A 55,225-nucleotide genomic window follows, 5' to 3' on the forward strand; every position below is an offset into this window, starting at 1 on the left:
TCCGGCTGGCCTCAGAGCAGGCCTGAAGGGGCGGCTGGGCGGCTCGGGCTGGTGGCTCCGCAGTGTCAGGCCCCGGCGTTCGGGGCCGGAGGCGTACGGGGCAGGGTGACGGTAAACGACGTGCCGCTGGCGGCATCCGATGTCACGGCGATGCTTCCGCCATGCGCACGAACGATTTCCTGGCAGATGAACAAGCCCAGGCCCAACCCGGTGGTTTCCCGGCGCTCGCCCTGGCCGGAGGCCATGCCGCGGACCAGCGGCTTGAAGATCAGCTGCTGTTCCTTCAGCGGAATCGGCGTGCCCCGGTTGTGCACCGAAAAGGCCACGCCTTCTGCGTTTTCCCACAGGCGCACCGTCACCGGTTCGTCTGGCGCGCCATGGGTCAGGGCATTGGCCAGCAGGTTGGACAGCAACTGCCCCATGCGGCCTTCGTCCCAGGAGCCGGTGAAGTCGCCGACGCTTTCCAGGCTGAGCAGGCTGCGCGGATAACGCACGCGAGTCTCCGCCAGCACCTTGACGAACTGGGTGACCAGGTCGCCGGGCACCGGCCTGATCGGCATCATGCCCTCGGACTGCACACGCGTGAAATCAACCACATGTTCGATCACGCTGTTGATGCGGACCACGCTGTTGATGATGGTTTCCGCCGCGCTGGCCGGCAGCTTGCCGGAGCGCACCAGGTATTGCGCGGACATGGAGATGGTGCCCAGCGGATTGCGGATGTCATGCCCGAGGATGCCGATAAACAGGTCGGTCGATCTTTTGGTCTGGTCGGTGTAGCGGGCCACGGATTCGGCAATCGCCTGGTCCATCGCTTCATTGAACCGGATGAGGTCGTGCATGTCGTTCTGGTGATCCCGTCCTCCGCCTGCGAGGGTCCAGAGCCGGACGACGCTGGCCCGCAGGGCGCGGTACTCGGTGATCATGGCGTCGATGGCGAAGCCGGAGACCATGCGCGTATCGGCGTGGGTCTCGGCCGCTGTATCGAGCTCTCCCTGGGGCTGCCTGCTTTCGCCCCGGGATTTTTCTTCCTGTGCGGCAGGAGTTTGCGGTTGCTCCAGATCATTGGCAATCGCTGCGAGAATTTCGCCCGCGTGATCGCGCAAAGCTTTCTGGTCCAGCCTGGTTCCGTCATGCACCACCGTGGCGGCGAATTCGTCCCACGCAGTGAGGATTTCTTCCGCGTTCGATCGGAGAAATGTGGAAAGTCGCATGATGGAGCCTATCTGGTGTTGGAACGATTTCCAGCCAATGGCGGGTGTTTCTGGCAGCTTGTCTGCGTACTGACGCACCTTGGAATAAAAAAAACCTCCGGGTCACGGAGGGTTTTTTTGCAGCGAGGGTACCTGCTTAGCGGGCGGTTGCCTGCACAGGCTCGGCCACATAAATCTCGACGCGGCGGTTTTTGGCGCGGCCTTCGTTGGTGTTGTTGTCGGCGATCGGTTCGCGCGAACCGCGGCCGTCGGTGGCGATGCGGTTGCCTGCAACGCCACGGGCCACCAGGTAGTTGCGCGTGCTGTTGGCGCGGTCAATGGACAGCGGGTTGTTGATGGCATCGCTGCCAGTGCTGTCGGTGTGGCCGATGATGGTCACCGTGGTCACCGGGTTCTGGTTCAGGCTGGTGGCAAACTGGTTCAGGATGGGGGCGAAGCTGGAACTGACATCAGAGCGGCCCGTTGCAAACGAGATGTCCGAAGGGATGTCGAGCTTAAGGCGGTTGTCGGCGGTCTGGCTCACAGCCACGCCGGTGCCGGCCGTGGCTTTTTCCATGGCGGCTTTCTGGTCCTGCATGCGCTTGGACCAGAGGTAACCACCACCTGCACCAACGGCGCCACCGAGCACTGCGCCCGTGGCTGCACCCTTGGAGCCACCGGTGGCTGCGCCGAGCACAGCACCGGCTACGGCGCCGATGCCGGCACCTTTGGCCGTGCCCTGCTGGGTTTCGCTCATGTTGGCGCAACCGCTCAGAAAGAGGGCGGCGACGGTCAGGGAAGTGAGTACGAGTTTCATGGAAGGCTCCTGGGAAGTTGTTGCGAAGCGCAAGGGTTAAAGCTTTTGTGCATGAATGGTAGCTCGGCAAAAATCAGGAATTTGTAAGCCAATCACCCGAGTTCGTGCCCTCCTGCAACAGCAGCGGTGAACCTTTAAACTACGACTCGTCCCGGGCGCGCCACCCGCTGCGCCCCTTTATCGCGAAATCCTTACCCCTGATCCATGAACAAAATCCAACTCGGCAGCAGCGACCTGCAGGTCACCCCCGTTTGCCTGGGCACCATGACTTTCGGCGAGCAGGTCGATGAAGCCACGGCCCATTCGATCCTTGACCGCTCCCTGGAGCGCGGCGTCAATTTTCTCGACGCGGCAGAGATGTATTCGGTGCCAGCCCGCGCCGAAACCTTCGGCGCCACCGAAACCATCATCGGCAACTGGTTGGCCCAGCGCCCGGGCGCGCGGGACAAACTGGTGGTGGCCACCAAGGTCGCCGGCCCGGCTCGCGGCATGCCCTGGATACGCAACGGCAGCCCCGACCTGACGCCGCAGGACATCGTGCAGGCCTGCCACGACAGCCTCAAGCGGCTGCAGCTTGAAACCATCGACCTGTACCAGATCCACTGGCCAGCGCGCAATGTGCCGGCGTTCGGCATGGTGTATTTCGACCCGGCCAAGGACAAGGCGGTCAGCTCGATCCACCAGCAGCTCGAAGCGCTGGGCGGCCTGGTGAAAGCCGGCAAGGTGCGCGCCATCGGCCTGTCCAACGAAACCCCCTATGGCGTGCATGAGTTTGTGCGGCTGGCGGAGCAGCACGGCCTGCCCAAGGTGGCGACCGTGCAGAATCCGTTCTGCCTGATCAACCGCACGGTGGAAAACGGGCTCGACGAAACCATGCACCGGCTCGGTGTCTCTTTGCTGGCTTATTCGCCGCTGGGTTTTGGCCTGCTGACCGGCAAGTACGATGCCGGTGGCACCACCGGCGCCGGGGCGCCCGGGGACGCCCGCATCGCCAGGTATGAGTCGGTGCGCAAGCAGCGCTGGGGCCGGCCCGAAGCGCTGGCCGCCGCGCGCCGCTACAACGCGCTGGCCCGCGAGCACGGCCTCACGCCGACACAGCTGGCACTGGCGTTTTGCTACACCAAATGGCAGGTGGCCAGCACCATCATCGGCGTGACGTCGGTGGCCCAGCTCGACGAAGACCTCGACGCCTGGGGCACGCAACTTTCGCCCGAGGTGCTGGCCGCCATCGACGCGATCCGCTGGGAGCTGCGCGACCCGGCGCTTTAAAGGCTTCGACAAGCTCAACCCGAACGGTGGATCATGGCAAAAAAAGACCACGTGTCGGAGACGCCGGCCACGCAACTGCTGAAGACAAACAAGGTCGTTTTTACCGAACACCCTTACGAGTACCTCCAGCACGGCGGCGCGCAGCACAGCGCAGAGGTGCTGGGCTTCGATCCCTTCACCGTGGTCAAGACCCTGGTCATGCAGGACCAGGACGCGAAGCCGCTGCTGGTGCTGATGCATGGCAACCGCAAGGTGTCGACCAAAAACCTGGCGCGCCAGATTGGCGCCAAGTCGGTCGAACCCTGCAAGCCCGAGGAGGCGAGTCGCCACAGCGGCTACCTGGTGGGCGGCACCTCGCCGTTCGGCACGCGCAAGGCCATGCCGGTGTATATCGAGGAAAGCATCCTGGCCTTGCCTAAAATCGCCATCAATGGCGGCCGGCGCGGTTACCTGGTCGGCATCGCGCCGCAGGTGTGCGTGGACCTGCTCGGTGCAAAATCGGTCAACTGCGCGCTTGCTGATTGACAACAAAATTACAACAACACTGGAGAACTCCATGGACTACGCCTATTCCGCCCTGGCCGTGCTGGCGGCCTACCTGATCGGCTCGCTGTCGTTCGCGGTCATCGTCAGCCGGCTGATGGGTCTGAACGACCCGCGCAGCTACGGCAGCAAGAACCCCGGCGCCACCAATGTGCTGCGCTCGGGCAACAAGGCGGCGGCCGCGCTCACGCTGCTGCTCGACGGCCTCAAGGGCTGGCTGCCGATGGCACTGGTCATGTGGTTCGGCAAGGACTACGGGATGCGCGAAGGCACGCTGGCTGCCGTCGGCCTGGCGGCCTTCATCGGCCACCTCTACCCGGTCTTTTTCGGTTTCCAGGGCGGCAAGGGGGTGGCGACGGCTGCCGGCGTGCTGTTCGGCGTGCACTGGGTGCTGGGCCTGGCGACACTGGCCACCTGGGTCATCGTGGCTTTCTTCTCGCGCTATTCGTCGCTGGCGGCCATTGCCTGCGCCATTTTTGCGCCCTGGTATTACCTGATCGGCGACCGTTCGTTCTGGTATGTGGACAAGATGATCGCGCTGGCCATTGTGGCCATGAGCGCCTTCCTGATTTTCCGGCACCGGGGAAACATCAACAAGCTGCTCAAGGGCACGGAGTCGAAGCTGGGCGCGAAGAAGAAGGGCTGACCCGGACCGCCGATTGCTATCAATCAGATAGCTGCTTGCGATTGTGTGGCGTGGGCTGCAGCCTGTTTTGTTTCTAGAATCGCTTGACCAGCGTCATCTGGTCGTTTTCGCGGATCATCTGGAAGCGCGTCAGGAAGCTGTTGCCCAGCAGCATGTAGGGCATGGGCTGGGGCGACACCACCGCGTCGATGTCGTAGACCTCGACATCGCCGACCCGCACGGAACCGAGTTTGACGCGAAAGCCCTGCGTCACACCGTTGGCGGTGCTCATCTGTACCGGCTGGCCACCCTTGTAGTTGATGCCGGCGCGCTCGGCATCGGCAGCACTCATGGCCACACCGGTTGCGCCGGTGTCCACCATGAACTGGACGGCACGGCCGTTGATCTGGCCCGGGGTGAAGAAATGTCCGCCGGTGCCGGCAGTCAGCACGATGCGGCTGCCCTTGCCGGCGCCCCCGCCCGCACCCACGCTGACCGGCGCATCGCCGACGCGCACGGTGTGGCGCTTGCCCGAGAGTTCCAGCACAGCCTGGTCGCCGGCGGTGGAGACCACCTTCACCCCCTGGTGGGATTCCCCGGGCGCCACCGATTTCGGCGCGCCGCCATTGACGATCAACAGTGCCCTGCTGCCCAGCATGCCGGCCAGCGCGACGCTTTGCGCGTGTGCCGCCGGAGCCAGAAGGCCCGCCAGCACGATGAACAAGAGGGCGAGTTGCACACGAACGGCCGCCGCGCCGGGCCGCCCCAGGCAAACGGAGTAGCGAGCGTGATGTCCCCATCCCCTTCCAGCCGGGGCCGCGGAACCGGCCTTGGCCTGTCCTGAGCCGCCTGTCCTGAGCTCCGTCGAAGGGGTCGAAGGGCCGGGCCGCAGGCGCAGCGCCCCCGAGGGGCTGGAGCCTGCGGCTACAAAGCTGCTTGAGCAGCTTTGGACAGGCGACAGAAGCGAAGCCTCTGGCGAGCTGCGGCCTGCAAGGCCTCGCGAACCACACGCAGTGGGGAGCGTGGGGGCCACGTCTAGTCCCTGAAGTTGTTGAAGCTCAGCGGCATGTCGGGCAGGTCCGCCTTGATCATGGCCATCGCCTCCTGCAGGTCGTCGCGGTTTTTTCCGGTCACCCGCACGGCGTCGCCCTGGATGGAGGCCTGCACCTTGACCTTGCTGCCCTTGATCAGTTGCGAAATTTTCTTGGCCTGCTCGGTCTCGATGCCGTTGCGCACCTTGATGATCTGCTTGACCTTGTCGCCGCCGATTTTCTCGACCTTGCCGGCGTCGAAAAAGCGCACATCCACGCCGCTTTTGGTGGCCTTGTTGCGCAGGATGTCGGTGATCTGGTCGATCTGGAAGTCGCTGTCGCCGATCAGCGTGATTTCCTTGTCCTTGAGCTCGATCGCTGCCGCCGTGCCCTTGAAGTCGAAACGTGTGCCGATTTCCTTGGCAGTGTTTTCAACCGAGTTTTTGACCTTGACCAGATCGGCTTCGAGAACGGTGTCAAAAGAGGGCATGGTTTTCCGGCTTCCGGGGTTGCGTTGCAGGGATGTCAGGGTGCGACAATCCCGTGATGTTAGTCGAGAAAAACGTTCCCCTCCAGTTTTCCAATACCTTTGGCATCATGGCCAAGGCCCTCACGCTGGTGCGTATTGCCAGCGAAGAGGGCGTGGCCGCCGTGCTGGCCGATCCGGTGCTGCAGGCTTGCCCGAAGTTCGTGCTGGGCGGTGGCAGCAACATCGTCATCACCGGCGACGTCAAATCCGTCGTGCTCAAGGTGGAGATCATGGGCAGGAAGCTCGTGGGCGAGACCGTCAAAGCCTGGATCGTCGAGGCCGGCGCCGGCGAGAACTGGCACGAGGTGGTGGCTTGGACCCTGCACAACGGTTATCCGGGCCTGGAAAACCTCGCCATGATCCCCGGCACCGTGGGCGGCTCGCCGGTGCAGAACATCGGTGCCTACGGCGTGGAGTTGCAGGACCGTTTCGATTCGCTGGACGCCATCGATCTGGGCACCGGCCAAAGCTTCACGCTGAATGCGGCGCAATGCGCATTTGGCTACCGCGATTCGGTCTTCAAACACAGCAGCACCGGACCCAATGGGCGACCGGGTCTGGGGCTGGCCGGCAAGGCCCTGATCACGCGCGTGCGTTTTGCGCTGCCCAAGGCATGGAAGCCGGTGCTGGGTTATGCCGACATCGAGAAAAAGATGGCGCAGTCCGCGATCACCCAGCCCGATGCGCTGCAGATTTATGAGTGGATTTGCGAGATCCGGAAAGCCAAGCTGCCTGATCCCAAGGTGATCGGCAACGCCGGCAGCTTCTTCAAGAACCCGACCGTGACACCCGAGCAGTGCGCCGACATCATCCAGCGCGAGCCCAAGATCGTCCACTACCACCTGGACGACGGCTCGGTCAAACTCGCCGCCGGCTGGCTGATCGACGCCTGCGGCTGGAAAGGCAAGAGCATAGGCAACGCCGGCGTGTACGACCGGCAGGCGCTGGTGCTGGTCAACCGCGGCGGCAGCGCCGACCCGGTGACCGGCGGCGAGGTCATGACCCTGGCCAAGGCCATCCAGACCAGCGTCTACGAACGTTTCGGCATCCTGCTGGAGCCGGAGCCCGTGGTGGTGTAGCCAGCCCGGCGATCTGGTTTTGCTATTGTATTAATAGCTGCTTACGCCCGTGAAACAAGGGATGCAGCCACTTTTCTCTTGAAAAGCCGCCGCAGCCACCGGTTTCAGTCGTCCTTGCCGCCCAGGCGCGGCAGCGAGTCGCCTTCACCCAGGGACAGCAGGCCGGCCTGGGTGTAGATGGCCAGCTTGTCGCGGGTGTCGATGATGTCGAGGTTGCGCATGGTCAGCTGGCCGATGCGGTCCAGCGGGGTGAAGGCGCCTTCGACTTTTTCCATGCTCAGGCGTTCTGGCTTGTAGGTCAGGTTGGCGGAGACCGTGTTGAGGATCGAATAGTCGTTGCCGCGGCGCAGTTCGATGGTCACCTCGCCGGTGACGGCGCGCGCCACCCAGCGCTGGGCGGTTTCGCGCAGCATGATGGCCTGCGAGTCGAACCAGCGGCCCTGATACAGCAGGCGGCCCAGCTTGCGGCCGTTGTCGCGGTACTGCTCGATGGTGTCTTCGTTGTGGATGCCGGTGATCAGGCGCTCGTAGGCGATGAACAGCAGTGCCAGGCCCGGGGCTTCGTAGATGCCGCGGCTCTTGGCTTCGATGATGCGGTTTTCGATCTGGTCGCTCATGCCCAAGCCGTGGCGTCCGCCGATGCGGTTGGCTTCCAGGATCAGCTCGACCAGGTCGTCGTAGGTTTTGCCGTTCAGGGCGACGGGCCGGCCTTCCTCGAAACGCACGGTGACTTCCTCGCGCTTCACTTCAACCTCGTCCTTCCAGAACGCCACGCCCATGATGGGGTTCACGATCTTCATGCCGCTGTCCAGGTTCTCGAGGTCTTTCGCCTCATGCGTGGCGCCCAGCATGTTGGAGTCGGTCGAGTAGGCTTTTTCGGCCGACATCTTGTAGCCGAAGCCGGCGGCGGTCATGAAGGCCGACATTTCGGCGCGGCCGCCCAGCTCGTCGATGAAGAGCTGGTCCAGCCAGGGCTTGTAGATCTTCAGGTTGGGGTTGGTCAGCAGGCCGTAGCGGTAAAAACGCTCGATGTCGTTGCCCTTGTAGGTGCTGCCGTCGCCCCAGATGTTGACGTCGTCCTGCTTCATCGCGGCCACCAGCATGGTGCCGGTCACGGCGCGGCCCAGCGGTGTGGTGTTGAAGTAGGTCACGCCGGCGGTGGAGATGTGGAAGGCGCCGCACTGCAGCGCGGCAATGCCTTCGGCGGCCAACTGTTTACGGCAGTCGATCAGCCGGGCTTTTTCGGCGCCGTACTCCATGGCCTTGCGCGGAATCTCTTCGTAGTCGGGCTCGTCGGGCTGGCCGAGGTTGGCGGTGTAGGCGTAGGGCGTCGCGCCCTTGAGTTTCATCCAGTGCAGGGCTGCGCTGGTGTCGAGGCCGCCGGAAAAGGCGATGCCGACTTTCTGGCCGATGGGGAGGTTCTGGAGAATGGTGCTCATGACGGGTTTCCCGGGATCAACCGAAGTGGCAGATGTAGTGATAGGCCTCGCCGACACGGATGTCGAAGGACGAGTTGCCCGGCACGCTGAATTTTTCCCCCGCCACGGACTTGAGCCAGGCGTCGCTGCCGGCGAGTTTGTACTCGCAGGCGCCGGCCACACATTCCATGATCTCGGGCGCGCCGGTCTTGAAGGTCAGTGTTGAAGGCAGCACCACGCCGACGGATTTTTTGGTGCCGTCGGCAAAGGTGATGCCGTGGCTCACGCACTTGCCGTCGAAATACACACTGGCTTTCGTGGTGACGCTGATGTTGTCGATTTTTTCTGTAGTCATGGTGGTGTGAAAGAGGGCGATAAGAACATCCGGCAGCCGGGCCGGGATGCAAAGCGCCTGATTTTAGGTCACCCGGACCGCCGGCACGTGGCGGACGGATCCTGACGGGGCAAGGGCCCTGAATCCGTTCGGCTATTTCAGGCGTATCACGAATGCAGGACAATCACGTCCATGAAAGCAGAAAGCCCGGATACCCAATTGATCGCGCTCATTGACCGCGTGGCTCTTGCCGACGAATCGGCGCTCAGGGAGCTGTATGAACTCACCTCTTCCAAGCTGTATGGCGTGGCGGTGCGTGTGGTCAGCAACCGGAGCTGGGCCGAGGACGTGCTGCAGGAGGCCTTCATCAACATCTGGCGCATTGCGGGCGACTACAAGGCGACGCTGTCGCCGCCCATGGCCTGGCTCTGCCTGATCGTGCGCAGCCGGGGGCTGGACTTTCTGCGGCGCCGCAACTCCGACCGGGCCGATGCGGTGCAGGAGCTCGACGATGTGATGTCCGACACGCTGGAGGGCGACTCCGCCAACCCGATGGACACCGCGCTGGCGGGCGAGCAGGCCTGGGCCCTGCACCAGTGCCTGAGCCAGTTGGGCAACAAGCAGCGCGAGGTGGTGAGCCTGGCCTACCTGCGCGATTTGAGTCACGGCGAGCTGGCCGAGCAGCTCAAGCTGCCGCTGGGCACCGTGAAGACCTGGATACGCCGCGGCCTGGAGCAGTTGCGCGGCTGCATGGCCCGGTTTGCATGAGATGAAGCCGATGTCTGTTGTGTTTGCTCTGTTTGTTCCCGTTGCGTTGCGGCGGGAAACTTCTGAAGAAGGTGGTGTATGAACCTGACCCGCAATCCCGCGCTGATCGATCAGCTGGCGGCCAGTTATGCGCTGGGCACCTTGCGTGGCGGTGCACGGCGCCGGTTCGAGGAACTGGCGCGCACCCATGCTTCGGTGCGCGCCGCCGCGCTGATCTGGCAAGGGCGCATGGCGTCGGTCACCGAACTGCAGGCGCAGCAGGCGCCCAGTCCGGCGGTCTGGAAACGGATTGAAAACCTCATCCAGGCGGACAAGCAGGCACGGGCCATGCAGGCCGCGCGGCAGGCGCCCGCGGGCCGGGCCAGCGCGGGCTGGTGGGCCAGCCTGGGCTTGTGGCGCGGGGCTTCGGCAGCGGGTGCCATGGCAGCCGTGGCGGCCGTGGTGGTGGGCGTGAACCTGAATACCCAGCTCAATGGCCAGGTCCGGGAGTTGAGTGCCAAGCTCGCGGCCACGCCTGAAATCCAGTACGTTGCCGTTCTGGCGGATGACAAGGCGGCGCCCTCGGTGCTGGTGACCTACGACCCCAAACACAGCCAGTTGCAGCTCAAACATGTGGGCCAGTTCCACCCCGGGCCCGACAAGTCCCTGCAGCTGTGGGCACTGCCCCAGTCGGGCGGTCCCAAGTCGCTGGGTGTGCTGGGTGACGGAGCCGTGGTTCGCCTTCCCGCGCGCAGCGGCGAGGTCAATCAGGTACCGGCGCTGGCCATCAGCCTGGAGCCCAAGGGCGGCGTTCCAGCGGGCAGTGGACCGAGCGGGCCGGTGCTGTTCAAGGGTGCGCTGCTCCAGACCACGCTGTAAAGCCGGAAAGCGCTTCAGGCCGCAGCGGCCGGCACCAAAAAAGGGGCTTGAAGGCCCCTTTTTTATCTGACTGGCTCAACGCCAGTGGCGGTGCCCGTAGCCGCCGCGGCTGTAACCGAAATTGAGCGACACGCCCACCGGCGGGTAGTAGGGCCGCGGGTAATAACCGGGGTAGGCGACCACCGCCGGCTGCACATAAACCGGCTGCGAATAAACCGGTTGGGCGTAGACAGGTTGGGCATAGATGGGCTGCGAATACACCGGCTGGGCTGGCTGGGCATAACCCTGCTGAACACCGGCCTGCGGCGCAGGCATCGCGCCCACCGGCGTGACCTGCAGCCGCACATAGAGGCCGGGGTCACTGGGCATCTGCACGGTGTGCTGCTTGTCGGCGTATTCGTAGACCACGTTGTAGTGGGTGGTGCGGTTTTCGTAGGACATCTGGGTGCCGCACTGCTGCACGTTCTGTACCTGGCTGCGGTTGCCTTCGATGTTGTTGCCGACCATGGCGCCGCCGACCAGGCCGATCACGGTCGCCAGGGCGCGCCCGCCGCCGTCACCGATGGCATTGCCCATCGCGCCGCCGGCCAGGGCGCCCATCACGGCGCCAGCGCCCGAGGGCGGGGCTTCGGTGACCATGGGCTGGATGCTGCAGACCTGGCGCGGCACGCTGACCTGCTGGACCACCGGGGTGCTGGAGATCACGCGTGCCAGGATGTCCATGGCCGAGGCGTTGACGGCGAACAGCCCGGAGGCTGCGGCAACTGCCGATAAAACAAGTGTTTTTTTCATGGTGCAAATCCCTTTTCAGCCGGCTGGAAGAGGCCCGCCCGGGGAGGCCAAAAGAACGGCTACCAGTTTAATGATTCAGAGTGGATTTGGCGCACACAAGTTCAGTAAAGCCCTGTAAAGCTGGCCCGGGATCCGGCCGTTTCAAAGCCGTTCAGACCAGCTTTTTTCGTCAAAACCGACCGTGATCTGCGTACCCCAGTCCACCACCGGGCGCTTGATGACGCTGGGCTGCGCCAGCATCAGGGCTTGGGCGCTAGCCGCGTCCACCGTGGCGGCCTGCAACGGCGGGTCCAGCTTGCGCCAGGTCGTGCCCTGGCGGTTGACGAGTTTTTCCCAGCCCACCGCGCGCTCCCAGGCGGCCAGGCGGTCTGCCGGCACGCCCTGTTTTTTGAAGTCATGAAAAGTGTGGGCAACATCGTGCGCGGCCAGCCAGGCGCGGGCTTTTTTGACAGTGTCGCAGTTGGGGATGCCGTAAACAGTGATCATGCGCGAATTTTCGCATGGTTTGGCATCAAATGGGCCTTGATCCCTTGTAGGGAGGGCGCTGATAGCTATTGATTTGATAGCTATACAACCCCATCCGGCGTACGGGCGGGGCGGCGGCGCCACGGGACGCGGCGCAGCAGCGGCGACAATACGGCTTCCATGGACAAGCCCAACACCCTCGACGACTGGCTCGCGTACTGTGAGCGCCTGCACCCCCACGCCATTGACCTCGGACTGGACCGCGTCCGCCGCGTGGCAGAACGCATGGCGCTGCGTTTTGACTGCCCGGTCATCACCGTCGCCGGCACCAACGGCAAGGGGTCGAGCTGCGCCATGCTCGAGGCCATCCTGGGGCAGGCCGGCTACCGCACCGGTGTCTACACCTCGCCGCACCTGGTGCATTTTGAAGAACGCTGCCGTATCCGCGGCGAGATGGCCAGCGCCGACCAGCTGCTGCCGCACTTCGAGCGGGTCGAGGCCTTGCGCGGTGACATTTCACTGACCTATTTCGAGTTCACCATGCTCGCCATCTTCAGCCTGATGGCCGCGGCCGGACTGGACGTGGTGGTCCTCGAAGTCGGGGTCGGCGGGCGGCTCGACTCGGTCAACATCATTGATGCCGACTGCGCATTGATCACCAGCATCGACATCGACCACACCGAACTGCTGGGCAAGGACCGTGAAAGCATAGGCCGCGAGAAAGCCGGCATCATGCGCGCCGGCAAGCCCGTGGTGGTGGGCGACCCGGTGCCGCCGCAAAGCGTGATAACCCACGCCGCCGAAGTGGGCGCCGACCTGTGGCGCCTGGGCCATGACTTCAACTTTTCCGGAGACAAGCAGCAGTGGGCCTGGGCCGGCCGCGGGCGGCGTTACGCCGGCCTGGCCTACCCGGCGCTGCGCGGCGCCAACCAGCTGGTCAATGCCTCGGGCGTGCTGGCCGCGCTGACGGCCCTGCGCGACCGCCTGCCGGTGACCGCGCAGGCGGTGCGCAACGGGCTCGGCATGGTCGAACTGCCGGGGCGCTTCCAGATCATTTCCGGCCAGCCGACGCTGGTGCTGGACGTGGCGCACAACCCGCACGCGGTGGCGGCGCTCACGGAGAACCTTGACGCCATGGGTTTTTACCCCTGCACCCACGGCGTGTTCGGCGCCATGGCCGACAAGGACCTGGCGCAGATGCTCAAGCGGGTGGGGCCGCTGGTCGACCGCTGGTATTTCACCGATCTGCCGACCGCCCGCGCCGCCAGGGCCGAGGATTTGCTGGCCACGTGGCGGGCGCTGAACCCGCGCCAGGATGCCCGTGCCAGCGTGTATGCCGACCCGGTGCAAGCCCTGCAGGCTGCCGTCGCCGCAGCAGACCCCGCTGATAGAATTGTGGTCTTCGGATCGTTCTATACGGTGGGGGGTGTTTTGAAGGACGGCCTGCCGCGTCTTTTCGCTCCGCACGCTGCGCCTGAGCGCCACGCTTCATCAACCGATACCTAACGTAACGGATACCGTCATCGCCATGCCGTTTTTCAACTTTCGCCGGGGCCAAGCCTCTGCTGCAGCCGGGTCTGCCGCCCAGACCGAGAGCGTGGAAGTGATGCGCAAACGTGCCAAGCACCGCCTCATCGGTGCGGTGGTGCTGGTGCTGGCCGGGGTGGTCGGTTTCCCCCTGTTGTTTGACACCCAGCCGCGCCCGGTGGCTGTTGATATTCCGATCGAGATCCCTGCCAAGAGCGGCGTCAAGCCGCTGGTGATGCCGGCGCCGGCCACCACACCGGCCGTTGCAGCCAGTGCCGCAGCTGCAGTCAGCGACAAGGTGGCCACGCCGTCCAGCCTCTCGCCCCGCGAAGAAATCATCACGGAAAAAAAGGCCGAGGCGGCCGCTGAACTGGCGCAGGATGCTATCAAAAAAGAAGCAAAACACGAACCGAAACCGGAACTGAAGCCAGAACCCAAACCCGAGCCCAAGGTCGCGGCCAAAACGCCCGCAACGGCGCCTGCTGGCGACGAGGGCGCCCGTGCCAAGGCCCTGCTCGACGGCAAGGCGCCCGCCGCCAAGGCCGTGCCGGCCGAGGCGGAAGGCCGGCTGGTGGTGCAGGTGGGCGCTTTCGCCGATGCCGACAAGGCCCGCGAAGTGCGCCAGAAACTGGAAAAGGCAGGGCTCAAGACTTACACCCAGGTGGCTGACACCAAGGACGGCAAGCGCATTCGCGTGCGGGTCGGGCCTTTTGCCAGCAAGGCCGATGCTGACAAGGCCGCCGGCAAGATCAAAAGCCTTGATTTGCCGGCCGCTGTCCTGACTTTGTAGGTTCGTGTCGCGTGCTGGCTGTTGCGGACTGGGCGTTTCTGGGAGTATTGGTGGTGTCGCTGATCATCGGCGCGTGGCGGGGGCTGGTCTACGAGATCCTCTCCGTCCTCGGCTGGGCGCTGTCGTTTTACATCGCGCAATGGTTTGCGCCAGAGGTCGCTGCCGTGCTGCCGCTGCAGAGTGCGTCCGATCTGGTGCGTTTCGCCGCGGCCTTTGTACTGATTTTCATTGTGTCCGTGTTTTTGGCGGGCCTGCTGGCGGTGTTGTTCAAGAAGCTGGTGGAGGCCATCGGCCTGCGGCCGGTGGACCGGACCCTGGGGGCGGCTTTTGGCCTGGTGCGCGGGGTGATCCTGCTGCTGGCGGTCACGGTGGTCGTCAACATGACCGCCTTCAAGGCCAGCGCCTGGTGGCAGGAGTCCGTTGGCGCCGGGGTGCTGACGGCGGCGGTCCAGGGCCTGAAGCCGGTGTTGCCGGAACAGTTTGCAAAGTACCTCTGATCTCTAATGATTGGCGAATTGATGAATGGAAATCTATGTGCGGAATAGTTGGCGTTGTCAGTAACGCCCCGGTGAACCAGCTGATTTACGACGGGCTGCTCCTGCTGCAGCACCGCGGTCAGGATGCGGCCGGGATTGTCACGCAGCAGGGACGCAAGTTCTTCATGCACAAGGCCAAGGGCATGGTGCGCGACGTCTTTCGCACGCGCAACATGCGCGCGCTGCCGGGCAACGTGGGCCTGGGGCAGGTGCGTTACCCGACGGCCGGAAACGCCTTCAGCGAGGACGAGGCCCAGCCGTTTTACGTCAACGCGCCGTTTGGCCTGGTGCTGTCGCACAACGGCAACCTGACCAATGCTGCCGAACTCAAGGCCGAGCTGTTCAACACCGACCACCGCCACATCAACACCGACAGCGACTCCGAAGTGTTGCTCAACGTGCTGGCGCACGAGCTGGAGAAAACCACGCGCGGCCTGCCGCTCACGCCCACCGACGTGTTTGCGGCCGTGCGCGGCGTGCACAAGCGCATCAAGGGCTCGTATGCTGTCGTGGCGCTGATTGCCGGCCACGGCCTGCTGGCTTTTCGCGACCCCTTCGGCATTCGCCCGCTGTGCATCGGCCACGGCCAGAACGACAGCGGCAACACCGTCATGGTGGCCAGCGAGTCGGTGGCCCTGGAAGGCACGGCCCACCAGTTCGAGCGCGACATCGCGCCGGGCGAGGCGGTGTTTGTGGACATGGACGGCAAGGTCCACGCCGAGCAGTGCGCCGAGCACCCGCAGCTCATGCCCTGCATTTTTGAATTCGTCTACCTGGCGCGGCCCGACTCGGTGCTGGACGGCATCTCGGTTTACCAGGCGCGCCTGAACCTCGGCGAGACGCTGGCCAAACGTGTGGTGTCCACCGTGCCGCCCAACGAAATCGACGTGATCATTCCGATCCCCGAGTCCAGCCGCCCGAGTGCGACGCAGCTCGCGCACTTGCTGGGCATTCCCTACCGCGAGGGGTTTGTGAAGAACCGTTATGTGGGCCGCACCTTCATCATGCCGGGCCAGGGCGTGCGCAAAAAGTCCGTGCGGCAGAAGCTCAATGTGATCGCCAGCGAGTTCAAGGGCCGCAACGTGCTGCTGGTCGATGACTCCATCGTGCGCGGCACCACCAGCCGCGAGATCGTGCAGATGGCGCGTGACGCCGGCGCGAAGAAGGTCTACCTGGCCAGCGCCGCGCCGCCGGTGCGTTACCCCAACGTCTACGGCATCGACATGCCGACCGCGGCCGAACTGGTGGCGCATGACCGCACGGTCGAGGAAATCCGCATCGCCATCGGCTGCGATGCGCTGATCTACCAGGACGTCGAAGGCATGAAACGCGCCATCGGCTCGCTCAATGGCAAGCTCGACGGCTTTGACGCCTCGTGTTTCGACGGCGTCTACATCACCGGCGACATCACGCCCGAGAGCATTGCCAAAATGAACGCGCAGCGCGTTGACAGCAGCGAAGAGGGCGATGTCGATGTCTCGCGCCTGGCGCTGCCTAACCCGCAGGAAGCCTGAGCATGGCCGGCAAACAACTGCCCGACAACCTGCACCGCGACACGCTGGCCGTGCGCGTGGCGCTGGAATCCAGCCAATACGGCGAACACTCCGAAGCGCTCTACCTGACCAGCGGTTTTGTGCAGCCCGACGCCGAAACCGCAGCCCGGCGTTTTGCCGGCACCGAGGACGGCTACACCTACGGCCGCACCTCCAACCCCACCGTCACCAGCTTCGAGCGTCGGCTGGCCGCGCTGGAAGGCACGGAAGCCGCCATCGGCGCCTCGACCGGCATGGGCGCGATCCTCATGATGTGCATGGGCCTGCTCAAGGCCGGCGACCACGTTGTGTGTTCGCGCTCGATGTTTGGCTCCACGATTGCATTGATCGGGCGGGAGTTCGGAAAATTTGGCGTTGAGACCACCTTTGTCTCGCAGACCGATGTGAGCGAGTGGAAGGCCGCGATCAAGCCCACCACCAAACTGCTGTTCGCCGAAACACCGACCAACCCGCTGACCGACGTCTGCGACATCACGGCGCTGGCCGATCTCGCACACGGCGCCGGTGCGTTGCTGGCGGTGGACAACTGTTTCTGCACGCCGGCCCTGCAGCGTCCCGCTGAACTGGGCGCCGACCTGGTGATCCACTCCGGCACCAAATACCTCGATGGCCAGGGCCGCGTGATGGCCGGGGCGATCTGCGGCCCGGCCAAGCTGATCGTCGATGTGTTTGGCCCGGTCGTGCGCACCGCCGGCATGACGCTGTCACCCTTCAATGCCTGGGTCGTGCTCAAGGGGCTCGAAACACTGGGCATCCGCATGCAGGCGCAGTGCGCCAATGCTCTGGCCGTGGCGCGCTGGCTGGAAACGCAGCCCGGCGTGGCGCGCGTTTATTACCCGGGTCTGGCCTCCCATCCGCAGCACGAACTGGCCATGCGCCAGCAGTCGGGGCAGGGCGGGGCGGTGGTGTCCTTCGACGTTGTGGGTAACGACCCCGACACTGCGCGCGCCAATGCCTTTCATGTCATCAACAGCACCCGCGTGCTGAGCATCGCCACCAACCTCGGCGACACCAAGACCATCATCACCCATCCCGGCACCACCTCGCACGGGCGCCTGACCGAAGCCCAGCGGCAGGCCGCCGGCATCGGGCAAGGCCTGATCCGCGTGGCGGTGGGCCTGGAGCATATTGAAGACATCAAGGCCGACCTGCAGCGGGGCCTGGGCACCCTGACATGACACCAAAAACAAGAACGCGGTTTGCGCCCTCACCGACAGGCTTCATCCACCTTGGCAACATCCGCTCGGCGCTCTACCCCTGGGCGTTTGCGCGCGCCACCGGCGGCGACTTCATCCTGCGCATTGAAGACACGGATGTCGAGCGTTCCTCGCAGGCCGCGGTGGACGTGATCATTGAAAGCATGCGCTGGCTGGGCCTGGACTACGACGAAGGCCCTTACTACCAGATGCAGCGCATGGACCGCTACAAGGCTGTGCTGGCCGAGCTGCAGGCCGCAGGCCATGTGTACCCCTGCTACATGAGCATGACCGAGCTCGATGCCCTGCGCGAAAAGCAGATGGCCGAAAAACAGAAACCCCGCTACGACGGCACCTGGCGACCCGAGCCCGGCAAGACCCTGCCATTGGCTCCCGCAGGCGTGTTGCCCGTGTTGCGTTTCAAAAACCCGCAGGGCGGCGCCGTGGTCTGGGACGACAAGGTCAAGGGCCGCATCGAGATCAGCAACGACGAGCTCGATGACCTCGTGATCGCGCGGCCCGACGGCACGCCGACCTACAACTTCTGCGTGGTCGTTGACGATCTCGACATGGCCATCACCCATGTGATCCGCGGCGACGACCACATCAACAACACGCCGCGCCAGATCAACATCTTCCGTGCCTTGGGCAAGGACGTGCCGGTGTATGCCCACCTGCCGACCGTGCTCAACGAGCAGGGCGAAAAAATGAGCAAGCGCCACGGCGCCAAGGCGGTCACGCAGTACGCCGAAGAAGGCTACCTGCCCGATGCCATGGTCAACTACCTGGCGCGCCTGGGCTGGAGCCATGGTGACGATGAAATCTTCAGCCGCGAACAGTTCCTGCAATGGTTCAACCTTGACCACCTCGGCAAAAGCGCGGCGCAGTTTGACGAAGCCAAGCTGCGCTGGGTCAACGCCCAGCACATCAAGGCCATGGCCGACGACAGGCTCGCGGAACTGGTGGTGCCCTTCCTTAATGAGCATGCGCTCGCTGGCCTCGATGCAAGCCGGCGCGTGGCCGCCTGCGCCTTGCTGAAAGACCGTTGCAGCACCCTGGTGGAACTGGCCGACTGGATGGGCGTGCTGGTCAGCCATGAGCCGGTCAGCGCGGAAGACATCCAGGCCCATGTGCCGGCCGATGTGGCGCCGGCCGTGTACCAACTCGCCGAGTTGCTGGCCAGCTGCGAGTGGAGCAAGCCGGCGATCGCGGCCGCCATCAAGCAGGTGCTGCTGGACAAGGGCCTGAAGATGCCGCAACTGGCCATGCCGGTGCGGGTACTGGTCGCCGGGCGCCAGCAAACACCGTCGCTCGATGCTTTTTTGTCGTTGATGGACAGGGAAAACGTGATTGCGCGTCTCGTCCACTTGAAAAGGCTCTGATTTTCGGGCTATAATTCAAGGCTCGACGATTGCAAGGAAACTTGCAACATGGGGGTATAGCTCAGCTGGGAGAGCGCTTGCATGGCATGCAAGAGGTCATCGGTTCGATCCCGTTTACCTCCACCATCAAATGGTCAGGAAGTTTTTGAATAGAGTTTTTTTGGCAGGTCTTTGTGTAAAAACAAAAAACCTGCTGACGGAAGTTCCAAGGTTTAGACCCTATCGTCTAGAGGCCTAGGACACCACCCTTTCACGGTGGCTACAGGGGTTCGAATCCCCTTAGGGTCGCCAAAATTCTTCACAGCGATGTGAAGCACAAGGCACAAGTTGATAACAAGCCTGCGCAAGCAGGTGACTTGGCTCGCAAGAGCGAAAGTTGTCACTACCAGGAGTGGTAGTTCAGTTGGTTAGAATACCGGCCTGTCACGCCGGGGGTCGCGGGTTCGAGTCCCGTCCACTCCGCCAGTATTGAAGGGTTTGCTGCTATGAAAATAGAAGCAAACCCTTTTTGCTTTGAGCTTCCCTTCGCGCAAGTGCTTCAGGAACTGACAGCCGCCGCGCGAAACGTGGAACGAAGCCGTGTCAACACCGCTTGCTTCAGGATGGCGCATCATCCGGCGACGCCACAAGCACCTCCACGTTCAACTTTTCGAGTTGGTCCCTGATGTCCTGGTCAATGCCTGCATCGGTGATGATGCGCGTCACTTTGTCCAGATGGGCAATCCGGAAGATGGCCTGAGAGTGGAATTTCGACGAGTCCACCATCACGGTGACAGTCTGTGCCGCGTCGATGAAAGCCCGGTTCATGGCAGCCTCCTCTGGCGAAAGCATGGCGATACCCCCCGAAGGCGAGATGCCGTTGACGCCAAGAAAAGCGGCACGAACCGAGATGTCGTCAAAGGTGCCGGGCGCAGGACGGCAAACGGTCGCCATTTTCTTGAAGTCAACGGTGCCTGGCAAAAGATAGACGGAAGCATTCCGGCTTCTGGCGAACTCCATGGCGACCGTCAGTCCGTTGGTCACGACATGCAGGTTTTGATGACCGCGCAGGGCCTCGGCCAAATGCCGTGAGGTTGTCCCCGCGTTGACCAGAATGCAGTCGCCGTCAGAAACATGCTGCGCGGCGAGCTCGGCGATCGCCCGTTTTTCCCGGACATTTTCCCGCTCGCGTTCCGCGTAGCTGATGCTTTCGTAACGGGCCCAACCCTCGGCAATGACCTCGCCGGAAACGGCGCCACCACGGGTTCGCTCAACCAGCCCCCGTTCATGGAGTTCGATCAGGTCGCGCCGGATCGTGATGGGCGAGGTCTGAAACCTGTCGGCCAGCGTGTTGACTTCGACGACCCCACCGCTTTGCAGCAGGGCAATGATTTCCTTGTGACGGGCGGCTTTGAGCATGCGGGATCCAGGGTGAAAGATTTTGGGTATTAGAAACCAGAAACAAACAACAGAGAACACTTTTTATCTGCCATGGATGCTATTTTGGTCATGAAATTGACATTTTGTGTTCGTAATATCCAAGTTATGAACACAATCGCTCAGTTTCGAGCAATCATTTTCGACGTCGATGGCACCCTGTTTGATACCCTGCCATCGCTTTCAGCAGCTGCCAACAGTGTGCTGGTGCAGGCCGGCCTTCGCGAAGTCTCCACACCGCTTTTGCGCGCGGCGCTCAACGAAGGATTGAGGCCGATGTTCCGCCAGTCCATTGCCCTTCAGGCGTCTCCGGTGGAGCCGGGATTGGCGCGCCAGCTTGAAGAAGAGTACCTGGACCAGTACATGCAGCGATGGCTGCCGGCAGCACCTCTGTTTGACCACGTGCACGAGGCATTGCTGGCGCTCAAGGCGCTGGACATGAAGCTGGGCATCTGTACCAACCGGGACCGGGCTTCGACTGACGTTTTGTTGACGCAGGCTGGCATTGCCGGCCTTTTCGACATCGTTGTAGGGATGGGAGATGCGCCACGTCCCAAGCCCGCCGCAGACCCTCTGCTCATGGTTCTGGAGCGTATGGGAATACCGGCCGCGGCGGCCCTGCTTGTGGGTGACTCCTACATGGATGCCTCTTGCGCCCGTCTGTCGCAGGTTGGCTTCGCCGCCCATCTCGGCGGATATGCAGTGCACCCCAGTGACCTGTTGCCCAACATGACGAGTTTCAGCGACTACAACGAGTTCACAAGCTGGGTGCTCGGCCGCCAATCAGCCAACAAGGAGGCTTGCCATGCCTGATATTCACATCTCCGGACTCACCAAGCAATTCGGCAACACCAAGGTCATCAAGGGGCTGGACCTGACCGTCAAGGATGGCGAGTTCCTGACGCTGCTGGGCTCGTCGGGCTGCGGCAAGTCCACCTTGCTTAAATTGATTGCCGGGCTGGACCAGCCCGATTCAGGGGCGATCCGCTTGGGCGAGCGCGACCTGCTGGCCTTGTCACCCAGTCAGCGCGACTGTGCCATGGTGTTCCAGTCGTACGCGCTGTATCCCCACATGACGGTGGGGGGCAACATCTGCACGCCATTGCTGATGCGGGGCCTCGGTTTCTGGGGGCGGCTGCCGGGTGCGGGATTGTTTTCGGCCAACACACGCCGCATCAAGACCGAGGCGCAGGCGAACGCCCGCAAGGTGGCGCAGAGCCTCGGTATTGATGGGCTTTGGGAACGAAAGCCCGCGCAACTGTCCGGCGGTCAACGTCAGCGCGTGGCCCTCGCACGCGCCATGGTGCGCAGACCGGCCGTTTTCCTTTTTGACGAACCGCTGTCCAACCTCGACGCCAACCTGCGCCAGACACTTCGCGGGGAAATCCGTCAGCTTCATGACCAGTTGGGCGTGACGTTCATCTACGTCACCCACGACCAGCATGAAGCCATGTCCATGTCGGACCGTGTCGCGGTGATGCGGGAAGGGCGCATTCTGCAGCTCGGAACACCCGAGGAAATCTATACACGGCCCGCCAACCTCGACGTTGCCCGCTTTGTGGGGGCGCCGCGCATCAACCTGCTCGACGGGGAAGTCGGAGCCCATGGCGTCGTGTGGGCACAAGGCCGGCTGGTCGGTCATTCACATGGCAAGACTGGCCCCTGTCGCATTGCGTTCAGGCCCCAGGCCGGGACACTGGAGGCCGTGGACGGACTGGAAGTTCAAGGCACGTTGGTGAATGTGGAATACACCGGCGCCGAACTGATTGCATCGCTCCAGGTCGATGGCATCGAAGACGCCTGCGTATTTTGTTTCCCCGCCAACAGCCCGGCGATCCGGGTGGGCCAGGCGCTTCGGGTTTCGGTGCCCTTTGGTGAAATCCATCTGTTCGATGCCGATGGCCAGCGCCGGTCGTTTGAAGCCCTCCCGCCTGTCGTGAGCAAAGCCGCCTGAGGCAGGACCATGCGAGTCAATCCGCTCCACACCGCCCTGTTGCTCACCCCAGCGACGGTCCTCATCATGATGCTGCTTGTGGTGCCCGTCGCCATCGTGGCGGTCATGTCCCTGACCAACTGGCAATTTGGCGCCGCGACCCTGGATTGGGTCGGGCTGGCGAACTACCGCGAGCTGATGGCCGACCCGGTCTTTCAGAAATCGATTTCCAACACACTCACGTATCTGGTCGTGGTGACATTGGGTTCGATAGCCATCGGCCTGGGGGCGGCCCTGTTGATTGAATCGGACACCCAACTCCGTACCTTCTACAGAACGGCATTTTTCATGCCGGTGGCCTCCACCCTGATCGCCATGGCGGTTGTCTGGCAATTTCTGCTGCACCCCAGCGTGGGCCTGGTCAATCAGGTGCTTGAATTGCTGGGCATGGAGCCGCGCAACTGGCTCCATGACCGCCGGTCCGCGCTTTACTCGCTCGCCGCGATTGGTATCTGGCAGATGTCCGGACTGGCCCTTGTCCTGTTTCTGGCGGGGCTCAAGAGCATTCCCCAGGACATCCGCGATGCCGGTGCCCTGGACGGCATCGAACATCCCCTGGACCGCTTCCGGCGCATCACCTGGCCGCTGCTGGGTCCCACCACGCTTTTTGTCGTCACCGTCTGCGCCATCCGGTCGCTGCAGGTGTTCGACACCGTGCATGTGTTGACCAAGGGCGGCCCCAACAAGGCCACCGAAGTTTTGCTCCACACCATTTATTCGGAAGGCTTCAGTTTTCTCCGCATGGGGTATGCCAGTGCGATGACGGTGGTGTTCATTGCGGGCATCTTCTTTCTCACCCAGCTGCAGCACCTGGCCATGGAACGAAAGACCCACTACTGATGAAGCGTCCATCCATCCTCTTTCGCAGCTTTCGCCATCTGGTGTTGATGACCGGTGCAGCCATCTTCCTTGCCCCGTTCATCTGGATGGTGTTGACCTCCCTGAAGCCGGCCGACGAGATTTTCACGAGGGAATTCTCCCTGTTGCCAAGCAGGCTGGCATTGGTTGAAAACTACACGCAGGCGCTGACCAAGGTGCCTCTGCTGCGATATCTCTGGAACGGCGTGGTTGTCTGCGCGGCCATTCTGATCCTGCAGATCGTGGTGGCGCTGCCGGCGGCTTATGCCTTTGCCAAGCTCGACTTCCGGGGCAAGACCTGGGCCTGGCGGCTGGTGCTGCTGGCGCTGATGATTCCCCATCAGGCCACGGCTATTCCCATCTACGTGATGCTGCATCACCTGGGCCTGCTCAACACCCTGTCGGCCCTGATTGTGCCGTTCATCATCTCGGCTTTTGGCATCTTCCTGATGCGGCAATTCTTTCGCACGGTGCCAGACGACCTGATTCACGCCGCGCGCCTGGACGGCATGAACGAACTGGAACTGGTCTGGCGGGTGATGCTGCCGACCGCGATTCCGGCCCTGTTTGCCTTCTCCATTTTTTCCGTGGTGTGGCACTGGAACGACTATTTCTGGCCACTGCTGGTCATCGCCTCGCCCGAGCTCGCCACGCCGCCACTCGGAACCATGTTTTTCCGCAACGAAGAGGCCGGCACCAATTACGGCCCCCTGATGGCGGGCACGGTGCTGATCACCGCGCCGCTGGTTTTGTTTTTTATCGCAGCGCAAAAGCGCTTTATTGAAGGTGTGACGCTCACCGGCGTCAAAGCTTAGTTCATCCATCCAGGAGTAAACCCATGAAACGTGTTTTTCTGAAATCCATCGCGGCCGCCGTGCTAATGACCTGTGGTTTGGCGCAAGCCCAGCAGCCGGTTGAAATCGTGGTCGACTATGCCATTCCGCAGCTCTTCAAGGAAGTCCACGAGAAAATCGCCCAGGACTTCATGGCGAAATTCCCGCAGTACAAGGTCACTTTCCGCGCCCCGAGCCCGGGCTACGAGGAAGCCACCCAGCAGTCCCTGCGCCAGGCGGTCACCAACCAGCTGGCCGACGTGTCCTACCAGGGGCTGAACCGCCAGCGCATCTTCGCGGACCGCGGCATCGCCGTCGACATGACGCCCTTCATCAAGGCGGAAAAAGACTGGTCCCAGATGGGATACGACCAGGCGCTGCTCTCGCTGGGCCAGGTCAACGGCAAGCAGGTTGGCATCGGCTTTGCGCTGTCCACGCCCATCGTCTATTTCAACGCCGACCTGATTCGCAAGGCCGGCGGCAACATTGACCAGTTCCCCGCCACCTGGGACGGCATCTTCGAGCTGGGTCGCAAGGCCAAGGCCAGCGGCCCCGGCACGCACGGGTTTCATTTTGACTGGGACATCACCGGCAACTGGATGTGGCAAGCGCTGGTGTTTTCGAACGGCGGCACGATGCTGAGCGTTGACGAGAAGAAGGTGGCTTTCGACGGCGCGCCCGGCAAGACAGCCATCCAGACCCTGGCGAAGATGGTCAACGAGGGGACGATGCGTGATGTGTCGACGGCCACCTCGCGGCAGGACTTCGTGTCCGGCAATCTCGCCATCTGGTCGCACTCAACGTCCAACCTGGGCAGCGTGATGAAGGAGGTCGGCAACCGGTTCGAGGTGCGTACCGCGCGCTTCCCGATCCAGCCAGGTGTTGGGCGCCTGCCTGCCGGTGGCAACGTGGCAATGATCTTTGCCAAGGACCCGGTCAAGCAGAAAGCCGCGTGGGAATACATCAAATTCGCCACGGGCCCCCTGGGCGCCACGTCGATGGTGAAGGCAACGGGCTATTTCCCCGCCAACCTGATTCCCGCCAACGACGCCACCATGCTCAAGCCGTTTTATGAGAAGAACCCGAACTACCTCACGGCCGTCAAGCAACTGCCCGTCCTGACGGGTTGGTACGCTTTCCCCGGCGAAAACGGCCTCAAGATCACGGACGTCATCAAGGACCGCCTGCAGACCGTGGTGTCGAAAGCGGCCCAACCCGAGGCCGCACTGGCCGACATGAGCAAAGCTGTGCAAGCCTTGCTGCCACGCTGATCAGGGGATGTTGTGCTGAAGTTCATTCACATCACCGATACACACCTCGTCGAACAGGGACATGCCCTTTATGGGCTGGACCCCGCCAAACGGCTGGCGCGTTGCCTGGACAGTGTCATCCAGGACCATGCCGACGCCAAGCTGTGCGTGGTCACCGGCGACCTGGCGCATGTGGGCCATCGGGACGCCTACCGCCAGCTGTCCGAGCAGTTGGCCCGGCTGCCGATGCCTGTCCTGCCCATCTTGGGCAACCATGACAACCGCGCCAATTTCCGGGAATTTTTTCCGCAGGTACAGACCGATACGAACGGTTTTGTTCAGTATGAGGCGCCCATTGGCGAGTATCGCGGCATCTTCCTGGACACGAACGAACCCGGTGTGAGCCACGGCGTGCTCTGCGAAAAACGCGCCCAATGGCTGGCCGACCGGCTGGCGGAGGATGACCGGCCGGTGTTGCTGTTCATGCACCATCCGGCGTTTCCCCTGGGCATTCCCTCCATGGACCGCATTGCCTTGCTGGAGACCGGGCCTTTTCAGGCGGCGCTGCAAGGGCATACCCAGCGCATCAGGCATTTGTTCTTCGGACACATTCATCGGCCCATCTTCGGCAGCTGGCGCGGCATCCCGTTTTCAACCATGCGTGGCACCAATCACCAGGTGGCCCTGAGACTGGATGAAACAACGAATGTTCCAGGCAGCCATGAACCACCGCAGTACAGCGTGGTCCTGCTCCAGGAGGAGTCCGTGACGGTCCACGTGCACGATTTTCTGGACAGAAGCGATCGGTTCTGGCTGGGCGAATGAGCCCATGAAATTTCATGCGGCCGCGAGCCCGCACAGACATTGGACATGTGTGAAGCCGCGCCATGGCGCGGCGGGCCATGCCGCATGAATTTCCCCGTTCAGTGCCCGGTCGGGCAGTAGCTGTTTTTCGGTTCTTCGCCGCGCAGGTACTGCAATTCCTCTTCCTCGGTCGCCTTGCGCACCGTCGCCAGCTTGGCTCGGTCGCCGTACAGGTCTTTCAGGGTGTCCGTCATTTTCTGGAACGGATCGTCGTTGGGGCCGAAGGCCCTGAACCAGCGGCGCGCACGGCCTTCGTAGTGGAAGTCCACGACCCAGATGACGGACGTTTTGAAAAATTCAGCCATGCGAATGTGTGATCCGGTGAGGATGACCGGCCGGGACGGTGTCGTCCCTTGGCCGGGTGATTTGCCATTGTAGGCAGGTGCCGGCGACGGAGGGGGCATGCGATGGCCGGCGTTTTCATGCCGCCGGGAGCAGGGCGCCTGCGGACGCGGTAACCTTCGTCAGGTCATTGCCGGAAATATAAACAGGTGCGCCGATCTTTTCGTCGAACCGTCCATCAGGGAGAAAAAAATGAACCGGGATTTTGTCATGCGTCTGCTCCACGAGCGGATGGACCAGGCGGACCTGTCCGAGGGGCGGGTGTTTGACATGGGCACGCTGGCCGAGGTGCTGATCAACGAGCTGGCGGAGAGCTGGGAACAGATTCCCGAGCGCACCCGCGCCGTCATGATGGGCGCTGCGTTTGACCTGGTGGTACAGAACCTGAAGCTGCAGGAGGCCGACATCGAGGCGGCACTGGTGATTGAAGGCTTGAAGAGGAAATAGATCGCAGGTCCGGCCGGTCAGTCTTCGCGCAGTTGCTTGTCCAGCGCCCGCTTGTCAGCGTGCCGGGTGGCCGAGCGCGACTTGCGGTGCGCACCCGCCTTGCGTTTCGCTGCCGGCACGACCAGCGGGTTGCGCGGCCGGGTGGCCTTCAGCTTGATCTTGGTTTTGCGTGCGGAACTCATCGGGGAATTTTAAGCAAACCGGTGGACAGCGCCGTGCCGCAGACGATGACCACGGCGCACAGCAGCATCCAGAGCGTGACGGCCTCGCCGAGAAACAGCACGCCGTAGAACACGGCAAACACCGGCACCACAAAAGTCACGGCCAGCGCGCGCGCCGGGCCGGCGGTCTCGATCAGCCGGAAGTACAGGATGTAGGCAATGCCGGTGCAGAGTACGCCGACCACCAGCAGGGCCAGCCAGGCGCTGCTGCTGGGCATCTTTGCCGGCCACAGCCACAGGGCCGGCAACGCCAGGCCCAGGGTGGCGCCGATCTGGCTGCCCGCGGCGGTGACCAGCGGCGGCAGGCCGGTCAGGTAACGCTTGGTGTAGCTGGCCGACAGCGCGTAACAGATGCAGGCCAGCAGGCAGGCCAGCACGGCCCAGCCCGGCGCCACGCCCGAGGCGTCGGGCTGGAAGGTGGCCTTGTCCCAGGCCAGCATGGCGACCCCGGCAAAACCGACCACCAGGCCCAGCAGGCGCGAGTGGTTGGGCTTGTCCTTGAGCCAGAGCCAGGCCACGAGTGCGCCGAACATCGGCACGGTGGCATTGAGGATGGCCGACAGGCCGGTCGTGATCGACAGCAGTGCAAACGAAAAGCAGACAAACGGAATGCCGGAATTGAACAGGCCCACCAGAAAGACATGGCGCCAGTTTTTCACCAGGGTCGCGCCGAGCCTGCGCAGCAGCACCAGCGGCAACAAAAAGGCCGCGGCAATCGCGACCCGCACGGCGGCGGTGGGCAGCGGGCCGAACTCGACCGTGCCTATGCGCATGAACAGGAAGGACGAGCCCCAGATGGCGGCCAGCAGCACGAAGTCGATGGCCCAGTGTTTCGGGCGAGCGCCCGCGGTTGCACTTGCAGATGTTGACCTCAAGGCCGGTGCTCCTGAAGAACGCCTTCGAGCTTGAGCAGGGCGGTTTTGCGGTCCAGCCCGCCGGCGTAGCCGGTCAGCGCGCCGTTGGCACCCATCACGCGGTGGCAGGGCACGATGATGCTGACTGGGTTGCGGCCCACGGCGGCACCCACGGCGCGCACGGCGGCCGGTTTGCCGATGCGCCGGCCCACTTCGCCGTAGCTGGCGGTGCCGCCCTGGGGAATGTCCAGCAGCGCCTGCCAGACCGATTGCTGGAAAGCGGTGCCATGCGCCAGGTCCAGCGGGACGTCAAAACGGCTGCGCTGGCCCGCGAAGTAGGCGGTGAGTTGTTGCATCACTTCTTTCAGGACGGGATGATCGGGATCGCTGGGCCATGTCGCTGTGCGCCGCGAAGCGACAGGCGTGGGGTCTTTTTCTCCACCAGCCGGGGCCGCGGAACCGGCCTTGGCCTGTCCTGAGCCTGCCGAAGGGCCGGGCCGCAGGCGCAGCGCCCCCTCGGGGGGCAGCGAGGACACGTCAGTGCCGAGCGTGGGGGTCAACAATTCAGGCGGCAGGTGGCGCTGGCCCTCAAACCAGAGCCCGGCCAGGCCCCGGTGGGTGGCGGCGATGATGATGGTTCCGAGCGGACTCTGGAAACGTGTCTGGACGATGGAGGTGTCGAATTTCATGGGGGCTCCCGGGAGTGTCTCTCATTGGCGCAAGCGCCGGCGAGGTGTGGTTGCATGTGTCAAGTGGGTTGTATGCTTTTTATGGTGCCAGCCCTTGCTGTACGGGCACCATCAGCTATCAATTGCGTAGCATCTGGCGGAGGGGCGGCCTGCATCGTGCCGCTCCAGGCCCGGATCACGGCGTAGCTGCGCCAGGGCTTCCAGGCCAGCGAGGCGAGTTCGGCTTCCTTGGCCGGGTGCTTCAGCCCCTGCACACCGAGCGCCTTGTGCAGGGCCACGTCGCCGGCCGGAAAGGCGTCGGGCCAGCGCAGCGCCCGCATCGCGATGTACTGCGCCGTCCAGTCGCCAATGCCGGGCAGGGCCTTCAGCGCGGCGATGGTGGCATTGACGTCGGCGCCGCCGTGCAGTTGCAGGCGCTTGTCGGCCACGGCCTGGGCGATGCCGACAATGGCGGTTTGCCGCTGTTTGACGATGCCGAGCTGGCCCAGCGCGTCGCCGCTGGCCTGCGCCAGCACCGCCGCGGCAGGAAAAAGCCGCGTCAGCGCGGGCCAGGGGGTTTCGATCGGTTCGCCGAACTTGTCCACCATGCGCTGCGCCAATGTGCGCGCCGCCGCCACCGTGATCTGCTGGCCCAGCACCGCACGCACCGCGAGTTCATAGCCGTCCATCGCGCCGGGCACGCGCAGGCCGTCGCCGCCCGGAAAACCGGCGTGCAGCACGGCGTTGATGGCCTGCGGGTCGGCGTCGAGGTCCAGCATGGCGCGCAGCCGCCGTATCACCAGCGGCAACACTTCGCGCAGCGAGTCGCTGATGCGCAGCACGACGTGGCAGCGGCTTTCGTTAAAGCTGGCGTGGATCCAGCCGGCGTGCACCTTGCCGCTGACTTCGACGCGAAAAGTGCGTCCCATCCCCATGCCGCCTGCGCCATCAGCTACAAATTCAATAGCGTTGATCTGGCGCTTGCTGAAAAAACCCGTCATCGCGGCCACGTCGTAGGGCGGGCGGTAGCCCAGCCTGACGGTGATGCCGGTGTCCGGCGAGGTGGCGCCCTGGCGCCGCATCTGCGTCGGGTTCAGGCCGTAGTGGCCGACAAAGGCCGCGTTGAAGCGCCGCACGCTGGCGAAGCCGCTGATCAGCGCCACCTGCGTGACGGGCAGGGCGGTGTCGGCCAGCAGCTGCTTGGCCGTCAGCAGCCGGCGCGTCTGCAGGTACTGCATGGGCGACACGCCGAACTGCGTCTCGAAAATCCGCCGCACGTGGCGGTCGCTGACCCCCAGCTTGGCGGCCAGGCCTGCCACCGTGGGTTCGAATGTCACGGGCGTGCGCCGCGAAGCCGTTCTCTCTTCACCAGCCGGGGCCGCGGAACCGGCTTCGCCGGGCCGCAGGCGCAGCGCCCCCTCGGGGGGCAGCGCAGTACGCGAAGCGACAAGCGTGGGGGCCATATCTGCCCAGGCCTCCGGCTCGTCGAGCAGGCGGGCCGCCTGGTGCGCCAGGATGTAGGAGGCGTCCTGGATGGACCAGACCACCGAGTGGGGCGCCAGCTCGGGCCGGCAGCGCAGGCAGGGCCGGAAGCCCGCGTTTTCGGCCTGGGCGGCATGGCCGAAGAAACGGCAGTTCTCGCGTTTGGGCGTCTTGACGCTGCAGACCGGCCGGCAGTAAATGCCGGTGGAGGTCACGCCCGTGAAAAAGCGGCCGTCAAAGCGGGCGTCCCGCGCTTTCAGCGCGAGGTAGCAGGCGTCGTCGGCGAGAGGGGTGGCATCCGGGGTCATGGGCTCGATGATACGTGGCGGGCGGCTTTTGACTAGCCGTTTTCGGACATCTCCCGCGCGCGCCCGGCGCCTACAATCGGCGCTGTTTCGCAACCCCAGGAGTGCCCACCCCATGCAGCTTGACGCATCCATTTTCAAGGCTTACGACATCCGCGGCGTGGTGCCCTCCACCGTCAACGAACCGGTCGCCGAGGCCCTGGGCCGGGCTTTCGGCAGCATCGCCCTGGCCCAGGGTGAACAGACGGTGGCCGTGGGGCGCGACGGGCGCCTCAGCGGGCCGGCCCTGAGCGCGGCGCTGATGCGCGGCCTGGTGGCCAGCGGTGTGGATGTGGTTGACATCGGCATGGCCACCACGCCCATGCTTTATTTCGCGGCCAGCACGCTGGCCAGCTCCGGCATCCAGATCACCGGCAGCCACAACCCGAAGGACTACAACGGCTTCAAGATGGTGCTGGCCGGCCGCGCGATTTACGGCGAGGACATCCAGGCCCTGCGCCGCAGCATGGAGGCCGAAGGCTGGGCCGCGCCGGCCCGCGCGGGGCGCATCACCAACGTCAATGTGCTCGCGGCCTACCGCGACCGCATCGTGGCAGACATCAAGCTGACACGGCCCATGAAAATTGTCATCGACTCCGGCAACGGCATTGCCGGGGCCTCGGCGCCCGGCATCTTCCGCGCGCTGGGCTGCGAGGTGACCGAGCTGTTCAGCGAGGTCGATGGCACGTTTCCAAACCACCACCCGGACCCGAGCAAGCCGGAAAACCTCAAGGACCTGATCACCGCGCTGCAGTCCGGCGACGCCGAGCTGGGCCTGGCCTTTGACGGCGACGGCGACCGGCTCGGCATCGTCACGCGCGACGGCAACAACATCTACCCCGACCGCCAGATGATGCTGTTTGCGCGCGATGTGTTGTCGCGCGCGCCGGGCGGCGCCATTGTGTTCGACGTGAAGTGTTCGCAGCGCCTGGCCCCCGAGATCGAGGCCGCCGGCGGCGTGCCCATGATGTACCGCACCGGCCACTCGCTGATCAAGGCGAAGATGAAGGAAGTCAATTCGCCGCTGGGCGGCGAGATGAGCGGCCACATCTTCTTCAAGGAGCGTTGGTACGGCTTTGACGACGGCACCTACGCCGGCGCCCGCCTGCTGGAAATCGTGAGCCGCGCGCCCGACGCCGGGGCCCTGCTCAATGCCCTGCCCACCAGCTTCAGCACGCCCGAACTCAACGTGGCCTGCCGCGAGGGCGAGCCGCACACCGTGGTGGACGCCCTGGTGTCCCTGGCCATGGAGGCGATGCGCGATGCCGGTCCTTCGCCGGCGGGTCCCGATCCCTCGGGCGGCAGCGCCCTGCGCGAAGCCCTCAACGCCGGCGCCAAGATTTCGACGATAGACGGTGTGCGCATCGACTGGGCCGACGGCTTCGGCCTGATTCGCGCCTCCAACACCACGCCGGTGCTGGTGCTGCGTTTCGAAGGCCGCACACCTGAGGCGCTGGCGCGCATCCAGGCCGACATGCTGGGCCTGCTGCGCAGCGTCAAGCCAGATGCCAGTTTTGCGGCGGCAATGCACTAGATGTTGCCCCCACGGTCGCAACATTCCGTTCGTCCTGAGCTTGTCGAAGGATGCCCCCCGGGGGGGCGCTGCGCCTGCGGCCCGGCCCTTCGGCAGGCTCAGGACAGGCCAAGGCCGGATTCGCGGCCCCGGCTGGTGAGGAGGGCGCTTTCACGCTCGGAAAATTCCGTTCGTCCTGAGCCTGTCGAAGGATGTCTCCCAAGAGGGCTGGCTTTGCTTGAGGCGGCTGGCGCCCTGTGAAAATACTTCTCGTCAAACTCTCGTCGCTCGGCGACGTGGTGCACACGCTGCCAGTGGTGCAGGACATCCTGGCGGCGCGCCCCGGGGCGCAGATCGACTGGGTGGTGGAAAGGTCGTTTGCGCCGCTGCTGTCCCCGCTGCGGGCGAGTGGGCATCTGCAGCACGTCATCCCCTGCGAGCTGCGCCGCTGGCGCAAAGCGCCGCTGGCGTCGGCCACGCGGGCCGAGTGGCGCACTTTCAAGAAACAGCTGCAGGCCGTGCCCTACGACGCGGTGATCGACCTGCAGGGCCTGACCAAATCCGCCCTGGTGGCGCGCCTGGCCCGGCTGGCGCCGGACGGCAAGCGTTACGCACTGGCCAACCAGACCGAGGGTTCGGCCTACGAGGCGCCGACGCGCTGGGTCGCCGACGTGGCGATTGCCATGGCGCCGCACATCCATGCCATGCAGCGCGGACGCGAGCTGTGCGCGCGCGCCCTGGGCTACGCCTTGCCGCCGGTTCCGGATTTTGGGTTAAAAGTGCCTTCAGCCCATATGAAACATGCGCAGGATGCTCCTGAAATAATAGCGTTCGTGCACGGCACCTCGCGCGCCGACAAGCAGTGGCCGCTGGAGAACTGGGTCAGGCTGGGCCGGCAGCTCATTGCGCACGGCTACCGCATTGCCCTGCCGCACGGCAGCACGGACGAACTGGCGACAAGTCAGGCCATTGCTGCGGGCTTGAATGCCGATGGCGACCACAACAGTGTCGAGCGTGGGGGCTCTCCTTCAAGCAGGGGCCGCGGAACCGGCTTTGCCGGGCCGCAGGCGCAGCGCCCCCTCGGGTGGCATCCTTCGACAGGCTCAGGACGAACGGAATTCTCAGAGCGTGGGGGCGCTATTGTCTGGCCCCGCCTTCCGCTCGACGCGCTGACGCAGCAGCTGGCGCAATGCGTCGGCGTCATCGGCGTGGACAGCGGCCTGAGCCACATCGCCGTCGCGCTCGACCTGCCGCATGTGCAGATCTACAACTTCGACACGGCCTGGCGCACCGGGCCATTGCCGGTGCCAACCGGCTCAGGTGCCCAACGCCAGCTCAGCGTTTTTGCCCGGCCCACACCGTCGGTGCAGACGGTCTGGGACGCCTGGCTCAGCTGCCAGCCGCTGCCGGCGCAGGTGTCCGAATGGGCGCCGCTTCCCTGATGGTCCGCCAGCTTTATTCACTGTTGATGTGGGCGGCCCAGCCTTTTCTGCGGCGCAAGCTGCGCAGGCGCGGCCTGGTCGAGCCGGGTTACCTCGACGCCATCGACGAACGTTTCGGCCATTACACGCAAGCTGCCGAAAGCACCTCCGACCTGGTGTGGGTGCACGCCGTGTCGCTGGGCGAAACCCGCACCGCGGGCATTTTGCTGGCGGCCCTGCGCGCGCAGTGGCCCGGGCTGCGCATCCTGCTGACCCACGGCACGGCCACCGGCCGGGCCGAGGGCGCGGGCCTGCTGCGCGCGGGCGACGTGCAGGTCTGGCAGCCCTGGGACAGCCAGGCCGCCGTGGCGCGATTTTTCACGCACTTCCGGCCGCGCCTGGGCCTGCTGCTCGAAACCGAAGTCTGGCCCAACACCGTGGCCGGCGCGCAGGCGCGCGGCGTGCCACTGGTGCTGGTCAACGCGCGTCTGTCCGACAAGTCGCTGCAGCAGGCGTTGCGCATGGCGTTGCTCTCGCGGCCGGCCTATGCGGCGCTGGCAGCGGTGTACGCGCAAAGCGACAACGACGCCGAGCGTCTGCGCGTGCTCGGCGCGCCGGTGCGCGCCGTGTTCGGCAACCTCAAGTTCGACGCCGCGCCCGACGCCTCGCAGCAGGAACTCGGTCGGCGCTGGCGCCAGGCACTGGGCCGCCCGGTGCTGATGCTGGCCAGCTCGCGCGAGGGCGAAGAAGACAGTTTTATGGAGCAAATCAAGGCGCTGGCCCTTTCCACACGGTCGCCACAAGCTCCTGAAATGAGAGCGGATAGTGAGCCGGCGCCGGCCGCCGACTTCCAGATCCTGATCGTGCCGCGCCACCCGCAGCGCTTTGACGAGGTGCAGGCGCTGATTGAACAACACGGCTTGACCGTGGCGCGCCGCTCCGGCTGGAACGGTGCGCCGCCGGCCGCCGCCGATGTCTGGCTCGGCGACTCGCTGGGCGAGATGGCGCTGTATTACGCCCTGAGCGACGTGGCCCTGCTGGGTGGCAGCTTCGCACCGCTGGGTGGGCAAAACCTGATCGAGGCGGCCGCCTGCGGCTGCCCCGTCATCATGGGCCCGCACACCTTCAACTTTGCCGAGGTCGCCGAACTTGCCGAAGCCGCCGGTGCCGCGCGCCGGGTTTCGGACATGGCCGAGGCCGTGCGCGCCGCCCGGTCCCTGCTGAGCCGGCCGGCCGCACAGCAGGCCGCCGCGGCCGCCGGCCGGCAGTTTTCGGCACAACACCGCGGCGCCGCCGCCAACACCGTGCGGGCACTGGCGCACTTCCTGGACGAGCCGACGCGTTAAGGTGTGCCAGTGACGACGCCTGTTCCACTACCGTTCGCCCTGAGCTTGGCCTGTCCTGAGCTTGACGAAGGGTCGAAGGGCTTGGCCCGAACGGCGGCGTGCCGCCGGTTCTGGAAACATCAACACCCCACCTGAAAGGCTGAACCCGTGGCCGAGCCGCTCGTCAACCAGTACGGCCCCGACGTGCCCCAGGCGATTGCCCGCATGATCACTGCCGTGTATCCGGTGTTTGAATCGCGCAAGTTTGTCGCCGATGCGCTCAAGGGATATGAAACGCTGACCCTGATGCCGCGCAGCAAACACATCGCACGCGCCTTGCAGCGGCATCTGCCGTCCGACTATCCTCGGGCACTGGACATACTTCTCGCGTCGCTCGACCAGCCGCACGGCCGGGACCGGGGGCTGACCCTGGGCTCCTTCCTGTACCTGCCGCACACCATGTTTGTGGCCGAGTTCGGACTGGATAATTTTGAGGACTCGATGCACGCGCAATATGCGCTGACCCAACGCTTCACCGCCGAGTTCAGCATCCGCGCCTTCCTTCAAAAACACGAAGCCGCCACACTGGCGCGCCTGAAACAGTGGGCCACCGACCCGAGCGACCATGTGCGCCGCCTGGTGTCCGAAGGCACCCGTCCGCGCCTGCCCTGGGCCAGCCGCCTGCCGGCCTTCCAGAAAAACCCGGCGCCGGTGCTGGGCCTGCTGGAACTGCTCAGGGACGACCCCGCGCTGTATGTGCGCCGCTCGGTCGCCAACAACCTCAACGACATCGGCAAGGACCACCCGGACCTGCTGGCGAAAACCGCGAAGCAGTGGCTCAAGGGCGCCAGCGAAGAACGCCGCTGGATCGTCCAGCACGCGCTGCGTTCAGCCGTCAAGCGCGGCGAGGCCGGCGCTCTGGAGGTGCTGGGCTTTGGAAAAAGCGCCAAGGTCGAAGTGGCAAACGCGCGCATTACGCCCGCGCGTGTGCCCATGGGCGAGAAAGTCAACATTGCGTTTGACGTGTCCAACACCAGCGGGAAGGCACAGGACGTTCTGGTGGACTTCTGCATCCATTACGTCAAGGCCAGCGGCAAAACCAGTGCGAAGGTCTTCAAGCTCAAGGTCCTGGGCCTGGCGCCGAAAGAAACGGTGCGATTGAGCAAGACGGTGTCCACCGCGGAGATGACCACGCGCAAACACCATGCGGGGCTGCACCGGGTGGATGTGCTGCTCAACGGGCAGGCGAGGGCGCTGGGGGTGTTTGAGTTGGTAGCCGGCGACTGAGTAGTCAGCCAAGCTGTCGACAATGTTCGCTAGTCAGCCGCCGTGACTGCTTTCGGCCAGGAGCAGCTGTTGGCGCGACCCCCAGCGACTGTCCGCTACAGACTGGAAGCGGCCATTCGGATGAGTGGCCCGATTGACCGCTATCGACCCAATGCAGTCAGTCGCAGTTCAAAAGTGATCGCCCCATAGCTGTCACTCGACTTTTTAGTTCATGCAAGCACTGAAGTGAGAAATGCCTGAGTGGTAATTCGGGGGCAACATCTGCGGTTCTAGATCAAAGGCTCGACCAAAATGCGTCTTCGTCGTCTTGATCCGTGTGTTTCTCGCTGCCTTCTGGTTCGTCGAAAACAAGTCGGAGGGCAAATGGGACAGGCTGTGGACGGGTCGCGCCGGCAAACATTACGAGCATTCGTTGGACCTCGTGACGACCGAAACCAGCGGGTGGCACATGCAATTCAAGTCGTGCTTGAAGTAGCCTTCCGTCAGCACTGTTCCCCCAGCCACGCTCGACCTTACCGCGTGCCTGTCGAAGCAGCTTGGCAAGATCGTGCGGGTCCGTCCGTTTTGCCGGGGATGCGATGGCTGCGGCCAGACGCCGCAGTATCGAGCGAATCGGCGGTAGGTTGCCGATATTGATTCGCTCCGACACGCGGCGCGCATCGAGGTCAACTGGGAACGATATCTCCCGCAAGGCCTGACGCACGGGCGCCCAGACTGGGTGAGACGGGGACCCGGGCGGCTGGGCATCCCGGAGGAGTTGCTCCCAATGTGCCTGGGTGTCTACGTGGATGACCGAACCGGTCAGAGATGCCAAGTAGAGAGCTGACTCCAGGCTGAGCCCTTTGAATATCTGAAACTGCGCCCCCTCCTTGCCCGCCGGCATTTCTTGCAGCAACGCGTAGGGGTCCGCTTCGGCCCTGCGGCTCAGGTATGCAATGACCTGATCCGTCATCGATGTGGCCATGTTAGGCATGTGCTGAGCGATGAATTGCCGCTGCGTGCCCTCCGGCAGCATCCAGAAGAAGCGCCAGTACTCATCTTCACCGAGCTTCATTAGGCGGTGCAGGCCTTCACGCGGCGGGGTCCATCCGAGCGTGCGACGCTCCAGCACCTCGCGGACGTGCAGGCCGAGATTGGCATTTACGTCACAGGGGTCGGGCACAAGATGGACTAAGCCAGCGCGGATAAATGGCTCCAGTACCAGCAGCAGCAGCACGTTCTTCAGCGTCTGGACTTTGTGGCCTGTGGGTGAATCGATGGGACTGAATTCAGGTTTCATGCGCGTTCCCAGCAGGAACGGGTTCACCAGAATGATCTCGTCGACGTAAGGCAGCCAGCCCAGCACGGTAGCTTGGACCGTGCGCGGATCGGCAAACCCAAGATACACCGAGCGCAGCACCTTAGGGTTAGGCCGTGGCAGCAGCGCCGCTAGGTCCGTGTCCTCGGGCCACAAGCCTGCGAAAGCGCGATGAATGCGCTGGACCTGCTCGCCGCTGAGTGTGCGGCGCACGTCCGCCCATGTAGCCTCCACATCAAGGCCCAGGATTCCCTGCACTGCACGTGAGAACATCAGGTTGCGCTCGCGCAGGCCGTAGATGTCCCAAGATGGGCGCTCAGACGCTGGTAGCAACTGACAACAGTCCTTGTACGCGTAGGCACTGCCGCAACCGCAGAAATCGTTGGCCCCGATGTTCTTGCGCGGCGACTTGCGAGTCAGGTACTCGTGCAACTTGGACGTGCGCCCATGCTCATCCCAATAGCCATGCGTGCCGTCCTTGTAGCCCACGTAGGTCTCGCCGCCGAATTGCCACAAACCGGACTTGGGTAGCAACACCTGAGCAATCTGCGACCACGAGCCCTTGAATTGTCGCTCCGGATACAGCCAGTCCCGGTCGGCTGCAGCGATATGGCGCTTGGCTCTCGACTTAAGCAGGTGGTTGATAGCGATCACTTCGTCCCGATTGAGGCTCCGGTCGCGAATGAAGCTGTCCGTCCGTGCTATGCCGGCCCCCAGGTGCCGGGCGTTAGTACGCAGCTGAGTCAGATTTTTGTGGTCAGGCTGCTTGGCGTACTCCAGGTGGGTGAAGATGATGCAGGTGTTGGCGTCGAGTGCGAACACAGTTTGTGTGCCCAGCTCCGCGACGACAGGATCATGAGGGTAGGCGCAATGGGGGGACGCGGGATCTACCGCAGCGTTGTAGACCGTCACGGGGTGATCGGTCACGATGAACTTCACGTCCGAGTCACGCGCTGAGACGATCTCACGAACACCTTCTGCCCACATCGTGCAGTACATCAGCCGCAAGGATTGCATCTCCACCATGAGATCAACTTGACTTAGTTCACCGTAGCACGATCGGATCCAGTCCAGTCCCTTTGGCGTACGCAGTTTCTGCGCAGCCATGTGCTCGAAGAAATCTTGAAAGGCCTCGTGAACCTCGGACTGGTTGCCGAGCGCGAAGGCCCGCACGGCCTTCGCGCCGTGGTCGTCGATGACGCCGAACAAGCGCCTCTCCACGTCGTCGTTGACGATCGGACCAAAGTGTGTGGTGTACAGATCGTACTCGACGAAGCAGCTTACGGTGCCCCACTCATGCAATGCTTTGCGAGGTAATTGTCGGCCATCCGGTAGCGTCTTGACATCCGGATGCAGGTTCAGGTGAAAAAGACGCGACTGCCCCGGGGCGAGGAAGCCGCTCTGATACCACTTTGGTACATAGTGGTTGTTCCTTGTCTGCTGGTCGGACATCACTCGATGAGGGTATTCGGAAGGCTCTATTCTCCTCGAAGAGACAGCTCGCCTGATCGGCGGATCGACTGCTGTCTCTCAGCTTTGCACCGTATCCCTTGCTCAATTTTCTAGTTTTCACATATCTGCGTCGGCGGACACCATCCGCGACAGTGGCTCGAACTCAAGAAAGGTTACACGATGTCGCGTGCCCTACAGGCGATCCTCACGCTCGATCATTTGGCCTTTTATACCTGAACTTCTCAAGCTGCAGGCCTACCGGAAAGCCGACTTTCGGTGGCGTCTACTTCTGGCCCAATCCGGTAGTCCAAATAGTAAGGCTGAATGTCGGTTCCCGCTGCAAAGCAGCCACCGGGATGTGCCTGCAGTAGGACTGCATTGGGCCCAAAGCGGACATCTTCCTGCAGAGGCTGTGTCTATGTGGACAGAACTGTTGACTATCGATAAATGCATATTGTCGATAGCCAATCCGGAGACGTTGACAAGCTCAAGAATGACCGGGCGCCCATGTTCAGCGGAAGGCCACCAGAGGCTTCCTCTTGTGAGGCAAGAGGCCAGGGTCCCAAAGACTCCTTCACGCCGACTACTGCACCAAAAGCGAATTGATCAGCAACAGATCTTCCAGCGTCAGCGCGCCTGCGCGAGGTCGCGTTTGGTCTGGAAAAGCTGGTTCCGGGCATTGAACACGTTGATGTCGATTCGCACGCCGACTTTGTAGCCCAGCTTGTTGGTATCGAGCCCGCTCCCCGGTTGAACGCTCCGGTCGCTTCGAGAACCTTGACCTGGCTTCGTGGCACTCCCAACGCTATCGTCACGAATGCCGTTCAGCGACAGGCGCATGCTCCGCCATCAACCCAGCCACCCATTCAATAAACACCCGCAGCTTCGCACTGACATGCCGGTTCGGGGGAAACGCGATATACAGCGGCATGGCATCCAGGCGCCAGCCTTCGAACAGCGGCACCAACTCGCCGTTGGCCAGATGCGCTTTCGCCATGTAGTCCGGCAGCCAGAGAACGCCCATGCCGGCCAGGCCGGCGGCGAGGTAGGCATTGCCGTCGTCGACCGAGAGCACGTAACGCCCTTGCACCTTGATGCATTCGCTGCCTGAGTGCATGGCGTACGGCACCGGCTTGCCGGTGCGTGCCCACAGGAAACCCACGATGCGGTAGTGCGTGGCCTCCAGCTCGCGTGGGTGCAAGGGTGTGCCGGCACGCGCCAGGTAGCTCGGTGCCGCGTAGACCCCGAGCTGCAGGTCGCCCACGTGGCGGGCTATCAGCGACTGGTCGGTGAGTTCACCGCCGCGCACGACGCAGTCCACCTTGTCGCTGATGATGTCCACCATGCGGTCGCTGACGCCCATGTCGAGCTGGATGTCGGGATATTGCGCGTGGAAGGCCGGCAGGGCCGGAATCAGGATCATGCGGGCCAGCGGGCTGGGCACATCGACCCGAAGCCGGCCCCGGGGCGAGGCGGAGGCGCTGGACAGGCTGGTCTCGGCATCGTCCACATCGGCCAGCACGCGCAGCACACGCTCGTAGTAGGCGGCGCCATCGGCCGTGACGTTGACCTTGCGTGTGGTGCGGTTCAGCAGCCTGACGCGCAGCCTGGCCTCCAGTTGCTGCACCAGCTGCGTCACGCTGGTCTTGCTCATGTGGAGCGTCTCGGCCGCCTTGGTAAAGCTGCCGGTTTCCACCACGCGGGCGAAGGCCTGCATTGCATCGAAACGGTCCATGCGGGCTCCCAGCGTTGTTGATTGTTTGGATTTTACAAACAGTGATGGGTGGGCTTGCCTGTTTATCCGGCAGACGTCACAGCCTAAAGTGAGTTCATCTTTAAACCCGGGGTCGCTTGGCCCCCATGATGGAGAACATCAATGACACAACGTGACGTCGTTTTTCCGCCCGGCCGCCAGGCGCTGTATGAACGCAACCGCTATTCTCCGGCCGTGAGGTCGTTCGTGTCGGGACAGGTCGGCAGCCGTGAAGACGGCTCGCCCGAGCCGGACCTGGAGGCGCAGGTCCGGCTTGCATTCGACAACCTGAATGCCATCCTGAAGGCCGCCGGCTGCACCTTCGACGACGTGGTGGATGTGACCGTTTTCATCGTTGACCCCGAATCGGCGTTCGAGACGGTCTGGAAGGTGCTGCCCGACTACTGGGGCGAGGCGCCGCATCCGACGCTGACCGGTGTCGGGGTGACCTGGCTGTATGGCTTCCAGTTCGAGATCAAGGTGATTGCGAAGCTTCCGGAGCCGGTGGTCGGGTGAGGCGGAACCACTCCTTTCGCCGGACTGCTGCACCAGAGGCGAGAGGGTCAGCAGCAGGCTTTCCGGTCTGTTGGAGGGCCATTGACCGCCAGGCCTTCTAGCTCGACCGGTGGATGAACGCCTCAAACATGACCCCGCGCAGCCAGCGATGGGCGGGGTCGTTGTTCACGCTCTTGCTCCAGTGCAAGTGCGCGTCAAAGACAGGTGAGCGAAGCGGCAGTGGCAGGCTCACCAGACGCGTGTTGTGGGAGAACGCTTCGGCGATCGCATCTGGCACTGTCGCGATCAATTCAGTGCTGGCGATGATTCCCGGCAGGCTCATGAAGTGCGGCGTGGTGAGCGCCGCATCGCGGCGGATGCCGCGTTTTTGCAGATAGGTTTCCAGCAGGCCATGCGTGCGCGTGGGCGCCTCGACCACGACGTGGCGCGCTTCGACATACTTTTTCAGGGTGAAGTCGCGGATGAGGTTACGGTTGTCGGCGCTGCAAATGCACACGAAGCCATGCTGCCCGATCCGCCTGCGGACGAACTCGGCAGACATCAGATCGGGAAAGTAGCCCAGCGCCAGGTCCACCAGGCCTTCGGAAAGCGCGCGCTGCAACTGCGGCTGGGCCGTTGCCACCACGCGCAGCCGCACACGGGGAGCCACCCGCGACAGGGCATTGAGCGCCCGGGGCATATACATGGCCTCTGCCGTATCCGAAGCCGCGACGCGAAACTCGCGCTCGTCGGTGGCCGGATCGAACGTCGCCTTGTTCATGATGCGCTGTTCAATGCACTGCACCGCGTCGCGCATGGGCGCCGCCAGTTCCTTGGCACGCGTCGTGGGCTGCATGCCGGTGGCTGTGCCGATGAACAGCGCGTCGCCCAGGGTGGTGCGCAAGCGCGCCAGCGCGGTGCTCAGGCCGGACTGGCTCATGCCCAGGGTGGAGGCCGCTGCGCCCACGCTGCGCTGCTCAAACACCGCCAGGAATATCTTCATCAACTGCAGGTTCAAGTTGCCGGCCACAGGTATTCACCTTCCAGAATGTTGCTTCGCAGCATCGCGAAATGAGATTATATTGATCTGAATCAAAGATTGGATCAGGTTTTAGACTTGGCGCAACCCTGAAAGCCTGCTAATGCTGACCCACGAAAAAAATGCTCTCCTTACGCAATGCGGCCCGGGAACGCCCATGGGCCGCCTCATGCGTTCGTTCTGGATTCCCGCCATGACGGCGGCCGAAGTGCCGGCCGCTGACGAACCACCGTTACGTCTGACCTTGCTCGGCGAGCGCCTGGTGGTGTTTCGCGATACCGAAGGCCGCGTGGGGGTGCTGGAGGAAAACTGTCCACACCGCGGAGCAAGCCTCTTCTTCGGCCGCAACGAAGAAGGCGGCATCCGTTGCGTGTACCACGGCTGGAAATTCGATGTGGCTGGCAACTGTCTGCAGATGCCCACCGAGCCTTCGACCAGCCGCATGTGCCAGAAGGTCAAGGCACGTGCCTACCCGGCGCAAATCGCCGGGCCGGTGCTGTGGGTTTACATGGGTGATGCGCAACCGGCCCCCGCACTGCCTGAGTTCGGCTTCGTCGGTTTGCCCGAAAACCAGGTCTACGCCTCGCGCTGGCACCAGGAATGCAACTACGCGCAGGCCATGGAGGGCGAGCTGGACAGCGCCCACGTGGGCTTTCTGCATCAGATGGTGAACAAGACCGACGCGGATCCCCAGGCGCTGACCGGCAAGTACTTTCAGGAGGACACCGCACCTTCCTGGAAGATCATGCACGGCGAGGCAGGGTTCATGGCCTGCAACGGCCGCCGCGTGGACGGCGACAAGCGCTACTGGCGCCTGAACCAGTTCCTGCTGCCCTTCTTCACCATGATCCCGCCGCGCCCGGGCGACGCGGAGCTTGTGCGCATGTGGGTGCCGATGACCGACGAACGCTGCTGGGTCATCTGCGTCACCTGGCGCGCGAACGGGCCCTTGAAAGAGGCCGAACTTGCAGCCTGGCGCAACGGCGAGAACTCGCACCGCAAGACGGTCCCCGGCACCACCATACCCGCCGAGCGGCTGGACAACGACTACCTGATCGACCGCGAGGAGCAGAAGCATGTCACCTTCACCGGCATCAAGGGCATTCGCGCGCAGGACGCGATGGTGACCGAGAGCGCCGGTCCGATCGCCGACCGCACGCGCGAGCACCTGGGCTCCAGCGACATGGCCGTGGTGGCCATGCGCCGCGCGCTGATGGAAGGCGCGACGCAGTGCGCCGCCACCGCCCAGCCGCATCCGGCCGCCGCCAAGTCCTGGCTCTACGCGGTGCACGCCGTGCAGGCGGTGCTGCCTGGGGACCAGGACCCCGAAACGGCCGACGACTTCCTGGCGCCCGCCCGGGCCACACCACCGGCCGCCTCCCCGTCGGCCTGAAGAAAGGTAAACACCATGGAAGTCAAATCTTCGTTCGATGCGCACCCGGTCCTGGTGCACCCTCGTGCCTACCGCCATATCGACGTCCGGCCGCTCACCGGGGTGCTGGGGGCCGACATCCTGGGGGTGGACCTGCGCGAGCCGCTGGCCGATGACGTGTGGGGCGAGATTCGCGACGCCTTCGCCGATCATCAGGTGATCCTGTTTCCGGACCAGAAGCTGTCGCACGAACAGCACACGGCCTTCGCTCGCGGCTTCGGCGAGGTGATCCGGCTGCCCCAGTTGCACGGCGTGGAGGATCATCCCGACGTGCAGATCATTCGTCGCCTGGCCAGTGACACCGGCCGCGTGGTCGGCGAGAACTGGCATGCGGACAGCACCTACCTGGAGGAGCCACCCCGGGCCGTGGTGATGCGTGCCGTGGACGTGCCGCCCTACGGCGGCGACACCGGCTTCCTGAGCATGTACGCCGCCTACGAGGCCCTCTCGCCGGGGTTCAAGGCGTTGATCGCGCCGCTGAACATTGTGCACAGCGCCACCCGTATCTTTGGGTCTGCCTACCTGGCGCAGGGCCGCCGCTTCAACTCATCGGGCGCCAAGGCCGAGATGGACGTGGAGCTCGGTGACCGTGAGATGGCGCATCCGCTGGTCTGCACCCACGAGGTGAGTGGACGCAAGTTTTTGTACGTCAACAAGACCTACTCGCAGCGCATCGAGGGGCTCACCAACGAAGAGAGCGCCCCGATCCTGGCGTTTTTGTACGAGCACTGCGCACGGTTCGACTTCACCTGCCGCGCGCGCTGGCACAAGGACCAGATTCTGGTGTGGGACAACCGTTGCACCATGCACCGCGCCATACCCGATTACACGGGGCAGCACCGCCTCATGACCCGCGTCACCATCGCCGGCAAGCGGCCGGCGCGCTGATTATTACAAACCACAGGAGACAACGATATGCAAACCCCACGATCCACTCGCCGCAGGCTGATTCAGGGCCTGGTGGCCGGCCTGTTCGCCGCATTCGCCGGCCCGCAGGCCTTTGCCGCCGACTTCCCGACCAAGCCAGTGACCCTGGTGGTGCCCTTCGCGGCGGGGGGCGGGCTTGACGTGACGGCCCGCATCATCGCGGAGCGGCTCAAGGACGAACTGGGTCAGCCGGTCGTCATCCTGAACCGCCCGGGCGCCGGCAGCTCGGTCGGCGCGCGCGTGGTCGCCGCTGCACCAGCAGACGGCCACACTCTGTTTTTCACCTCGGGTTCGGCTTTTGCCTTTGTGAACCAGCTGGTTCCGGGCATGGAGCTGAAACTGCAGGACTTTGCACCGGTGGCCGCGGTAGCGTCCAACCCGGCGGTGATCGTCGTCAGCACCAAGGTTCCCGTGAAGTCGCTGGCCGAGCTGGCCGGCTACGCAAATCCGGCCGATATCAGCTTCTGCAGCACCGGCACTGGCGGCCTCAATCATCTGCAGCTGGAGATGTTCCGCAATGTCGTGAAAACCAGAACCGGCAAGAACTACAACGTCACCCACGTGCCTTACAACGGCCTGGCGCCTGCCCTGACAGGCATCCGCGACGGCAGTGTTCAGGCGTGCATGTTGCCCTACACCGCGCTGGTGAAAAACCTCAATGGCCGGGACTTGCGTGTGCTGGCCGTGCAGAGCAGCGCCCGCCTGCCTTGGCTGCCCGATGTACCCACCACGGGGCAGCAAGGCTACCCGGAAATGGACGGCAACGATTCCTTCATCAACATTGCCGCGCCCAAGGGCACACCTGAATCGGTGATTGCCAGGCTGGAAGGCGCGTTGCAAAAGACGATGCAGGATGCCGGCGTGCGCAAGAAGCTCGAGGAGCTGGAGGTTCAAACCCTTTTCATGGGCAGCCGGGAAACGCAGAAGTGGCTGGAGGACGAAGTCCGCAAGTTCAGCACCATCATCCGCGATGCCGGGCTTTCGACGAAGTGACGACGTGAATTCCGCATTGGGCGTGGCGCTTGCCCGGCAGGTTCGCGTCAGGGCGATGCGGTACGAAGCCGAAGGCGTCTGCCGCGTCGAACTCACGCCTTTGGCTCCGGATGCATCGCTCGTCCCCTTCGAGGCTGGCGCGCACATCGACCTGCACCTGCCTGGCGGGCCGGTTCGCAGTTACTCGCTGTTGAGCGGCCAGGGCGACGTGTCGCGTTACGTCATTGGTGTGCACCTGCATCCGGCAAGTCGCGGGGGCTCGCGCCACGTGCACGTGGCCATGCGGCCTGGTGACGTGATCACCATCGCCGGACCGCGCAACCATTTCAAGCTCGCAGAAGACGCCGGGTACTCGGTATTCATAGCGGGAGGCATTGGGATCACGCCGCTGCTGTCGATGATGCGCAGGCTCAACGAGCTGCGGCGGCCGTGGGAGTTGCACTACGCGGCGCGGACGCGCATGCAGGCGGGGTTTCTTGACGATGTGCGCGAACTGGCGGCCGGTGGGGAAGGCCGGGTGACGATTGCTTTGGATGGTGAACCCGGCGGCACGATGCTTGACATCGCGCAGGTCGTATCGCAAGCACCGCAACGTGCGCACTTCTATTGCTGCGGCCCGATGGGCATGCTCGAAGCTTTCGAGGCCGCCACCGTGAGCGTGCCGCCCGTCCAGGTCCACACCGAATACTTCGTCCCCAGGCAGAAATCGGACACGACCGGCGGGTTTGAGGTGCGCTGTGCCCGGTCGGCGAAGAGCGTACAGGTCCGTCCCGGCCAGACAGTCCTGCACGCCCTGCTGGATCTGGGCGTCCAGGTCCCGTATGCCTGCGAGGAAGGTATCTGTGGCACCTGCGAAGTTCCCGTGCTGGAAGGCAATCCCGACCACCGGGATTCGGTGCTGACCCAGCAGGAGAAAGACGCTGGCAAGACGATGATGGTCTGCTGTTCCGGTGCAAAGTCGGATGTGCTTGTCCTCGATATTTGAGCTGGGATAGCCGGCGGCTCCCACGTACAGCAAGAGCCTGTCCAAGGAAGTCAGTCCCCAGGGCGTCCGTGTGATTCGTGTGTCGCCCGGCTGGGTCGAAACAGAAGCGGCCGTGGGACTGGTCAATGAAATTGCACTAAATGGCGGGACGAACTATGAGGAGGCCCGTCAGTCCCTCATGAACTCGCTGGGAGGAATCCCGATAGGCTGGCCTGCAAAGCCAAAAGAGGTCGCGGACCTTGTCGGATTTCTTGTATCCAGTCGGGTCGCCTCTATCACCGGGACGGAATATGTCATTGACGGTGGAACGGTGCCCACTGTTTGAGCCCGGCAGAGCCGGATCACGGCCGATGCTTAAATGCCCGGGCGAACCTTCTCGCTGAACTACTGCGTCAGCAGCGAATTGATCAGCAACAAATCTTCCGGCGTCAGCGTGCCATTGGCCTGGCGCAGCCGCAGCCCGCCGATCAGCACGTTGTAACGCGCCTGTGCCAGGTCGCGTTTGGTCTGGAACAGCTGGCTTTGCGCATTGAGCACGTCGATGTTGATACGCACGCCGACCTGGTAGCCCAGCTTGTTCGCATCCAGCGCGCTCTGGCTGGACGCTTCCGCGGCTTCCAGCGCCTTGACCTGGCCTTGACCCGACAACACGCCGAAGTAGGCGGTGCGGGTGCTCAGGGCGACGCCGCGTTTGGCGCCTTCCAGGTCGGAGCGGGCTTTTTCTTCCAGTGACAGCGTTTCGCGGATGCGGTTTTGCGTGGCGAAGCCGGCAAACAGCGGCAGGTTCAGCGCCAGGCCGACCGTGGTGCTGTTGCTCCGGTTGTCCAGCGGGCTGGTGGCGCTGCCCTGGGGGTTGCGTTGCACGCCGTAGCTGGCGGTCAGGTCCAGCGTCGGCTTGTGGCCGGCTTCGGCCTTGTCGATTTCGAGCTTGGCGACTTCCAGGTTGGCCTGGGCCTGGCGCACCGTCGGGTGCATGTCCTCGGACTGCCGGACCCAGGTGTTCACGTCGGCGGGCACCAGCGGCGGCAGCTCGACGGGCACCAGCAGGCCTTTGGGCTGGGCGTCGGTTTTGCCAACCAGCTGGTCGAGGGCGATTTTCTTGACGCGCAAGTCGTTTTCGGCGGCAATTTCCTGGGCGGTCACCAGGTCGAAACGCGCCTGCGCCTCGCGCGAGTCGGTGACGGTGGAGGTGCCGACCTCGAAGTTGCGTTTGGCCGAAGCCAGCTGTTCACCGACCGCGGCTTTTTGCGCCCTGACAAAGGCCAGCGTGTCCTGCGCGGCCAGCACATCAAAGTAAGCCTGGCTGGTGCGCACGATCAGGTCCTGTTCGGCGGCTTCGAGCTGGGCCCTGGACAACACCACTTGCTGCTTGCCCTGTTCGTAGGTGGCCCAGTTGCCGGGCCGGTACAGCGGCTGCGAGGCGTTCAGCGAGGCCGTCTGCGTCGGGAAGTTGCGGTCAACGACCGGGTTGGTGTTTTCAAAATTGGTGCGCGACGCCCCCAGCGACAGCCCGGCGGTTGGCAAAATGCCGGCCTTGGCCTGCTCGGCCTTGGCCAGGTTGGCCTCGTACTGCGAACGTGCCGACTGGTAGGACGCGTCGTACTCGCGCGCCGAACGGTACAGCTCCACCAGGTTCTGCGCCTGGACGGCTGGCGCAAAAGCCGCCAGCACGGCACTTAACGCAAGAGACAGGGGTAGCAGGGCCGGTTTTTTGAAGAGCGTTTTCATGGGGCGTCCTGATGAAATGTGAAGTTAGTGAAGAGGGCAGGCCAAGGGTCAGTAGCGCGGGACGGAGGCATCGCGCTGCTCGGACCACGCGTTGATGCCGCCCTTCAGGTTGACCACCTGCGTGAAGCCGTTTTGCACCAGGAAGCTGGCCACCTGCTGGCTGCGCGCCCCGTGGTGGCACAGGCAGGCCACCGGCTGGTCGGCCGGCAGTTCTTCCTTGAGATCAAAGATCCGCGCGGGGACGGCACGCATCGGAATGTGCAGCAGCCTGAAACCGTCTTCCCTGACCGACGCCGTCTGCACTTCCCACGGCTCGCGCACATCAAGCACGATGGGTGCGGGGCCGCCGGCCGGAAGGCTGGCAAGCCAGGCGTTGAAGTCGGCAGGGGACAGTTGGTCAATCATCGGGACGGCTCGGGTTAAAAGTTGAATTTGGACGGTTCAGGGAAGTTGCGCAGGCGCGGAGCAACCGTGTCCCAGCCCTGCATGGTGCGCAAGGCGGCGTCGCCGACGCGGGTGACCAGCGTGGCGCGCATGACGGGCTCAAAACCCACGATGGCGCTGAGCCGGCCGCCGATTTTCAGCATCGCCAGCAGCGCGGGCGGCACCTCGGCGACCGAGCCGCTGAGCACGATCACGTCGAAGGGACCGATCAGCGGGTCGCTGCCAGTGACCGCCTGGCCGAGTTTGGCGGCGCCGTCGCCGGTGCGCACTTCGGCGTTGTAGACGCCGGCTTTTTTCAGGTTGTCCCGGGCCAGCTGGGCCAGGTCGGGGTCGATCTCGAGCGTGATGACCTGCTGCGCGCGGTGCGCCAGCAGCGCGGCCATGTAGCCGGAGCCGGCGCCGATCTCGAGCACTTTTTCATGTTTTTGCACGGCCAGGTCCTGCAGGATGCGTGCCTCGACCTTGGGCGCCAGCATGCACTGGCCGGGTTTGGCGCCCAGCGGGATCTCCATGTCGGCAAAAGCCAGGGCCCGCATCGCGGGCGGCACAAAGTCCTCGCGCTTGACCACGGCCAGCAGGGAAAGGACCTGGCTGTCCAGCACTTCCCAGGGGCGGATTTGCTGCTCGATCATGTTGAAACGGGCTTGTTCGTAGTTCATGGTGTGGCCTGTAATAAACGGGGGGACTGTCGGGGAAAACCCATCATTTTAGTTGGGGGGCAGCCACCGGGGCGGGCAGGGCGCGCCGGCCGGTGAAAACGCGCTTGAGCCACTGGGCCAGATCGTCGAGGTAGCAGTAGGTCACGGGCACCACCACCAGCGTCAGCAGCGAGGAGGTGATGACGCCGCCAATGACGGCCTGGCCCATGGGCGCGCGCTGCTCCGAGCCTTCGGTCAGTGCAAAGGCCAGCGGCACCATGCCGAAGATCATGGCCAGCGTGGTCATCAGAATCGGGCGCAGGCGCACGCGGGCGGCCGTCAAGAGGGCTTCGCTGCGCTCCATGCCCGGGATGCGGCGGCCGTCCGTGTCCGTCCGGTCTTCGCGCATGCGGATCGCAAAATCGACCAGCAGGATCGCGTTTTTGGTGACCAGGCCCATCAGCATCACCACGCCGATGATGGAAAACATTGACAGCGTCGAGCGGAACAGCAGCAGCGCCAGCACCACGCCGATCAGCGTGAGCGGCAGCGAGGTCATCAGGGCCATGGGCTGCAGAAAGCTCTTGAACTGGCTGGCCAGGATCATGTAGATGAACAAAATCGCCAGCACCAGCGCCGAGATCGCATACCCAAAGGACTCGGCCATGTTTTTGGTCGAACCGCCAAACTGGTAGCGGTAGCCGGGCGGAAAGCTGATGCTGTCGAGCGCCTTGCGGATGTCGGTGGAGACCTCACCGGCCGAGCGGTTGTAGACGTTGGCATTGATGGCGACTTCGCGTGTCAGGTCGCGCCGGTTGATCTGGTTCGGGCCGGTGGTTTCCTTCACCGTGGCCACCTGGCTCAGGCGCACCGTGCGGGCCGAGCCGTCGGGGTTGCTGCCGATGACGCTGCTGATGAAGGGCAGGCGCTCCAGGTCCTGCGCTGCGTTGCGGGAATCGGGGGCGAGCCGCACATTCACGTCGTAGGTCTGGTCGTCGGGTGCTCGCCAGTTGCCCACCGTCTGCCCGGCCACCAGCGTGCGCAGCGACGCCGCGATCTGCGCCACCGACAGGCCCAGGTCGGACGCGGCATCACGCTTGACGTCCACCTCGAGGGTCGGTTTGTCGGCCTTGAGGCTGGAGTCGAGGTCCACCAGGCCGGGGATGCCGTTGATCTTGGCCATCACCAGGCCGGTCAGGCGCTCCAGCTCCTTCAGGTCGGCGCCCTGCAGCGAGAACTCCACCTGCTTGTTGCCGCCCACGGCGTCGAGCAGGCCGACGTGGGTGACGGTGATGCCGGGCACCTGCTTGAGGCGCTCGCGCAGCACGCCGGACATCTCGTCCACGTTGCGGCTCCTGGCCTTGCGGTCCACCAGGCGCACGTAGATGCTGGCGTACATCTTGCCTTGCGCACTGCCGGTGTTGATGGTCGACAGCGTGTACTTCACTTCGGGGAACTCGCGCAGAATGGTTTCGACCTGCCGCGTCTTGGCCTCGGTTGCTTCCAGCGATGAACCCACCGGCGTGTGGAAATTGAGCGAGGTTTCCGAGAAGTCGGCCTTGGGCACAAACTCGGTGCCGAGCAGGGGCACCATGAAAACACTGGTGACAAAAATCGCCAGGGCCAGGCCCACGGTGGCCAGCCTGTGGCCCAGGGCCCAACGCAGGATGCGCTGGTAGGTCTCGGCCAGCGAGTCGGTGGCGCGTTCGAACCAGCCGGTCACCCGGCCTATGGTCCGGTCGTAAAACGTGACCGGCTTGCCGTGCTGGCCGTGCGCATGAATGCTTGGGTCGTGCCAGATGCTCGACAGCATCGGGTCCAGCGTGAAGCTGACAAACATCGAGATCAGCACCGCCGCCACGATGGTGACGCCGAACTCGTGGAAGAACTTGCCGATGATGCCGCCCATGAAACCGATGGGCAGGAATACCGCCACGATGGAAAACGTGGTGGCCAGCACCGCGAGGCCGATTTCCTGCGTGCCCTCCATCGCGGCCTGGTAGGGCAGCTTGCCCATCTGCACATGGCGCACGATGTTCTCGCGCACCACAATCGCATCGTCGATCAGCAGGCCCACACACAGGCTCAGCGCCATCAGCGTGATCATGTTGATGGTGAAGCCGAACAGGTTCATGAACAGGAAGGTGCCGATGATGGAGATCGGCAGCGTCAGGCCGGTGATCACCGTGGAGCGCCACGAGTTCAGGAACAGGAAGACGATCAGGATGGTCAGCAGCGCGCCTTCGATCAGCGTGCGCCGCACGTTTTCAACCGCCACCCGGATGGGCCGCGAGCCGTCGCCAATCTGCTCCAGCCGCGTGCCGGGCGGAAGCTGGGCCTCCAGCTCCTTGAGCGCCTTGTTCAGCCCGTCGACCACCGCAATGGTGTTTTCGCCCTGGGCCTTCTGCACGGTCAGCAGCAGCGTGCGCTGGCCGTTGTACAGCGCCAGGCTGTCGATCTCCTGGGAGCCGTCGCGGATGCTGGCGACCTGGTCCACGGTGACGGTGCTGCCCGCGCCGGCGGCGGACACCTTGCGCGCCACGATGATCTTGCCAAAGTCTTCAGGCCGTTTCATGCGCGCGTCGATTTTCACGACGCGTTCCTGCGCCAGCGAACGGATGGCGCCCACCGGCAGGTCCTGGTTTTCGTTGCGCACGGCGCTCGCCACCTGGTCGGCCGTGATGCCCAGCGCTTCCATGGCCTGCGGGTTCAGGTAGATGTTGATTTCGCGCTTGCTGCCACCCACCAGGCTGACCGAGCCGACGCCGCGCACATTCTCCAGCCGCTTCTTGAGCACCTGGTCGGCCCAGTTGGTCAGTTCGACGGCGGTAGGCAGCGCCGCTGTGCCTGCCGCTGCCGGCGTTTTGCCATCCGCGCCTGCAGCCATCGGCAACACGGCCACCGACCAGATCGCGCGGTTGGCCGGGTCGAAGCGCAGCACACGCGGCTCCTTGACCTCGTCACGCAGCAGCGGACGCAGCGACGCAATCTTTTCGCGCACGTCTTCTGCCGCCTTGCGGCCGTCGATCTGCAGCTGGAATTCGATGATGACGACCGACTGGCCTTCGTAGCTGCGGGACGTCAGGGCGTTGATGCCGGCGATCGAGTTGACGCCTTCCTCGATTTTCTTGGTGACTTCGCTCTCGACGATTTCGGGCGAAGCGCCGGGGTATTCGGTGGTGACCACCACCACCGGAAAGTCAATGTTCGGAAACTGGTCGACCTGCAGGCGCTGGTAGGAGAACAGGCCCAGCACCACGATGGCGAGCATGACCATGGTCGCGAAGACCGGATTTTTCAGGCTGACCTGCGTGAACCACATACAGACTTAGGGCGCGGTTTTGGCTGCTGCGGGCGCGGAAGGGGCCTGGGCCCAGGCGGGCGCCTGCGTGAACTTCACGGCCGTGCCCTCGCGCAAGGCACCCACGGCGCCGGAAATGGCCACCGCGTTTTCCGCCAGCCCCTTGACGGCCACCAGGGTGCCCTGGCCCGCGTCTGTGGCACTGCTGCCGCGCAGGCCCATCTCCACCGGCTTGTGCACGACCTGGTTGTTGTCCACCACCTGCACATAAGGCGCGGGTTTGTCGGTGCGCACGGCGCTCAGCGGCACGGCCAGGGCCTGCATGCGCGTCGTGCCCAGCGTGCCCTGTGCAAACAGGCCCTGGCGCAGACCCAGGGGTGTGGCCGTGTTGTCGATGCCCAGGTACACCAGCACGCTGCGGCTGCCGCCCTGGGCGCTGGGGTTGATGCGTGCCACCGTCGCCTTGACGGTTTGCGCGCTGCCTTCTATCTGCAGCACGGCGCTCTGGCCGGGGCGCACCGTCAGCGCATCGGCCGCGCTCAGGCTGGCTTCCATTTCAAGCCGGCTCAGGTCGACAATTTCCAGCACCCGCACGTCCACCCCGAGGCGTTCACCGGGCTGGGCCAGGCGCTGCGCGACCTGGCCCGACAGGGGCGCGCGCAGTACCGTGTCGTCCAGCGATTTTCTGGCCACCTCGGCCGCGGCGAGGGCGGCCCGGTGGTTGGCTTTGGCCGCGTTGAGGTTGGCCAGCGAGGCGTCGAGCGCCGTTTTGGAAATGAAACCCTGGTTGACCAGGGCCTGGTTGTTGTCGTACTGCCGCTGCACGATGTCGATTTGTGCTTTGGCCGAATCGGCCTGCTCCTGCGCCTGCCGCATGCGCGACTGGTACTCGCTGGCGTCGATGCGTGCCAGCACCTGCCCGGCCTTGACGGTGTCGCCTTCCCGCACCGTCAGGCCCTGCAGTTCGCCGGCCACCCGCGTCTTGACGAAGGCCGAGTTGACGGCCTTGAGCGAACCCGACACCGGCAGGCCCTGGCTGATCTCCACGGTTTTGGCCTGGAACACGTCGGTGGCGGCCAGTTCGACCACGGTTTGCGCCTTGGCCGCCGTGGTGTCGGCCAGCGCCTGCTGCTGCTTTTTGCGTGCCGACAGCGTGCCCCACACGGCCGTGGCTAGCAGCAGCAACAGGACGAGGGCGATGGCCCATTTGATCCAGGGTTTCATTTTTTTGCCTTGGCAGTGACGGGCACCACGCAGATCCCGTGGAGGATGGTGTCGACCTGGGTGGCGATGTATTTCGTGGCGTTGCCCGGCAGGCTGGGGTCTGCGCAGGTGCCCGCGGAATGTTTGGCCAGAATCAGGAAAATCATGGGCGCAATCACGCTGTAGATGGCGTAGTCGAGGTCCATCGGCCGGAATTCGCCGCGGTCGATGCCGCGCTGCATGATGCGGCGAAACAGCGCCTGGCCGGGCAGGATGACTTCCTGTTGATAGAAAGCGGTGATTTCCGGAAAATTGCCGGCTTCGCTCATCATGAGTTTGGTGATGCCTGAGGCCCGGGTGGCGCCCACGCGCTCCCACCACACCGTCATGCAGTAGGCCAGCATCTCGGCGGTGGTGCCTTCAAAACGTTCGAACTCGTCGTTCCACTCCTTGAAGCGGCCCGAGATGTTTTCACGCACCACGGCCTTGAGCAGTTCTTCCTTGCTCTGGAAATACAGGAACAGCGTGCCCTTGGAAACGCCGGCGCGGGCGGCCACTTCTTCGGCGCGGGTCGCGGCAAAACCTTTTTCGACAAACAGGTCGAGCGCGGCGTCCAGCAGTTCGCCGGGGCGCGCTTCCTTGCGCCGCTCGCGTTTGGCCGAGAGCGTGGCGGTGGTATCGCTGAGGAATTTGGAGATGGACATGAGTTACTGACTGACTGGTTAGTAATGTAGTGCCTTGCTCCCGGTCCGTCAAGGGACCCGCCCACTTTATCCGGGCTCAGGCAGGTGAAGGTTCGGTAAAGCTTGCGGCAGATCAAGGCCGGGCAATGCGCAGGGCCAGCCACTCCTTGAGCACCAGCCGCGAAGCATCCAGCCCATCGGACGATGGCAGCCATTCCAGCACACCGTTGCGGCTGGGCAGCATGAAACCCATGGGCGCAGCGGTCACCGTGAAGCCGGCGCGCTCGAACGCCAGCACCGAACGCGGCATGTGCCAGGCATGGGTGACCAGCGCGATCCGCTGCACGCCGTCCTTATGCAGCAGCGGCCTGAGCAGGCTGGCGTTTTCGGCCGTGTCGCGCGAGCGGTCGTCGACCCAGCGCAGCTTCAGGCCATAGTCCTGCTCGGCCATGCGGCGTGCGACTTCGCCTTCCGAAAGGACTTGTGCGTCGGCCGCGCCCCAACCCATGCCGCCGGCAAACGCCACCGGCAGGCCGGTCTGGCGCGCCAGCCAGGCGCCGTAGCGCAGGCGCATGGCCGCGGCGGGGGAGGACTGCGCCTGGCCATACTCCGGCGCCACCGGATGCACGCCGCCGCCCAGCACCACAATGGCCTGCACACCGCTGCTTTTCAGCGCGGCCGCCGTCACCGGCGCATGCTGCTGCAGGATGGTCTGCGCCAGCCACACGGCGACCGCATGACAGCTCAGGAACCAGAGCAGGGCCACGCCGGCAAAGGCCAGCAGCAGGCCAGGCACCTTTTTGCGAATGGACAGCAGCAGGCCCAGCAGGGCCAGCAGCAGGGGCGCCGCGGGCGGCAGCACCAGCGTGGCGAGAATCGGCTTGAGTTCACCCAGTGACATCATTCAAAATGCTCTCAAATAAATAGCTGCTTGCGTAGGTACAGAAAGGGCTGGAGGCCAATTGGGTTCATCAACTTCAGGAAACAGGGGGCCGGGGTCGGGGGCAGGACGGCTAAAGGGTTTTCCGGTTT

General features: G+C 64.0%; 54 protein-coding genes, 3 tRNA genes and 1 pseudogene (1 of these 58 running past the window's edge). 33 read left to right on the forward strand and 25 right to left on the reverse strand.

Going from position 1 to position 55,225, the window contains the following annotated elements; genetic code table 11:
* Nucleotides 1-26, forward strand: the final stretch of a protein-coding gene (locus B7G52_RS01080; RefSeq protein WP_096695578.1) for an acyl-CoA synthetase. The gene continues 1,720 nt to the left of window position 1, outside the view; 26 of the gene's 1,746 nt are visible here — the last part of the coding sequence; the start codon falls outside the window, past its left edge; it ends in the stop codon at nucleotides 24-26.
* Nucleotides 27-65: 39 nt separating this feature from the next.
* Here the strand turns inward: B7G52_RS01080 and B7G52_RS01085 are convergent, their stop codons facing one another.
* Together B7G52_RS01085 and B7G52_RS24360 are read right to left on the reverse strand one after the other, a co-directional pair.
* A complete protein-coding gene (locus tag B7G52_RS01085; protein ID WP_096695579.1) occupies nucleotides 66-1,214 on the reverse strand; it encodes a sensor histidine kinase in 1,149 nt (382 codons plus the stop codon).
* 136 nt (nucleotides 1,215-1,350) lie between these two features.
* Nucleotides 1,351-2,010 (reverse strand): OmpA family protein, encoded by a 660-nt coding sequence (locus tag B7G52_RS24360; protein WP_096695580.1) that lies wholly within the window; start codon nucleotides 2,008-2,010, stop codon nucleotides 1,351-1,353.
* A gap of 204 nt (nucleotides 2,011-2,214) precedes the next feature.
* Here B7G52_RS24360 and B7G52_RS01095 point away from each other — a divergent pair, with 204 nt between their 5' ends.
* Genes B7G52_RS01095 through plsY form a run of 3 tightly spaced genes read left to right on the forward strand, consistent with a single transcriptional unit; the run spans nucleotide 2,215 to nucleotide 4,468 of the window.
* The gene (locus tag B7G52_RS01095; RefSeq protein ID WP_096695581.1) at nucleotides 2,215-3,279 is read left to right on the forward strand and encodes an aldo/keto reductase; all 1,065 of its coding nucleotides are present in this window, start codon (nucleotides 2,215-2,217) and stop codon (nucleotides 3,277-3,279) included.
* 33 nt (nucleotides 3,280-3,312) lie between these two features.
* Nucleotides 3,313-3,804 carry an aminoacyl-tRNA deacylase gene (locus B7G52_RS01100; protein WP_096695582.1) on the forward strand — a complete coding sequence of 164 codons (492 nt, stop codon included), beginning with the start codon at nucleotides 3,313-3,315 and terminating at the stop codon, nucleotides 3,802-3,804.
* A 31-nt stretch (nucleotides 3,805-3,835) separates the two neighbouring features.
* Nucleotides 3,836-4,468, forward strand: coding sequence for a glycerol-3-phosphate 1-O-acyltransferase PlsY (gene plsY / locus B7G52_RS01105; RefSeq protein WP_096695583.1), 633 nt, complete (start codon nucleotides 3,836-3,838; stop codon nucleotides 4,466-4,468).
* A gap of 73 nt (nucleotides 4,469-4,541) precedes the next feature.
* Here the strand turns inward: plsY and B7G52_RS01110 are convergent, their stop codons facing one another.
* A complete protein-coding gene (locus B7G52_RS01110; protein WP_096695667.1) occupies nucleotides 4,542-5,105 on the reverse strand; it encodes a retropepsin-like aspartic protease in 564 nt (187 codons plus the stop codon).
* A gap of 377 nt (nucleotides 5,106-5,482) precedes the next feature.
* Nucleotides 5,483-5,968: a YajQ family cyclic di-GMP-binding protein gene (locus tag B7G52_RS01120; protein WP_096695585.1), complete on the reverse strand. Its 486-nt coding sequence runs from the start codon at nucleotides 5,966-5,968 to the stop codon at nucleotides 5,483-5,485.
* 56 nt (nucleotides 5,969-6,024) lie between these two features.
* On the opposite strand from B7G52_RS01120, the gene murB reads away from it, so the two are divergent.
* Nucleotides 6,025-7,086, forward strand: a complete 1,062-nt coding sequence (murB, locus tag B7G52_RS01125) for a UDP-N-acetylmuramate dehydrogenase (RefSeq protein ID WP_096695586.1) — start codon at nucleotides 6,025-6,027, stop codon at nucleotides 7,084-7,086.
* Nucleotides 7,087-7,190: 104 nt separating this feature from the next.
* Here murB and argG read toward each other — a convergent pair whose 3' ends face one another.
* Both argG and B7G52_RS01135 read right to left on the reverse strand, forming a co-directional pair.
* On the reverse strand, nucleotides 7,191-8,525 hold the full coding sequence (gene argG, locus B7G52_RS01130) for an argininosuccinate synthase (RefSeq protein ID WP_096695587.1): 1,335 nt from the start codon (nucleotides 8,523-8,525) through the stop codon (nucleotides 7,191-7,193).
* A 16-nt stretch (nucleotides 8,526-8,541) separates the two neighbouring features.
* Nucleotides 8,542-8,859, reverse strand: a complete 318-nt coding sequence (locus B7G52_RS01135; RefSeq protein ID WP_096695588.1) for a pyrimidine/purine nucleoside phosphorylase — start codon at nucleotides 8,857-8,859, stop codon at nucleotides 8,542-8,544.
* Between the two features lie 171 nt (nucleotides 8,860-9,030).
* Between B7G52_RS01135 and B7G52_RS01140 the strand changes: the two genes are divergently transcribed.
* Both B7G52_RS01140 and B7G52_RS01145 read left to right on the forward strand, forming a co-directional pair.
* Nucleotides 9,031-9,606 (forward strand): RNA polymerase sigma factor, encoded by a 576-nt coding sequence (locus tag B7G52_RS01140; RefSeq protein ID WP_096663409.1) that lies wholly within the window; start codon nucleotides 9,031-9,033, stop codon nucleotides 9,604-9,606.
* A gap of 78 nt (nucleotides 9,607-9,684) precedes the next feature.
* Nucleotides 9,685-10,464 carry an anti-sigma factor domain-containing protein gene (locus B7G52_RS01145; protein WP_096695589.1) on the forward strand — a complete coding sequence of 260 codons (780 nt, stop codon included), beginning with the start codon at nucleotides 9,685-9,687 and terminating at the stop codon, nucleotides 10,462-10,464.
* Nucleotides 10,465-10,539: 75 nt separating this feature from the next.
* Here the strand turns inward: B7G52_RS01145 and B7G52_RS01150 are convergent, their stop codons facing one another.
* On the reverse strand, nucleotides 10,540-11,256 hold the full coding sequence (locus B7G52_RS01150; RefSeq protein ID WP_096695590.1) for a glycine zipper 2TM domain-containing protein: 717 nt from the start codon (nucleotides 11,254-11,256) through the stop codon (nucleotides 10,540-10,542).
* Nucleotides 11,257-11,397: 141 nt separating this feature from the next.
* Nucleotides 11,398-11,742: an ArsC family reductase gene (locus B7G52_RS01155; protein WP_096695591.1), complete on the reverse strand. Its 345-nt coding sequence runs from the start codon at nucleotides 11,740-11,742 to the stop codon at nucleotides 11,398-11,400.
* Between the two features lie 159 nt (nucleotides 11,743-11,901).
* Between B7G52_RS01155 and folC the strand changes: the two genes are divergently transcribed.
* The 9 genes from folC to B7G52_RS01200 all read left to right on the forward strand — a co-directional run bounded on the left by folC (nucleotide 11,902) and on the right by B7G52_RS01200 (nucleotide 19,170).
* On the forward strand, nucleotides 11,902-13,227 hold the full coding sequence (folC, locus tag B7G52_RS01160) for a bifunctional tetrahydrofolate synthase/dihydrofolate synthase (protein WP_096695592.1): 1,326 nt from the start codon (nucleotides 11,902-11,904) through the stop codon (nucleotides 13,225-13,227).
* Between the two features lie 22 nt (nucleotides 13,228-13,249).
* A complete protein-coding gene (locus B7G52_RS01165; RefSeq protein ID WP_096695593.1) occupies nucleotides 13,250-14,038 on the forward strand; it encodes an SPOR domain-containing protein in 789 nt (262 codons plus the stop codon).
* A gap of 14 nt (nucleotides 14,039-14,052) precedes the next feature.
* Nucleotides 14,053-14,535, forward strand: coding sequence for a CvpA family protein (locus B7G52_RS01170; RefSeq protein ID WP_096695669.1), 483 nt, complete (start codon nucleotides 14,053-14,055; stop codon nucleotides 14,533-14,535).
* A gap of 35 nt (nucleotides 14,536-14,570) precedes the next feature.
* Nucleotides 14,571-16,088 (forward strand): amidophosphoribosyltransferase, encoded by a 1,518-nt coding sequence (purF, locus tag B7G52_RS01175; RefSeq protein WP_096695594.1) that lies wholly within the window; start codon nucleotides 14,571-14,573, stop codon nucleotides 16,086-16,088.
* Between the two features lie 2 nt (nucleotides 16,089-16,090).
* Entirely contained in the window at nucleotides 16,091-17,305 is a 1,215-nt protein-coding gene (locus B7G52_RS01180) for an O-succinylhomoserine sulfhydrylase (protein ID WP_170954648.1), read from the forward strand.
* The gene (gene gltX, locus B7G52_RS01185) at nucleotides 17,302-18,705 is read left to right on the forward strand and encodes a glutamate--tRNA ligase (RefSeq protein WP_096695596.1); all 1,404 of its coding nucleotides are present in this window, start codon (nucleotides 17,302-17,304) and stop codon (nucleotides 18,703-18,705) included. Before B7G52_RS01180 ends, gltX begins: the two co-directional genes overlap by 4 nt.
* Before the next feature lie 50 nt (nucleotides 18,706-18,755).
* Nucleotides 18,756-18,831: transfer RNA gene (locus tag B7G52_RS01190), tRNA-Ala, on the forward strand.
* Nucleotides 18,832-18,920: 89 nt separating this feature from the next.
* A tRNA-Glu gene (locus B7G52_RS01195) sits at nucleotides 18,921-18,996 on the forward strand.
* 97 nt (nucleotides 18,997-19,093) lie between these two features.
* Nucleotides 19,094-19,170, forward strand: a tRNA-Asp gene (locus tag B7G52_RS01200).
* A gap of 132 nt (nucleotides 19,171-19,302) precedes the next feature.
* On the opposite strand, the gene B7G52_RS01205 is transcribed toward B7G52_RS01200, so the two are convergent.
* On the reverse strand, nucleotides 19,303-20,103 hold the full coding sequence (locus B7G52_RS01205) for a DeoR/GlpR family DNA-binding transcription regulator (RefSeq protein ID WP_096695597.1): 801 nt from the start codon (nucleotides 20,101-20,103) through the stop codon (nucleotides 19,303-19,305).
* A 90-nt stretch (nucleotides 20,104-20,193) separates the two neighbouring features.
* Between B7G52_RS01205 and B7G52_RS01210 the strand changes: the two genes are divergently transcribed.
* The 6 genes from B7G52_RS01210 to B7G52_RS01235 are packed head-to-tail and all read left to right on the forward strand — an operon-like array spanning nucleotide 20,194 to nucleotide 25,880.
* The gene (locus B7G52_RS01210; RefSeq protein ID WP_205853009.1) at nucleotides 20,194-20,934 is read left to right on the forward strand and encodes an HAD family hydrolase; all 741 of its coding nucleotides are present in this window, start codon (nucleotides 20,194-20,196) and stop codon (nucleotides 20,932-20,934) included.
* Nucleotides 20,927-22,075 (forward strand): ABC transporter ATP-binding protein, encoded by a 1,149-nt coding sequence (locus tag B7G52_RS01215; protein WP_096695599.1) that lies wholly within the window; start codon nucleotides 20,927-20,929, stop codon nucleotides 22,073-22,075. The genes B7G52_RS01210 and B7G52_RS01215 overlap by 8 nt, the downstream gene beginning before the upstream one ends.
* A gap of 9 nt (nucleotides 22,076-22,084) precedes the next feature.
* A complete protein-coding gene (locus B7G52_RS01220; RefSeq protein ID WP_096695600.1) occupies nucleotides 22,085-22,954 on the forward strand; it encodes a carbohydrate ABC transporter permease in 870 nt (289 codons plus the stop codon).
* On the forward strand, nucleotides 22,954-23,787 hold the full coding sequence (locus tag B7G52_RS01225) for a carbohydrate ABC transporter permease (RefSeq protein ID WP_240523269.1): 834 nt from the start codon (nucleotides 22,954-22,956) through the stop codon (nucleotides 23,785-23,787). Before B7G52_RS01220 ends, B7G52_RS01225 begins: the two co-directional genes overlap by 1 nt.
* Nucleotides 23,788-23,810: 23 nt before the next feature.
* Nucleotides 23,811-25,076 (forward strand): ABC transporter substrate-binding protein, encoded by a 1,266-nt coding sequence (locus tag B7G52_RS01230; RefSeq protein ID WP_096695601.1) that lies wholly within the window; start codon nucleotides 23,811-23,813, stop codon nucleotides 25,074-25,076.
* A gap of 12 nt (nucleotides 25,077-25,088) precedes the next feature.
* A complete protein-coding gene (locus B7G52_RS01235) occupies nucleotides 25,089-25,880 on the forward strand; it encodes a phosphodiesterase (RefSeq protein ID WP_096695602.1) in 792 nt (263 codons plus the stop codon).
* Between the two features lie 98 nt (nucleotides 25,881-25,978).
* Here B7G52_RS01235 and B7G52_RS01240 read toward each other — a convergent pair whose 3' ends face one another.
* A complete protein-coding gene (locus B7G52_RS01240) occupies nucleotides 25,979-26,224 on the reverse strand; it encodes a hypothetical protein (protein ID WP_096695603.1) in 246 nt (81 codons plus the stop codon).
* A 229-nt stretch (nucleotides 26,225-26,453) separates the two neighbouring features.
* Between B7G52_RS01240 and B7G52_RS01245 the strand changes: the two genes are divergently transcribed.
* A complete protein-coding gene (locus B7G52_RS01245; protein ID WP_096695604.1) occupies nucleotides 26,454-26,708 on the forward strand; it encodes a hypothetical protein in 255 nt (84 codons plus the stop codon).
* A 17-nt stretch (nucleotides 26,709-26,725) separates the two neighbouring features.
* Here B7G52_RS01245 and B7G52_RS23510 read toward each other — a convergent pair whose 3' ends face one another.
* The 4 genes from B7G52_RS23510 to B7G52_RS01265 are packed head-to-tail and all read right to left on the reverse strand — an operon-like array spanning nucleotide 26,726 to nucleotide 30,241.
* A complete protein-coding gene (locus tag B7G52_RS23510; RefSeq protein WP_170954649.1) occupies nucleotides 26,726-26,890 on the reverse strand; it encodes a hypothetical protein in 165 nt (54 codons plus the stop codon).
* Entirely contained in the window at nucleotides 26,887-27,804 is a 918-nt protein-coding gene (locus B7G52_RS01250) for a DMT family transporter (RefSeq protein ID WP_096695605.1), read from the reverse strand. Before B7G52_RS01250 ends, B7G52_RS23510 begins: the two co-directional genes overlap by 4 nt.
* Nucleotides 27,801-28,472, reverse strand: coding sequence for a methylated-DNA--[protein]-cysteine S-methyltransferase (locus B7G52_RS23920; RefSeq protein ID WP_240523270.1), 672 nt, complete (start codon nucleotides 28,470-28,472; stop codon nucleotides 27,801-27,803). Before B7G52_RS23920 ends, B7G52_RS01250 begins: the two co-directional genes overlap by 4 nt.
* A gap of 59 nt (nucleotides 28,473-28,531) precedes the next feature.
* On the reverse strand, nucleotides 28,532-30,241 hold the full coding sequence (locus tag B7G52_RS01265; protein WP_240523271.1) for a DNA-3-methyladenine glycosylase 2 family protein: 1,710 nt from the start codon (nucleotides 30,239-30,241) through the stop codon (nucleotides 28,532-28,534).
* Nucleotides 30,242-30,353: 112 nt separating this feature from the next.
* Between B7G52_RS01265 and B7G52_RS01270 the strand changes: the two genes are divergently transcribed.
* From B7G52_RS01270 to B7G52_RS01290, 4 genes are all read left to right on the forward strand, one after another.
* Complete coding sequence (locus B7G52_RS01270) at nucleotides 30,354-31,811, forward strand: phosphomannomutase/phosphoglucomutase (RefSeq protein WP_096695606.1); 1,458 nt, start codon at nucleotides 30,354-30,356, stop codon at nucleotides 31,809-31,811.
* A gap of 236 nt (nucleotides 31,812-32,047) precedes the next feature.
* A complete protein-coding gene (waaC, locus tag B7G52_RS23925; protein ID WP_240523272.1) occupies nucleotides 32,048-33,232 on the forward strand; it encodes a lipopolysaccharide heptosyltransferase I in 1,185 nt (394 codons plus the stop codon).
* Nucleotides 33,214-34,557 (forward strand): 3-deoxy-D-manno-octulosonic acid transferase, encoded by a 1,344-nt coding sequence (locus B7G52_RS01285; RefSeq protein ID WP_096695607.1) that lies wholly within the window; start codon nucleotides 33,214-33,216, stop codon nucleotides 34,555-34,557. The genes waaC and B7G52_RS01285 overlap by 19 nt, the downstream gene beginning before the upstream one ends.
* Nucleotides 34,558-34,704: 147 nt before the next feature.
* Nucleotides 34,705-35,823, forward strand: a complete 1,119-nt coding sequence (locus B7G52_RS01290; protein ID WP_096695608.1) for a DNA alkylation repair protein — start codon at nucleotides 34,705-34,707, stop codon at nucleotides 35,821-35,823.
* A 274-nt stretch (nucleotides 35,824-36,097) separates the two neighbouring features.
* On the opposite strand, the gene B7G52_RS01295 is transcribed toward B7G52_RS01290, so the two are convergent.
* From B7G52_RS01295 to B7G52_RS01305, 3 genes are all read right to left on the reverse strand, one after another.
* Entirely contained in the window at nucleotides 36,098-38,572 is a 2,475-nt protein-coding gene (locus B7G52_RS01295; RefSeq protein WP_096695609.1) for a DUF4238 domain-containing protein, read from the reverse strand.
* Nucleotides 38,573-39,199: 627 nt separating this feature from the next.
* Nucleotides 39,200-39,412, reverse strand: coding sequence for a hypothetical protein (locus tag B7G52_RS01300; RefSeq protein ID WP_205853010.1), 213 nt, complete (start codon nucleotides 39,410-39,412; stop codon nucleotides 39,200-39,202).
* Complete coding sequence (locus tag B7G52_RS01305; protein WP_096695610.1) at nucleotides 39,384-40,307, reverse strand: LysR family transcriptional regulator; 924 nt, start codon at nucleotides 40,305-40,307, stop codon at nucleotides 39,384-39,386. The genes B7G52_RS01300 and B7G52_RS01305 overlap by 29 nt, the downstream gene beginning before the upstream one ends.
* A 141-nt stretch (nucleotides 40,308-40,448) precedes the next feature.
* Between B7G52_RS01305 and B7G52_RS01310 the strand changes: the two genes are divergently transcribed.
* Nucleotides 40,449-40,841, forward strand: coding sequence for a RidA family protein (locus B7G52_RS01310; RefSeq protein WP_096695611.1), 393 nt, complete (start codon nucleotides 40,449-40,451; stop codon nucleotides 40,839-40,841).
* A gap of 97 nt (nucleotides 40,842-40,938) precedes the next feature.
* Here B7G52_RS01310 and B7G52_RS01315 read toward each other — a convergent pair whose 3' ends face one another.
* On the reverse strand, nucleotides 40,939-41,850 hold the full coding sequence (locus tag B7G52_RS01315; RefSeq protein ID WP_096695612.1) for a LysR family transcriptional regulator: 912 nt from the start codon (nucleotides 41,848-41,850) through the stop codon (nucleotides 40,939-40,941).
* Between the two features lie 166 nt (nucleotides 41,851-42,016).
* Here B7G52_RS01315 and B7G52_RS01320 point away from each other — a divergent pair, with 166 nt between their 5' ends.
* The 5 genes and pseudogenes from B7G52_RS01320 to B7G52_RS01340 all read left to right on the forward strand — a co-directional run.
* Complete coding sequence (locus tag B7G52_RS01320; protein WP_170954650.1) at nucleotides 42,017-43,252, forward strand: Rieske 2Fe-2S domain-containing protein; 1,236 nt, start codon at nucleotides 42,017-42,019, stop codon at nucleotides 43,250-43,252.
* Nucleotides 43,253-43,267: 15 nt separating this feature from the next.
* Nucleotides 43,268-44,179: a TauD/TfdA family dioxygenase gene (locus tag B7G52_RS01325; protein ID WP_096695614.1), complete on the forward strand. Its 912-nt coding sequence runs from the start codon at nucleotides 43,268-43,270 to the stop codon at nucleotides 44,177-44,179.
* A 27-nt stretch (nucleotides 44,180-44,206) separates the two neighbouring features.
* The gene (locus B7G52_RS01330) at nucleotides 44,207-45,211 is read left to right on the forward strand and encodes a tripartite tricarboxylate transporter substrate binding protein (RefSeq protein WP_096695615.1); all 1,005 of its coding nucleotides are present in this window, start codon (nucleotides 44,207-44,209) and stop codon (nucleotides 45,209-45,211) included.
* A gap of 4 nt (nucleotides 45,212-45,215) precedes the next feature.
* A complete protein-coding gene (locus B7G52_RS01335) occupies nucleotides 45,216-46,196 on the forward strand; it encodes a PDR/VanB family oxidoreductase (protein ID WP_240523273.1) in 981 nt (326 codons plus the stop codon).
* 13 nt (nucleotides 46,197-46,209) lie between these two features.
* Nucleotides 46,210-46,521 (forward strand): annotated as a pseudogene (locus B7G52_RS01340) (SDR family oxidoreductase); the annotation flags it as partial.
* A 59-nt stretch (nucleotides 46,522-46,580) separates the two neighbouring features.
* Here B7G52_RS01340 and B7G52_RS01345 read toward each other — a convergent pair.
* The 7 genes from B7G52_RS01345 to B7G52_RS01375 form a co-directional block, all read right to left on the reverse strand.
* On the reverse strand, nucleotides 46,581-47,924 hold the full coding sequence (locus B7G52_RS01345; RefSeq protein WP_096695618.1) for a TolC family outer membrane protein: 1,344 nt from the start codon (nucleotides 47,922-47,924) through the stop codon (nucleotides 46,581-46,583).
* A gap of 48 nt (nucleotides 47,925-47,972) precedes the next feature.
* Complete coding sequence (locus B7G52_RS01350; RefSeq protein ID WP_096695619.1) at nucleotides 47,973-48,329, reverse strand: rhodanese-like domain-containing protein; 357 nt, start codon at nucleotides 48,327-48,329, stop codon at nucleotides 47,973-47,975.
* Nucleotides 48,330-48,343: 14 nt separating this feature from the next.
* A complete protein-coding gene (locus B7G52_RS01355) occupies nucleotides 48,344-49,027 on the reverse strand; it encodes a protein-L-isoaspartate O-methyltransferase (protein ID WP_096695620.1) in 684 nt (227 codons plus the stop codon).
* 43 nt (nucleotides 49,028-49,070) lie between these two features.
* Complete coding sequence (locus tag B7G52_RS01360; protein ID WP_096695621.1) at nucleotides 49,071-52,328, reverse strand: efflux RND transporter permease subunit; 3,258 nt, start codon at nucleotides 52,326-52,328, stop codon at nucleotides 49,071-49,073.
* A gap of 6 nt (nucleotides 52,329-52,334) precedes the next feature.
* On the reverse strand, nucleotides 52,335-53,531 hold the full coding sequence (locus tag B7G52_RS01365) for an efflux RND transporter periplasmic adaptor subunit (protein WP_096695622.1): 1,197 nt from the start codon (nucleotides 53,529-53,531) through the stop codon (nucleotides 52,335-52,337).
* Nucleotides 53,528-54,214, reverse strand: coding sequence for a TetR/AcrR family transcriptional regulator (locus B7G52_RS01370; RefSeq protein ID WP_096695623.1), 687 nt, complete (start codon nucleotides 54,212-54,214; stop codon nucleotides 53,528-53,530). Before B7G52_RS01370 ends, B7G52_RS01365 begins: the two co-directional genes overlap by 4 nt.
* 112 nt (nucleotides 54,215-54,326) lie before the next feature.
* A complete protein-coding gene (locus tag B7G52_RS01375) occupies nucleotides 54,327-55,097 on the reverse strand; it encodes a YdcF family protein (RefSeq protein WP_240523274.1) in 771 nt (256 codons plus the stop codon).
* Nucleotides 55,098-55,225: the final 128 nt, after the last annotated feature.

This window comes from Polaromonas sp. AER18D-145 (genome assembly GCF_002379095.1).
Taxonomy (GTDB): Bacteria; Pseudomonadota; Gammaproteobacteria; order Burkholderiales; family Burkholderiaceae_C; genus Polaromonas.

Coding starts and splice junctions, on each gene's coding strand:
- B7G52_RS01085 (WP_096695579.1), bottom strand. CDS start 1,214: ATGCGACTTTCCACATTTCTCCGATCGAACGCGGAAGAAATCCTCACT.
- B7G52_RS24360 (WP_096695580.1), bottom strand. CDS start 2,010: ATGAAACTCGTACTCACTTCCCTGACCGTCGCCGCCCTCTTTCTGAGC.
- B7G52_RS01095 (WP_096695581.1), top strand. CDS start 2,215: ATGAACAAAATCCAACTCGGCAGCAGCGACCTGCAGGTCACCCCCGTT.
- B7G52_RS01100 (WP_096695582.1), top strand. CDS start 3,313: ATGGCAAAAAAAGACCACGTGTCGGAGACGCCGGCCACGCAACTGCTG.
- plsY (WP_096695583.1), top strand. CDS start 3,836: ATGGACTACGCCTATTCCGCCCTGGCCGTGCTGGCGGCCTACCTGATC.
- B7G52_RS01110 (WP_096695667.1), bottom strand. CDS start 5,105: ATGCTGGGCAGCAGGGCACTGTTGATCGTCAATGGCGGCGCGCCGAAA.
- B7G52_RS01120 (WP_096695585.1), bottom strand. CDS start 5,968: ATGCCCTCTTTTGACACCGTTCTCGAAGCCGATCTGGTCAAGGTCAAA.
- murB (WP_096695586.1), top strand. CDS start 6,025: ATGTTAGTCGAGAAAAACGTTCCCCTCCAGTTTTCCAATACCTTTGGC.
- argG (WP_096695587.1), bottom strand. CDS start 8,525: ATGAGCACCATTCTCCAGAACCTCCCCATCGGCCAGAAAGTCGGCATC.
- B7G52_RS01135 (WP_096695588.1), bottom strand. CDS start 8,859: ATGACTACAGAAAAAATCGACAACATCAGCGTCACCACGAAAGCCAGT.
- B7G52_RS01140 (WP_096663409.1), top strand. CDS start 9,031: ATGAAAGCAGAAAGCCCGGATACCCAATTGATCGCGCTCATTGACCGC.
- B7G52_RS01145 (WP_096695589.1), top strand. CDS start 9,685: ATGAACCTGACCCGCAATCCCGCGCTGATCGATCAGCTGGCGGCCAGT.
- B7G52_RS01150 (WP_096695590.1), bottom strand. CDS start 11,256: ATGAAAAAAACACTTGTTTTATCGGCAGTTGCCGCAGCCTCCGGGCTG.
- B7G52_RS01155 (WP_096695591.1), bottom strand. CDS start 11,742: ATGATCACTGTTTACGGCATCCCCAACTGCGACACTGTCAAAAAAGCC.
- folC (WP_096695592.1), top strand. CDS start 11,902: ATGGACAAGCCCAACACCCTCGACGACTGGCTCGCGTACTGTGAGCGC.
- B7G52_RS01165 (WP_096695593.1), top strand. CDS start 13,250: ATGCCGTTTTTCAACTTTCGCCGGGGCCAAGCCTCTGCTGCAGCCGGG.
- purF (WP_096695594.1), top strand. CDS start 14,571: ATGTGCGGAATAGTTGGCGTTGTCAGTAACGCCCCGGTGAACCAGCTG.
- B7G52_RS01180 (WP_170954648.1), top strand. CDS start 16,091: ATGGCCGGCAAACAACTGCCCGACAACCTGCACCGCGACACGCTGGCC.
- gltX (WP_096695596.1), top strand. CDS start 17,302: ATGACACCAAAAACAAGAACGCGGTTTGCGCCCTCACCGACAGGCTTC.
- B7G52_RS01205 (WP_096695597.1), bottom strand. CDS start 20,103: ATGCTCAAAGCCGCCCGTCACAAGGAAATCATTGCCCTGCTGCAAAGC.
- B7G52_RS01210 (WP_205853009.1), top strand. CDS start 20,194: ATGAAATTGACATTTTGTGTTCGTAATATCCAAGTTATGAACACAATC.
- B7G52_RS01215 (WP_096695599.1), top strand. CDS start 20,927: ATGCCTGATATTCACATCTCCGGACTCACCAAGCAATTCGGCAACACC.
- B7G52_RS01220 (WP_096695600.1), top strand. CDS start 22,085: ATGCGAGTCAATCCGCTCCACACCGCCCTGTTGCTCACCCCAGCGACG.
- B7G52_RS01225 (WP_240523269.1), top strand. CDS start 22,954: ATGAAGCGTCCATCCATCCTCTTTCGCAGCTTTCGCCATCTGGTGTTG.
- B7G52_RS01230 (WP_096695601.1), top strand. CDS start 23,811: ATGAAACGTGTTTTTCTGAAATCCATCGCGGCCGCCGTGCTAATGACC.
- B7G52_RS01240 (WP_096695603.1), bottom strand. CDS start 26,224: ATGGCTGAATTTTTCAAAACGTCCGTCATCTGGGTCGTGGACTTCCAC.
- B7G52_RS01245 (WP_096695604.1), top strand. CDS start 26,454: ATGAACCGGGATTTTGTCATGCGTCTGCTCCACGAGCGGATGGACCAG.
- B7G52_RS23510 (WP_170954649.1), bottom strand. CDS start 26,890: ATGAGTTCCGCACGCAAAACCAAGATCAAGCTGAAGGCCACCCGGCCG.
- B7G52_RS23920 (WP_240523270.1), bottom strand. CDS start 28,472: ATGAAATTCGACACCTCCATCGTCCAGACACGTTTCCAGAGTCCGCTC.
- B7G52_RS01265 (WP_240523271.1), bottom strand. CDS start 30,241: ATGACCCCGGATGCCACCCCTCTCGCCGACGACGCCTGCTACCTCGCG.
- B7G52_RS01270 (WP_096695606.1), top strand. CDS start 30,354: ATGCAGCTTGACGCATCCATTTTCAAGGCTTACGACATCCGCGGCGTG.
- B7G52_RS01285 (WP_096695607.1), top strand. CDS start 33,214: ATGGGCGCCGCTTCCCTGATGGTCCGCCAGCTTTATTCACTGTTGATG.
- B7G52_RS01295 (WP_096695609.1), bottom strand. CDS start 38,572: ATGTCCGACCAGCAGACAAGGAACAACCACTATGTACCAAAGTGGTAT.
- B7G52_RS01300 (WP_205853010.1), bottom strand. CDS start 39,412: ATGCGCCTGTCGCTGAACGGCATTCGTGACGATAGCGTTGGGAGTGCC.
- B7G52_RS01305 (WP_096695610.1), bottom strand. CDS start 40,307: ATGGACCGTTTCGATGCAATGCAGGCCTTCGCCCGCGTGGTGGAAACC.
- B7G52_RS01310 (WP_096695611.1), top strand. CDS start 40,449: ATGACACAACGTGACGTCGTTTTTCCGCCCGGCCGCCAGGCGCTGTAT.
- B7G52_RS01320 (WP_170954650.1), top strand. CDS start 42,017: ATGGGCCGCCTCATGCGTTCGTTCTGGATTCCCGCCATGACGGCGGCC.
- B7G52_RS01325 (WP_096695614.1), top strand. CDS start 43,268: ATGGAAGTCAAATCTTCGTTCGATGCGCACCCGGTCCTGGTGCACCCT.
- B7G52_RS01330 (WP_096695615.1), top strand. CDS start 44,207: ATGCAAACCCCACGATCCACTCGCCGCAGGCTGATTCAGGGCCTGGTG.
- B7G52_RS01345 (WP_096695618.1), bottom strand. CDS start 47,924: ATGAAAACGCTCTTCAAAAAACCGGCCCTGCTACCCCTGTCTCTTGCG.
- B7G52_RS01350 (WP_096695619.1), bottom strand. CDS start 48,329: ATGATTGACCAACTGTCCCCTGCCGACTTCAACGCCTGGCTTGCCAGC.
- B7G52_RS01355 (WP_096695620.1), bottom strand. CDS start 49,027: ATGAACTACGAACAAGCCCGTTTCAACATGATCGAGCAGCAAATCCGC.
- B7G52_RS01360 (WP_096695621.1), bottom strand. CDS start 52,328: ATGTGGTTCACGCAGGTCAGCCTGAAAAATCCGGTCTTCGCGACCATG.
- B7G52_RS01365 (WP_096695622.1), bottom strand. CDS start 53,531: ATGAAACCCTGGATCAAATGGGCCATCGCCCTCGTCCTGTTGCTGCTG.
- B7G52_RS01370 (WP_096695623.1), bottom strand. CDS start 54,214: ATGTCCATCTCCAAATTCCTCAGCGATACCACCGCCACGCTCTCGGCC.
- B7G52_RS01375 (WP_240523274.1), bottom strand. CDS start 55,097: ATGATGTCACTGGGTGAACTCAAGCCGATTCTCGCCACGCTGGTGCTG.